This is a genomic window from Enterococcus sp. DIV1316a, assembly GCF_050536915.1.
In the GTDB taxonomy this organism is placed as follows: Bacteria; Bacillota; Bacilli; order Lactobacillales; family Enterococcaceae; genus Enterococcus; species Enterococcus faecalis.
In genome coordinates this window covers 2,188,328-2,245,998 of record NZ_CP172913.1, presented here as the reverse complement: position 1 = coordinate 2,245,998, position 57,671 = coordinate 2,188,328, and the positions used below count along the sequence as shown (strand labels likewise).

The following is a 57,671-nucleotide window of genomic DNA, read 5'->3' as shown; positions in this document are numbered from 1 at the left end:
GTTTTTTAGCGCCGTATTGATCCAACACTCGTCCAGAAAGTGGTGCCAAAATGGCCCCGACTGTAGCACCTGGCAGCATGACTAGCCCAGCTACAAACGCATTTTTTCCAAGGACGATTTGAACAAAGTTTGGTAAGACAAAGGAAATTCCTAACAATAAGAATTGACAAACTAAAAAGCCACATAAAAATAAAACGAAGGCGGGATTTTTTAAAATTGTCAAACGAACTAGTGGCTGTTCAGCGGTTGTTGCTCGTTTATAAAAAATAACAAAGCCAATAACGGCTGCCAGAAGTGAAAGCCAGCCAAACAATGTACCAATTTTACTTAAAAACATCAACAAACCACTAAATAACAGGGCAATACCAATTAAACTAACCAAATCAAGAGTGGTGGTTTTTTTAACAGGTATTTCTGGAATAGTAGATAATCCCATAAACAAAGAAAGCAGTAAAATAGGAATTAAGAATAAAAAGATGGCGTGCCAAGACAGGGAAGATGTTAAGATTCCACCATACGTTGGACCAATGGCTGGAGCAATTGAAGTGGTCAATGTGCCTACCCCCATCATCGTTCCTCGTTTTTCTAGCGGGGTAAAGTTCAAAATAATATGAAACATCAGTGGCAAAGCAATCCCAGTGCTAGCCCCTTGGAAGAGTCGGCCTAATAACAAGATACTGAAAGATGGCGAATAGACATCAATCGCTAAACCAATCAAAAAGAAAAGATTCGCAACAATAAATAAGCGTCTTAACGAATGGGTTTTTAATAAATAATTGGATAAGGGCACCATGATAGAAATAACTAATAAATAAATCGTTGTCACCCACTGCACGGTACCGGTGGAAACACCAAATTCCTTTGTTAATGTCGGAAAGGTTACATTCATTGCTGTTTCAATTAATACGCCAGCAAAAGACATAATTCCTGTCGCTAAAACGGCAGGGAATAATCGTACGTTTTTTTGTTCCATTTAATCACCTCTATAGTTTTCATTTTTTCGTAAAAAAATAGAAGCAGTTTCTATAAGAATAGAAACCGCCTCTCTCTCGACACGCAACTTGCGTGTTATCTGTACGATTTGTTTACATGTTGCATTGTAAACACTTTTTAGGCAATCGTCAAGCAGAAAATAATTAACGTTGCATGAAGAAACTAATAATTGCAAAAATAGCAATGTGAGCTGGATAGAAAATATAAAAGAAATTCCGCATGCCACGGCCTTTTTCACCATTATAAAGAACAATTGGAATCGCTGCTAAAATCATCATCCATTGGTGGTTCACCCCGAATAGTTCTTGGAAATTATAGCTGGCTGCTGAAATCAACGCAACAACGCCAATTGCTGAAATTTGTAACCACTTTTTGCCATGGAATAAATAAAAAGCTACGGCCAAGAGAACAAATAAAAACCCACCTTCTGTCATCATTAGTGATGGCACAATCAGATTGAAAATTTGGAAACCAATTAAGATAGCAGGGTTGCTTAATATGTCTGGAGAACTAAAAACAACGAGAGGTAGAGCACTGATTAATAAAGGCACAATAAACCAAAGAAGCCCTTTACCAATTTGTTTTTGTTTAAAATAGTCCATAGACTGCATGTAGACCGTACCTAAAAATAACGTCCCAAAAATATTATTGATAATTAAGCCACCTGTTGAAAAATACGCATTTAAAATGCCGTTCAGAATCCCCATAATCCAGAAGCCTAACAATAACCGGAACATGTATTTTCGCCGATTGCTTGTGTGAATGAAGCCTTCAGAACTTTCAAATAAGAAAATAGGTGCAGCAATTCGTCCAATCCATCCGAACCAACCAGGCACGCCTAAAAAACTAAAAAATTGCAATAGATGGTCAAAGACCATTGAAATAACCCCAATGACTTTCAAATGAAAGCCAGTTAATGTTTTACCCATAGTATAAACGCCTCTCTTTCATAAAGAACAATATAACAAAGTCCAGAAAAACCAACCATTTATTTGCCTAACAGTTATCTTACAAAATTGTTTGATTTCTTCAGCTTTTGATGAAAGAAAAAAAGTGCCAAGACTAGTTTTTATAGTTATTCTATGCTATAGTAAAAGTACATTTTAATAAAAAACATTTGGGGTGCTGTTATGGCTGAGATGATACCCATTGAACCTGATGCAGTTAGTACTGTCGCAGGGAAATGCCGATTTACTTTGATTTTTCACGCACTCATTCTGTCCTAGGATGAGTGTGTTTTCTTTTATCAGGGTTTATTTAAGTCACTCCTTTTGCTTTTTGTTAAGAGAAAGGAGTTTTTTTATTGAAAAAATGGTCATTGCAACAAGTCGTCTTACTCGCTTTTTTAGCCTTTTTGTTTGGCGGTGTTTTTATGGGGGCAGGGTTCCTCTATGCGTTATTGAATGCTGCGCTGTTACCATTAGGCCTGAGTCCATTTGCCAATGAGCTTTTATTTGGAATGTGGACCATGGTGGCACCAATTGCAGCGATGCTGATTCCACGAGCGGGAAGTGCTGTTTTGGCGGAAGTTTTAGCCGCTTTGGCAGAAATGCTTTATGGTTCGTATTTCGGACCTAGTGTATTAATTTCTGGTGTGATTCAAGGCCTAGGTAGTGAAAGTGGCTTTTTTGTGACACGCTACAAACGGTACGATACACTAACGTTATTTTATAGTGCGATTGGGACGACTATTTTTAGTTATGTGTATGAATACTTTAAGTTTGGTTATGGCAATTACGGTCTGGGGATGAACATTGCTTTAATTAGCGTTCGATTCGTTTCTATTTGTTTCTTTGGTATTTTCTTAACGAAAGTTATTTTACGAATGTATCAGTCTGCGCAAGGGTTAGCTGTGAAGGCAAAATGAATAGTATCCAATTAAAAGCTGTGTCCTTTTCACGAGAACAACCCTTGTTTGAAAAGACAAATTTAGCAATTCCTCAAGGAACGTTTTCCTTATTAATTGGCGATAGTGGTAGTGGAAAATCAACGCTCTTACGCTTGATTGCCGGATTTGCTCCGCTTGATTACCAAGGAGAAATTTTGATTGAAGGAATGGAACGTCGACAATTATCAACTCGTGAAAAGGCGCAAAAAATTGGCATGCTGTTTCAAAACCCCAGTCAACAATTTACAATGAAAACCTTGGAACGAGAACTGATTTTTGCTTTAGAAAATTTAGGAATCCCGCCTGAAGAAATGAACCGGAAAATCCAAACAGCGCTTCAACTTGTTCAGACTCAAACCTTATTCACACGAGAATTAGCGACGTTATCTGGTGGTGAAAAACAAAAAGCGGCGTTGACAGTTCTGCTAGCAATGAACCCAGATATTCTTTTATTAGATGAACCTTTTGCAAGTATTGATCCAACCTCTCGAAAACAATTTATTCAAATATTAGCAAGACTCCATCAAGCAGGCAAAACGATTTTGGTGTGCGACCACGATTTCAGCGATTACGCTGATGTTGTGGACCAAGTCGTCACGTTGAAAAATGGCCAGTTTGAAAAGCAACCGTTGACGTTTATCAAAACAAAACCACAGACATTTCAGCTTACAACTTCTGTGGTAAAACAACCAATGCTCCAATTGAAAAATTTTCGTTTGTCTCAGGGAAAACGAGTGCTACTTGAAGAAAAAGAAGCGCTTTTGTTTAAAGGAATTACCACGTTGACGGGGCCAAATGGGGCGGGAAAATCCACCTTATTAAAAGCCATCGTTCAGAGACAAAAATATCAAGGGAAAATGTTCTTGGCAGGCCGCCGCTTGCGGGCTTCAAAAAAATTGTATCAACACATGACATTAGCGGTGCAACAAGCCAATCGTCAGTTTGTCACGTTGACTTTACGAGAAGAGCTTTTGTTTGGTCAGAACATGACAGCAGAAAAAAGAAGAAAACAAGAGGAAGCCTTAACTTTTTTAGGTTTAAAAGAAAAACTAGAGCACAGTGTTTTTCAACTAAGTGAAGGGCAAAAAAAGATGGTGCAATTAATTAGTTTGCTGAGCTTAGATTTGGACTGTTTACTTTTAGATGAACCTTTTGCTGGATTAGATGAGCGAGCATGCAATTATTTTGTTGAATGGATCAAAGAAAAAAGTGCGCAACAAGATTTTCTAATCGTCACGCATCGGCTAGAACCTCTCTCTGGCGTGAGCAATTACCGAATAGAATTGCTGCAGCAACAACTGATTATCTGGCAGGAGGGAACCACATGCAAATAAAGCAAACAAATGCAGCAATTTATGCTTCTTTGATTCTTATTTTGACCTTTGAATTATCTTTTTCTCAGTCAATTTTAGCAAATTTGGCGGTTTTTATGGGTTGTGTCATTTTTTTAATAGGCCAGCGAAAATCCCGCTTACTGCTTTGGTTATTTTTCTTGCCACTTTTACCAGCAATCGGGACGTTTTGGTCTATTTATTTGCATGGTACGAGTAGTCAACAAGCCTGGCTTTTGTTTAGTCGAACGTATGCCTTTGCCGGTTTAGGACTAGCTTTTGCTGTAGGCGTTGATTTTGAAGAATTATTGTTGTTATTGGAACAAAAGGGGCTAGCACCAAACTTTGTTTATGGAATTTTAGTGGTGGTTCACGCCTTACCGGAAGTGAAAAGAGAAATTAATGATTTAAAAGAAGCAAGCCTACTCCGTGGCAAAACGTTTCATTTTTGGTCGCCGATGCTTTATGTTAAAACACTGCTCGTTGCTGTTTCTTGGCGAGATAAATATACGGAAGCAATGTCTGCCCATGGCTATGAAGAAGGAGCCACTAGAAGTCGAAAAGAGCATTTTGTGTCAGCAAAAGTCAGTCTTGGGCTTGCTATTTTGATCATCATTTTTACCAATTTGTTTATTTTTCTAACGTAAAGGAGAAACCTATGACATTTACAGAACAAGCCAAAGAACAAGCGCAAGCTTCTTGGCAAGGGAGTTTTCAGCATCCTTTTATCACAGAGTTACATGAAGGAACCTTGAGTCCAATGATTTTTCGCTACTATTTAATTCAAGATCATTACTATTTAAAACATTTTAGTCAACTTTATCGCTTGATTGCGGCACAAACGCAACAACCTCGATTGAAAAAATTACTCTTAACAAATGCGGAAAATCTCGCGTTGGGCGAATTAGCTATTCGTGAAACTTTTTTTGAAGAACTAGCGATTACGGAAGAAGAAGTTGCAGCGACACCGATTGCACCAACCGCGTATCACTATGTTTCTCATATGTATCGCCAACTTATTGAAGGAACGCCTAAGACGGCCGCAGCAAGTATGTTGCCTTGTTCTTGGCTCTATCAAGAAATTGGTGCACATTTAGTCAAACAACACTCACCAGAACCACTGTACCAACGTTGGATTGAAACCTATGCTGGGGAGGAAGCGTACCAACACGTCCAAGAGGAACGTCAACTGTTAGACCAATTATATGAAGAAAGTTCACCACAAGAACAAGCAGCTATGATCACCGCTTTTGTTATCAGCAGTGAGATGGAATACGCTTTTTGGGAAATGGCCTATACACACGAAACCTGGATTGGTTAATACAAAAACAAGTCGTTTAGTGCTCGTAACTAACGACTTGTTTTTGTATTAGAAAGCAGTAATTGTCAGTTGCTTTTTTGACAGGGCGTGATAAGATATTCAGTGACGCAAAATCTGTTGTAACTCGCTCAGTAATAACAGAAACGCCTTGCTAAGAAAGGACTGTAGAAGCCTCATGAATTATCCAGAACCGATTGCAAAATTGATTGAAAGTTATATGAAATTACCAGGAATTGGTCAAAAAACAGCGACACGGCTTGCTTTTTATACAATTGATATGAAAGAAGAAGATGCTAATGCTTTTGCAAAAGCGCTAATTAGTGTCAAGAGAGATCTCCATTTCTGTAGTATTTGCGGAAATATTACTGAAGAAGATCCTTGTGAAATTTGCCAAGATAAAAATCGTGACCGTAGTATTATTTTAGTAGTGGAAGAACCAAAAGACGTTATGGCAATGGAAAAAATGCGTGAATATCAAGGCTTGTATCACGTACTCCACGGGGTGCTTTCACCGATGGAAGGAACAGGACCAGAAGATATTAATATTGCCTCTTTGATCAAACGATTGCACGATGATGAAGTGAAAGAGGTCATTATAGCAACCAACGCTACCACTGAAGGAGAAGCGACGGCGATGTATTTATCACGGCTCATTAAACCAGCTGGAATCACCGTTACTCGTTTGGCACACGGCTTGTCTGTCGGCAGCGATATTGAATATGCAGACGAAATAACCTTGCTAAAAGCAGTCGAAGGGCGTCGAGAAATTTAAAAGAAACATCGTTGGAAAAAGAAGTTGAAATCGAAGTAGGTCGTTTCTGTGAGAAAATGTCGCAGTTCAAGCTTTTCCGTACTTCTTTTTCAGTTTCTTTTTTTCAGCGGATGCATCACTTTAAATAGGACATAAGGATTTCAATTAGACTGATAGAGCAAGATGAAGTATAATAGATACAAGTAAAAATTGATTGGAGTTTTCGCACGTGCAGGGTATTTTTATCACATTTGAAGGTCCAGATGGTGCTGGTAAAACCAGTGTTTTGAAGGAAGTTTCTGAAAGATTAGCTAAAGAGTCAAAACGAAAAATTGTCACTACAAGAGAACCAGGCGGCATACCGATTGCCGAAAAGATTCGAACAGTTATTTTAGATCCAAGAAATGACAGAATGGATGAGCGAACAGAAGCTTTACTTTACGCAGCTGCTCGTCGTCAACATTTAGTGGAAAAAATCTTGCCAGCTTTGGAAGCGGGTCATTTAGTCCTATGTGATCGTTTTGTTGACAGCTCATTAGCCTACCAAGGCGCTGGGCGTAGAATTGGGATTGCCCCCATTGCTTCAATTAATGCGTTTGCGACAGAAGGTGTCTCACCAGATTTTACAATTTATTTAGACGTTGACTCAGATACTGGCTTACGGCGGATTCAAGAAAATCGAACACAGCAAATTGATCGCTTAGATTCAGAAGGGTTAGAATTTCATCAACGTGTTCGTCATGAATATTTGAAATTAGCAGAAGAAAATCCACAACGTATCAAAAAGATTGATGCACGGATGAGTTTAGAACTTGTCGTAGAAGCAACGTATCAGGCGATTATTGAACGTTATCCAGAAAACTTTTAATTATAGGAAGGTGTAGACCATGAAGATTATTTTAGCCATTGTACAAGACAAAGATAGTAACCGATTAGCCAACGAATTTATTGATGCCAATATTCGTGCTACAAAATTATCCTCAACAGGTGGATTCTTAAAAGCGGGAAACAGCACATTTATTATTGGGATTGATGATGAACGTGTCGACGAAACATTAGCTTTAATTAAAGAAACATGTCAATCAAGAAAACAATATGTTTCAACACCTGTGACTTTAGATATCACAATGGATGGCCAAATTCCTTATCCTGTGGAAGTTGAAGTAGGCGGCGCTACTTGCTTCGTCTTACCAGTTGAAGGATTCCATCAATATTAAGATGAATGAAGCACAACAGCTACAGCAAATGCAACCTTTGCTGTACAAGCAACTCCAAAAAAGTTTTGAGCATGGTCGTCTTGCCCATGCTTATCTTTTTGAAGGAGATACAGGAACTGGAAAACAAGAATTTGGCTTATGGATGGCGAAACATGTCTTTTGTACGAATTTAGTAAATCAACAGCCTTGTAACGAATGCCATAATTGTGTGCGGATTAATGAAAATGAACATCCAGATGTTTTAAGAATTGCGCCAGATGGGCAAACCATCAAAGTGAACCAAATCCGTGAATTAAAAGCGGAGTTTTCTAAAAGTGGGGTCGAGACTGCTAAAAAAGTTTTCTTAATTCAAGAAGCAGATAAAATGAGTACCGGCGCAGCCAATAGTCTCTTAAAATTTTTAGAAGAGCCAGAAGGACAAATTTTAGCTATTTTAGAAACCACTTCGCTTTCTCGAATTTTACCAACGATTCAATCACGATGCCAAACCTTACATTTTCAACCATTAGTCAAAAAAACATTAATTGATCGCTTAATCAAACAGGGGATTGGTGAAAAGACTGCAACCCTTTTAGCTGAGCTGACAAATAGTTTTGAGAAAGCAGTTGAAATCTCTCAAGATGAATGGTTTAATGAAGCTAGGGAAATCATTTTGCAATGGTTTAATTATCTAAAAAGTAATGATTTACAGGCATTTATCTACGTTCAGAAGAAAATGGTCAAAGTATTTAAGGAAAAAGAACAACAAGCGCTTAGCTTTGACTTGCTCATGGTTTATTACCGTCAATTATTGGAAGAAAGTGTTGCGACACAGCAAGCCAAAAAAATAACGGAAGAGCAGGCGGAACGGCTGGCGCTAATTTTGAAAGCACGCCAAAAATGGACTGCCAATGTTAGTTGGCAAAATGTTTGTGAACAATTAGTTATCCAAATGATTCACCCTAAATCATAAAGGAAAAAAGTGCCAAGTGGCATTCAGTTTCATAATATAGTAGGAACTTAGTTGTTTCAGCAAGTTCCTTAACCGATTGAAGCGACGTTCACTTGAACTAGATTAGGAGGAATAAAATGGTAGAAGTAGTAGGAGTTCGCTTCCGTGAAGCCGGTCATATCTATTATTTTGCTCCTGGAAAATCTGAGTATATTTATAATGAGAAAGTACTCGTTGAATCTCAACAGTCAAAACAATTAGCTACTGTTGCTATTCCTAAAAAAACAGTCGATTCAGACGATTTACCAGAGGACCTAAAACCCATTTTAAATAAAGCAACAGCCAATGATTTAGAAAAAGAACAAAAAAATTTGGCTGATGCAGAAGCTGCCAAAAGCATTGCCAATGAAAAAATTCGAGCTCATGACTTAAAAATGAAATTAGTGCGAGTAGAATATACCTTCGATCGTAGCAAAATGATTTTTTACTTTACGGCAGATGGGCGAATTGATTTTCGTGAATTAGTCAAAGACTTAGCGGCTATTTTCCGGACGCGAATTGAGTTACGTCAAATTGGTGTCCGAGATGAAGCGAAAATATTAGGTGGCATTGGCCCTTGTGGCAGACAACTATGTTGCTCAACATTTCTAGGAGATTTTATGCCAGTTTCAATCAAAATGGCTAAAGATCAAGGGTTATCTTTAAATCCTGTCAAAATTTCGGGATTATGTGGCCGCTTAATGTGTTGTTTGAAATACGAAAACGACGAATATGAAGCCGCTAAAAAAGAATTACCAGATTATGGAAAAGAAGTAATAACACCAGATGGCAAAGGCAAAGTCGTCGGGTTGAATCTATTAAGTCGGATTGTCAAAGTTCGTCTGCATGGTCGTGAAATCGCAGCGGATTATGATTACGAAGAAATCAAAGAAGCTACTGCGAAAGTTGCTGCTGAAAAAGGTGATCAAAATGGATAAACGTTCGCTCTATGATGGATTAAATTCGTTGGAAACTGATTTAGACAGTTCAGTGACACAATTAAGAGAAATTAAAGCAGCACTCCATGAGTTGGTAGAAAAAAATACCACGTTGGAAATCGAAAACCAACGCTTACGGGAGCATCTCCAAGAACTGAATAAGTTAGCAGGAAATACAACTGAAACTGAAAAACAAGAGCTATCAAAATCACGTATGAATTTGGAAAAACTTTATGAAGAGGGCTTCCATGTCTGCAATATTTTATATGGTTCAAGACGTGAAAATGATGAAGAATGTGCCTTTTGTCTTGATGTTATTTATGGGGAACGTACGCGTTAAGTCTAGTGGACACTGCAAATAAAAAGGAAAGGTTTGGTTTGACAGTCAATCGATTGTCAAATCAAACCTTTATCTATTTATAGAACGAAAAAGGAAAATGAGGGATGTGCTATGCAAAAACAGAAAAGTTTTGATAAGCAAACAACAAAAGGAAAATTGTATCTTGTCCCAACACCGATCGGCAATTTAGAAGATATGAGTATTCGTTGTTTAAACATATTGAAAGAAGCAACGGTGATTGCTAGTGAGGACACAAGAAACACACAAAAATTGCTAAATCATTTTGAGATTACAACACCACAAATTAGTTTACACGAACATAATTACAAAGAGCGAATTCCTCAACTGATTACACGATTGCTGAGTGGTGAAACGATTGCCCAAGTTAGCGATGCAGGTATGCCTTCAATTAGTGATCCTGGTCATGAATTGGTTACAGCATGTCTTGAAGAAGAACTGGCAGTGATTGCCTTGCCAGGACCTACGGCAGGAATGACCGCCTTGATTGCCTCGGGTCTTTTACCACAGCCATTTACGTTTTATGGTTTTTTACCAAGAAAGAAAAAAGAACAGAAAGACGTGTTATCAGCATTAAAAGAAGAACGGCCGACACAGATTTTTTATGAGTCCCCCTATCGGATTGCTAAAACGGTCGCAACGTTTGCTGAAGTCTATGGTCAAGAACGTCCCGCTGTGATTTGTCGAGAATTAACGAAACTTCATGAAGAATATTTGCGTGGTACCTTAGGAGAACTAACAGAATATTTAGCAGAAAATACGCTAAAAGGCGAGTGTTGTTTATTAGTTAGCGGATTTACTGGTGAGAAAGAGACAATAGCAGCAATGCCAGCTATTTCCCTCAAAGAACATGTACAAGTTTTAATGGAGGAAGAGGGACGGAGTTCAAAAGAGGCGATCAAAGAAGTGGCCAAATTGAGAAATGTAAAAAAACAAGAAGTATATAAAGAATATCATTCCATTTAAAAAAGGAGAGAAACATGAGTAATTTATTGCGTGCAGAAGGCGTGTCTTATCAAGTAAATGGTCGTAGCATTCTTTCTGATATTGATTTGTCATTTGAAACAGGTAGCAATACAACAATTGTTGGTCCTTCAGGTAGCGGGAAAAGTACATTTTTAAAAATTTTATCTTCATTATTAAGTCCTACAGAAGGCGAAATTTTTTATCAAGAAGCGCCAATTACTACAATGCCAATCGAAACATACCGCCAAAAGGTTTCTTATTGTTTTCAGCAGCCAACTTTATTTGGTGAAACCGTGTATGATAATTTATTATTTCCATTTACCGTCAGACAAGAAGCGTTTAATCAGGAAAAAGTCGTGGCATTGCTCCAACAAGTGAAATTGCCCGCTGCTTATCTTGAAAAGAAAATAGCCGAACTCTCTGGTGGTGAGCGACAACGGGTTGCTTTGCTACGAAACATTATTTTTGTACCAGATGTTTTATTATTAGACGAAGTTACAACGGGATTAGATGAAGAAAGCAAACAGATTGTCAATCAATTGTTAAACCAATTAAACAAAGAGCAAGGAGTCACGCTGGTCCGTGTCACGCATGATACCGAAGAAATTCAGCAAGCACAGCAAGTGATTCGTATTGTAGCAGGAAAGGTGGCGCCGACAGATGGATTTAGCAGTTAATAATTTATCCTTATTTTTTTCAGCCATGCTAGTGGTGGTCGCATTAATTATTAGTACTAAAGAAAAATTAGGTTTTACCAAAGATATTATTATTAGTGTGATTCGAGCAGTCATTCAATTAGTCGCAGTCGGCTATTTATTAAAATATGTTTTTCAAGTCAATAACCTGATTTTAACGCTCATCATGGTTTTGGTGATTGTTTCCAACGCAGCTTTTAATGCAAAAAAACGCAGCCAGCAATTACAAAAGGGCTTTTTGATTTCTTTCATTGCAATTGGTTGTAGTACAGGAATTACCATTGGTATTTTGATTTTTTCTGGTTCTATTAAATTTATTCCTTCTCAAATCATTCCTATCAGTGGGATGATTGCCAGCAATTCGATGGTGGCAATTGGTTTATGCTATCGCAATTTAGATACTCTTTTTCAAAACCAACGGCAAGCGGTAATGGAGAAACTAGCATTAGGTGCAACTATCAAACTCGCCTCTTTACCAATCATCCAACAAAGTGTGAAAACCGGGATGGCGCCGACGATTGATTCTGCCAAAACTGTCGGAATTGTTAGTTTGCCTGGGATGATGTCAGGCTTGATTTTTGCGGGCGTTGATCCAGTCCATGCGATAAAATATCAGATTATGGTGACTTTTATGTTGCTATCAGCAACAAGTATTGGTTCAGTAATTGCAACTTATCTTGCCTATAAAGGCTACTATAATCAACAAAAACAATTGGTCGTTTAATTAAAAAGCTGGAAATCTGTGTTTATAACTTCATGGATTTTCAGCTTTTTCTGGTTGAAATAAAGAAGTTTCAATTTGAAAAAGAACGGACGTTCGTATATAATGGAGGGAGGAGGCGAATCAAAATGATGAGCGAATTACGTTTTCCCTTAAAAAAAGATACGTCGAGAAAAATTATACATATAGATATGGACGCGTTTTTTGCTTCAGTTGAAGAACGAGATCATCCAGAGCTAGTAGGACATCCGTTAGTTATTGCGCGCCATCCAAGTGATACTGGGGGCAAAGGAGTGGTGACCACAGCGAATTATATTGCTCGACAGTACGGTATTCACTCGGCTATGAGTGCTCAAAAGGCGTATGAACTATGTCCAAGTGCCATTTTTAAGCCAGGTAATTATCAGAAATATAGTGAAATTTCTCAAGAAATCCGTGAAATTTTTCGCCGCTATACAGATGTGATTGAACCAGTATCTATTGACGAAGCGTATTTAGATGTAACTGAAAATAAGGTCAACAGTAAGTCGGCTATTAAAATTGCGAAAATGATCCAATATGATATTTGGCATGAATTGCAGTTAACTTGCTCGGCAGGTGTTAGTTACAATAAGTTTTTAGCCAAGTTAGCATCAGATTTTCAGAAACCAAAGGGCCTGACGGTTGTCTTACCAGAAGAGGCCGAAGATTTTTTGAAAGCATTACCGATTGAAGATTTCCACGGAATCGGGAAAAAAACAGTGCCTAAAATGCATGAACTAGGGATTTTTACTGGAGCAGATTTATACAAGCAAGATGAGATGACGTTGATTCGGTTATTCGGTAAAATGGGTTATTCATTGTATCGTAAAGTCCGCGGTATCCATGATGCGCCAGTTCAAGTGACTAGAGATCGTAAGTCGGTAGGCAAGGAACATACTTACGGCACCCCTTTAACGACGGAAGAGCAGGTTACGGCTCAATTGAGACAATTAGCAGCAGGTGTTGAGCGTGCATTGCAACGAGTGCAAAAACATGGCAAAACAGTAGTCCTAAAAGTTCGTTATACTGACTATACGACGATTACGAAACGTGTGACATTACCTGAATATATTTCTAAAAAAGAAGAACTTTTCTATCAAGCGAATTTAATTTGGGAAGATATTTTAGGTTTAGAACAAGGAATCCGTTTATTAGGCATTACTTTAACGAATTTAGATCCACTAGCGTATGAAAACATTGTTTTACCTTTATGGGAAAAAAGTTAGCCCTTTAGACACATCCTCAAGAGATGGCTAAAGGGCTAACTTTTTTAAATTGATTTTTTGATTTGTTCATAAGACGTTTCGGCGTCATGACATTTTTCCCAAATAACAGCTTTGCCAGCAGCAAGTGATTTGGGTACATCAATAATCCGTTGATTACTACTGCCACGAAATTGTAAATTTAAATTACGTTTTGCCAGTTCAAAGCGCCCATCAACTAAAATGTCAATTGAATGGAGTAGTTCAAGCTTATCAGGCGTTTCTAAAAGTAGTTCTTCAAAGGTATACCCAGACCAAGACCAGATATCTTTGGCTGAGCCAAATGTTTCCCGCACACGTTTGACTACACTAAGACAAACATCTGTATTCAGAAAAGGTTCACCACCCAAAAGAGTCAAACCTTGGACATAGTCATGGGACAAATCTTCAATAATTTGATTCATTAAAGATTCTGTAAACGGCGTACCGTAATTGAAATTTTGGACAGCTTTGTTAAAACAACCTTCACAAGCAAAGAGACAGCCGCTCACATATAAACTATTGCGTACACCTTCGCCATCAACAAAGTTGAACGCTTTGTAATCGGCAATCTTTTTTTGGCTGTAGTCTTCGGTTTTCCATTCTTGTGGTTTCGGATTACGCATCAGCAAAACTTCTTTCTATAGAATAATCGAGTTTAATTTTTTAAATGTTTCACACGAGAGGAAATTTCTTTGTGACGACCATGTACCATTGGGCGAGCTTGCGGGTTACCTAAATAACCACAAGTCCGTTTAACGACATCACAAGTCTTAGGATCATGATTGCCACATTCTGGACATTCAAAGCCACGTTCAGTTGGATGGAAGTCCCCTTCAAAACCACAGGCATAACAATGATCAATTGGCGTATTGGTTCCTAAATAGCCAACTTTGTCATAAGCGTAATCCCAGACAGCTTCAAGTGCTTTGGGATTTTGCTGTAACATGGGGTATTCACAGTAGTGGATAAAACCACCAGAACAATATTTTGGATAATCCTTTTCAAAATCAAGTTTTTCAAAAGGCGTTGGATTTTTGCGTACATCATAATGGAAACTATTTGTGTAATATTCTTTATCTGTAATATTTTCGACGATGCCAAATTTTTCAGTATCTAAACGGCAAAAACGGTCAGTCAAGCTTTCGCTCGGTGTAGAGTAGACACTAAAATGATAGCCGTATTCGTTGCCCCAGTTGTCGGCATTTTTTTTCAGTTCTTTTAAAATATCCAGTGTAAAGTTTTTGGCCTCTTGATTGTCCTCCCAAGCACCGCCGTAAAAGGCAGAAGCCACTTCATACAAGCCAATATAGCCAAGCGAAACCGTGGCACGTTTGTTTTTAAACAGTTCATCTACGGCATCCTGTGTAGCTAAACGTTTTCCAAATGCACCATACATGTATAAAATCGGTGCATTCGCTGGTTTAGCTTCTTTAACACGTTCAACCCGATAAACCAAAGCATCTTTAACGATCGCCAAACGTTCATTTAAAATTTGCCAGAACTTTTCTTGGCTTCCTTGCGCTTCTAAAGCGATTCTTGGTAAGTTCAAGGTCACAACGCCTAAATTCATTCGGCCAACATTTACTTCTTCACCTTGTTCGTCTTTCCAGCCTTGTAAAAAGGAACGACAGCCCATTGGTACCTTAAAACTACCTGTTAGTTCAACGATTTTATCATAGTTTAAAACATCAGGATACATGCGTTTCGTTGCGCATTCCAGTGCCAGTTGTTTAATATCGTAGTTTGGATCAGTAGGTTGCGCATTGACGCCGCGTTTAATTGTGAAAATCAGTTTTGGGAAAATAGCTGTTCGTTTTTCAATCCCTAAACCATTAATTCGGATTTGTAAAATCGCCCGTTGAATTTCTCGCTCAAACCAGTTGGTACCTAAACCAAATCCCAGAGAAGTAAAAGGGGTTTGTCCATTGGAAGTAAATAAAGTATTAATTTCATACTCAAGACTTTGCATGGCATCAAAAATATCTTTTTTCGTTTTCTTCCGAGCGAATGCTTTTTGGCGTTCTTCTCCTTCAATCCATTCTTGCGCATCTGCTAAATGTTTTTCATAATTACGTTCTGCAAAAGGCGCTAATAATTCATCAATCCGATCGGCAGAGCATCCACCATATTGACTGGAAGCTACATTGGCAATAATTTGAGAAATTTGTGCAGTGGCCGTTTGAATTGATTTTGGTGATTCGACATCAGCGTTCCCAATTTTAAAGCCATTGTTTAGCATGCCTTTAAAATCAATTAAACAGCAGTTTGTCATGGGCGTATATGGATGATAATCTAAATCGTGGTAATGAATGTCGCCTTTTTGATGGGCATTAGCCACGTGTGAAGGCAACATCTTTAAACCAATTGATTTTCCAACAATCCCAGCGGTTAGATCACGTTGCGTATTAAAAACGTCACTGTCTTTGTTGGCATTTTCGTTCACGACAGTCTGATCTTTATTAATTAATTTGCCGATAGATACATTAATATCAGTCGCTTTACTACGCTCAAAATCACGTTGGGTTCTGTAATGAATGTATTCTTCGGCTAAGGCATATTCGTTGTTGGATAGCAGAGTATGTTCCACAATATTTTGAATTTCATAAATTTTTACGTTATTGGTAAAACGTTCGGCAATTTCTCGATTGACATCGGCAACAATCGATTGGACTTTTTGATGTGTCAAAGGAGTGACTTGGTCATGTATTTTTTGTTCAGCTTTGATCAAAGCATCGTATATTTTTTGATCATCGAAAGTCACTAAACGACCATCTCGTTTGACAACTTTAATTGTTGAGAGATTAACATCCTCGGCTTTTTCATCAGTAATCTTCATCATTTTATCCAGCTCCTTATATCTCGTTAGTAACTATCCTAATACAAAGGTCGGCTAAATTCAATCGATATATTGCGTATTTTTAGTAAAATATCACTAGACAAACACTATATATTGTGCTTGCGTTGTTTTGAAAAAATATGAAAACAAATGAAGAAAAGGATTGAGCAAATTTTTTTGCGTGAAAAAAATTCTTTGTCAAAATTAAAAAACAGCAAAGAGTTTTTTGCCAAATTGCTAAAAGCAACACTAAAAAATAACAATTATTAAATAATAATTGCTTGCGGATTTATTCACGAAATGCCAATTATTCTTTGACTGCCGAACGATATTGTAAGATAAAACGATGTTCATTCAGATTTTTTCTTGGTAAAATAAGAGTAATAACAAAACGTTGGAGCGAGAAAAATGAAAAAAATTGTAGAAGTAAACCATGTCAGCAAGACATATGGTCGTTTAAATAATAAAACAGAAGTATTAGATAATATTTCGTTTACCGTTGATGAAGGCGAATTTGTGGGGATTATGGGTCCCAGCGGTGCTGGGAAATCGACACTATTGAATGTCTTATCTTCGATTATTTTGCCAACCGCAGGAATCGTGCGCATCGCCGGACAAGATATTTTAAAAATGCGAGATAATCAATTAAGTGATTTTCGAAGAAACGAAATGGGGTTTATTTTTCAATCGTTTAACCTAATTGATACGTTAAATGTGAAGGACAATATTCTGTTGCCTTTAGCTGTAGAAAAAGTTTCATTAGAAGAAATGGATAAACGTTTGTTACATGTGACTTCGATTTTGGGGATTCAGGAGCTTTTATCTGCTTATCCACCAGAGATATCTGTGGGACAAAAACAACGGGTAGCAGCTGCTCGTGCTTTGATTACGAACCCTAAAATTATTTTTGCAGATGAACCAACTGGCTCGCTGGATTCAAAATCAGCAACAGAATTGTTGAAATATTTAGCTGAAATTAATCTACATGATGATGCCACAATTTTGATGGTGACACATGACCCGTACACGGCCAGTTTTTGTAATCGCATCTTGTTCATTAAAGACGGTGCGATTTTCTCAGAAGTTGTTCGTCAAGGATCACGTAAGGAATTTTTTAATCGTGTGATAGATATGCAAGCAACGATTGGTGGAGGCGGGCGCGCAAATGATTTTTAAACTATCATTAAAAAATTTAAAAGCTCATGTACCTAATTATCTGGTTTATTACATTAGTATGACTTTTGCAGCGGTCGTTTATTATTGTTTCCGTGCGATTGCTTACAACCAGCCTCTTGTAGCAGGTGCAGGCCGTGATATCGAAATTAAGCGATCTTTAGGACTCGGTAGTACCTTAGTCACCATTATTATTTTGGGCTTTATGTTGGCAGCAAATCGTTTTTTTATAGGAAAACGTAGCCAAGAAATTGGCTTGTATCGATTAATTGGCTTGAGAAAGAGCCAAGTTTCACTAATTTTTTTAGTAGAAAATTTAGTTTTAGGCTTTGTTTCACTAATTAATGGAATTATTTTAGGAGTGATTTTCACCAAGTTGTTTTCAATGATTTTAGCCAAAGTTATGTTTTTAGAAGTCCCCAGTTTCTTCTATATTTCTTGGCGTTCCGTTATTGAAACCGGTGTAGCTTTTGCATTTATGATTCTGATTGTCTGCTTAAGAAGTATTTGGATGATTTATCGTTATCCATTGTCGCAGCTTATGCACCAAGAAAAAATTGGTCAAATTAATTATAGTCGTTTAACGAAACGGCGGCAGTTTCTAGGTATTTTAGGACCTATTTGTTTACTGGCTGGTTATTTTATTGCGTTTGATTTTCGGAATTTAGCGACAGGTATTGTGTATAAACAATTAAATGATTCATTGGATATCTCGATTCCGATGATTATTACATTGACGCCTTTTATCATTTTGGGTCTATGTGTGTTGGGAACTTATTTATTTTTCCGTTATACCATGTATTTTATCATTCGCTTATTTAATCATAGAAAAAAATGGTATTACCAAGATTTACGTATGATTACTTTAGGCAATGCCAAACGCTACTTATTTAAAAGTAGCAAAACACTCACTGGTTTGACCTTATTAATTGCGACAGCCTTGAGTGGGATTGGCGTGATGGTTTTTGTGTATACGATTAGTATGCACACGGTCAACAGTGATGGTCCCGTGGACTTTTTAGTTTCACAGGAAAGCTATCCTAAATTGAAGAAAGTTCTCGATGAAGCGAAGGACACCAAAATAAAAAATGAAGTGATACTTTCTTATAAAATTACTGGAATTGAACGCAGTTTGCGAATTGGTCAAGCGCAAGAGGAACAAGAAACGATTGAAGCAGTTAATGTTTTATCCTTCTCCAACTACCGCAACTATCAAAAAATTAATCCTTATTTAAACGATTTACATTTAAAAAATGACCAAAGTGTTATCTATATGGATAGCTTTACCAATATTTTAAGTGGTATGTCTCGTTATGAATCGAAACTGCAATTTGTTGAAGGAGAGAAGGCACAACTGCAACAAGTGCTGCCTAACTATCTAGGTAATTTTTTATTGCAATATTCCTTACCAACGATTGTCGTTTCCGATGCCCTTTATCAGAAAGTGACAAAAAATTCCATTCAATATCAGATTAACGCCGTAAATGTTGACACGAAAAGACGTGAAAAACTTTATGAAGCCGTAAATAAACAGATTGCCACAGAATGGCAAGCGCCAATTTTGTATAAGTATGAAAAAAATAACCAGCAGTTGAGTGGTTTTGCTAAACAAATGCCTAACGAAGAGGCAAAGAATACACAAGATGATGTCACCGAAACTTGGCGGCTAAATATGAATGATCGCTACGCTTCTTTACGCTATGAACGAAAAATTAACGGCTTGACTTTATATGTCTCCATGTTTGTGGCAATTTTAGCGTTGTTTATTACGGGCAGTATTTTGATGTTACGACAACTGTTTTCAGCTGTAAGTGAGCGTCAAGATTACGTGACTTTAAAACGGATGGGTGTTTCTAGTAAAGCGATAACTAAGCAAATTTATCGACAGAATAGTTTGATTTTCTTTCCGCCGATGGTCATTGGGATTTTGCATACTACCTTTGCCATTTATTTGCTAAGCCAATTTATTAAGAGTCCAGGATATTTGTTAGTATATCTTTCTTGTGGAATCTTAATAATTGTTTATCTAATTTTTTATATTTTAACGTCTGCCATTTATGCGCGGATGATTCGACACATCCATTTTTAAAAAACTGTAAAAGCCGTTTTGAAGCGGTTTTTACAGTTTCTTTATGCGAAAAAATTATGAGAGTTCCGTTTATGAAAATCATGAAAATTTAAGAAGTGACGAAATTGTTAGTTTTTTTATTAAATTGTAAGAAATTTCAATGGACTTTGCTGAAATATAGCATAAAATAATGGATAGCGATTAACCTTAGGAGGTGAATGATAATGAAAACAACTTTTCAGAAAATTCTCAATAACGAAAGTCTTAAATTCATCGGTAAAACGTTATTTTATTCTTTCATTGTCATTGCATTAATTTATCTTTATCATTACAAGAATATCAATGGAGGAACCTTCATTTATAACGAGTTTTAAGGAGGCGGCTATACATGGAAAAAGTAATTAATATGATTCAAACGATTGATGAATGGGCACGTAAAGAACCCCAACGGCCTGTTTATTTAACCGAAGAAAAAGTCTCTACGTATGGAGAGTTAAAAGAAAAGTCAGACAATCTAGCCGCTTATTTAGCTGAGCTGAAAACGGACAAGTCAGCGATTGTCGTATACGGAGAATTAGATTTTGAAATGATTGTGAGTTTTTTAGGCGCATCGAAAGCTGGTTTTAGCTATATCCCCATTGATGCACATACACCAAAAGAACGCATTGAACTAATTCTAAACGTAGCCAAACCAACCGCAGTGATTGCTGTGCATGAATGGCCTGAATTAGCCACCGAAGTGCCAGTAATTACGGCGGAAGAATTAACAGAAATGATGATGCATGCACCCCGGCATGCGCCTGCGTTGATGCCTGTCACAGGAGCAAGTAATTACTATATCATTTTCACTTCAGGGACAACTGGCGTACCAAAGGGTGTGCAAATCAGCCATGATAATTTAGTTAGCTTTACGAATTGGTTGTTGCAAGATTTTGGTTTAGAAGAAGGGGCCCGCTTTTTAGCACAGGCACCTTATTCGTTTGATTTATCAGTGATGTCTATTTATCCCGCATTGGCGTTAGGTGGCTCATTAACTCCGTTACCCAATGAAATCATTAACGATTTTAAACAATTATTTACGCGTTTGCCACAATTAACAATCGACGTCTGGGTTTCAACACCGTCCTTTATTGAATTGTGTCTAATGGAACCAAGCTTCGATGGTGAACATCTACCAGCACTGCGCACGTTTTTATTCTGTGGAGAAGAATTACCAAAACCAACGGCTGAGAAATTAGCCGCTCGTTTCCCAACTGCGCATATTTATAATACGTATGGGCCGACAGAAGCGACTGTAGCGATTAGTGCCATTGAAATCACTCAAGAAGTTTTAAAAAGTGTCCAACGTTTACCAATCGGGTATGTGAAAGAAGATACGCAAATTTATATTATGGAAGGCATGTCAAAATTACCTGCAGGTGAAATTGGTGAAATCGTCATTGCTGGACCAAGTGTTTCCAAAGGCTATCTAAATAATCCTGCGAAAACAGCTGAAGCTTTTTTCCAATTAGATGGCGTACCAGCTTATCGCACAGGCGATGCTGGAAAGTTAGTCGATAACCTATTGCAGTATGAGGGACGCTTAGATTTTCAAATTAAATTGCATGGCTACCGCATTGAGTTAGAAGAAGTGGATCATCACTTAACGAATGTTTCCTACGTGAAACAAGCAGTCGTTGTGCCGAAATATCAAGGAAATAAAGTCCAACAATTAATTGCCTATGTCGTTCCGCAAGCACATGAATTTTCAAGTGATTTTCAATTAACTAAGGCAATTAAACAAGAATTAGCCACGTTGACAATGGACTATATGATTCCGCAAAAATTTGTATATGTTGAACAATTACCTTTGACAAGTAATGGCAAAATTGATCGGAAAGGGTTGATGAATGAGGTGAATGCCACATGATGAATTTTCCTCATATGATTCCCTATAATGCACCGTATTACTTTGTTCTGCTAATTGCGGCCTTGTTGCCGATGATTTTAACTTTAGCCATTAAAGGGACACGTTGGCCTTGGTATCAAACACTCGTGACACTGGTCTTTCTATATATCAGTTTTGGTGGCGAATTTTGGCAACAAGGAGTCGCTCTGATTGTATATGTTATTTATCAAACATTACTAACGTGGGGCTATGCGGCTTATCGAAAAAATAAAAATGCAGGTTGGGTCTTTTATCTGGCTGTCTTTTTAGCTATATTACCGCTTGTTTGGGTGAAAGTTTCTCCATTCATGACAGGCAAAACAACCTTACTTGGCTTTTTAGGGATTTCTTATTTAACCTTTAAAGCGGTCCAAGTGATCATGGATTTACGGGATGGCGTAATGAAAGAATATCATCCGTTTCGTTACATTCAGTTTCTCTTGTTTTTCCCGACTATTTCTTCAGGACCCATCGATCGTTATCGGCGCTTTGAAAAAGATTTGAAAAACCCGCCGAGTGCGGAGAAATATTTAGACTTTTTAGAAAAAGGAATTTTTTATTTATTTCTAGGATTTTTATATAAGTTTATTATCAGTCATTATCTTGGTGGTGTCTTTTTACCACATGTGGAAAAAATGGCCTTGGCACAAGGTGGTTTATCCTGGTGGACAGTCGGCTATATGTATAATTACAGTTTGTATCTATTCTTTGATTTCGCAGGCTATAGTTTACTGGCCGTTGGCACAAGTTATTTAATGGGCTATGATACACCAATGAACTTTAACAAACCGTTCCTAAGTTGGAATATTAAAGAATTCTGGAATCGTTGGCACATGACCTTATCTTTTTGGTTCCGTGATTACATTTACATGCGCTTAATGTTTTTCTTAATGAAAAAGAAAGTCTTTAAAAGTCGGATTGTGACTTCTAATATTGGTTACTTTGCGTTGTTCTTAATCATGGGCATTTGGCATGGATTAACGTGGTTCTACATCGCTTATGGGCTCTACCATGCAACACTAATTTGTGTAACAGATGCTTGGCTACGTTTTAAGAAAAAACATAAAGACAAGATACCATCAAACAAATTTACACATGCATTTGCAGTCTTTTTAACTTTCCAAGCGGTTTGTGTCAGCTTCCTGATTTTCTCAGGATTTTTAGACAAACTATGGTTTAAATAAATAAAAATAAAAATATAAAGGGGCAATTTATAATGAACATTCAAGAAACAGTATTAAACATTTTAGAAGATATTACAGGAACAGACGAAGTTGTGAACAATCAAGACATTCAATTATTTGAAGAAGGATTATTGGACTCTTTAGCGACGGTTCAATTATTAGTAGAAATTGAAGGACAATTAGGAATCCAAGTTCCTGTATCAGACTTTGACCGTGAAGTATGGGGAACACCAAAACAAATCATTCAACAAGTGGAAGCTTTACAATAATGTCTAGAAAAAAACGACTAATCAGAATCTTAGGTCCAGTGCTTTGTTCAGCGGTCTTGGTTGCAGTGTTCTTTTTTGCACCGTTCAGAATCAATTTAACTTCCGAAAAAACGTTGAAGGAAGCATCAACGTCAATGGCACCGAACGTTTTAAAAGGCAATGTGATTAAAAACAAAGCAGTGGCTTCTGGTAAATATGTTCCTTTTTTTGGCTCTTCTGAATTAAGTCGATTTAGTGCTTTCCACCCTAGTGTGCTCTCTGAAAAGTATCAACGGAACTACCGACCGTTTTTACTAGGAGAAGCGGGCACACAGTCATTAACCCAAGCAATGGTCATTCATTCGATGGGCGATGCGATTGCCAATAAGAAAGCGGTCTTTATTTTATCTCCGCAATGGTTTGTCAAAAAGGGTGTACCTAATGATAGTTTTGGTGCACACTATTCACAATTACAAACCTATCAATGGTTAGCTAATTTAACCGAATTAACCAGCGGTGACCAATATCTAGCACAACGTTTGACCAAATTTCCAGTTGTTCAAAAAGACAAAGTCTTAATGGAAACTTTGGCAAATCTGCAGGCAGGGCAACTTCCCCAACGCTCTCAACGAGATTATTTTATAATGAATCTCCGTTTCTTGAATCGTGAAGATGAATTGTTTAGCCAAATTGGCATGGTTAGCAGAGAACCAATTGTTGAAAAAGATATGAAACAATTACCTGCTACTTATAATTTTAATGAATTAGATCAGCTAGCTGGAAAAATTGCGGCAAAAGCCATTAATAATAATAAATTTGAAATTAGTAACGGTTTTTATCGCCAACGGATTAAACCAGTTTTACCGAAATTAGCTCATTCACAAAAGAAATGGGATTATCGTTTTTCTCCAGAATATGGTGATTTCCAAGCTGCGTTAGAACAGTTAGCAGAAAAAAATGTCGATGTTTTATTTGTAATCCCACCTGTTAACAAACGTTGGTCGGACTATACGGGCTTGTCACAAGATATGTTGCAACAAGTAGCACGCAAGCTGAAATATCAACTTCAAGAGCAAGGCTTTACTAACATTGCTGACTTCTCAACATGTAGTAATGAACGCTACTTTATGGCGGACACGATTCATTTAGGTTGGCGTGGTTGGCTCGCTGTTGATCGTCAAGTAGATGAATTTATGAAACAACCTGCGTCTAAAAAGTTAGCGTATCAAATTGATGATCGTTTTTATCAGACAGATTGGCAACAACAAAATCCATTGGTCTTACCTCAATTTTAAGAAGGCAAGATGGATCAAGTACCAATTATCTGAAGCGGACTAGAAGCGCTTCGTAACAATGAAAATAGCCTGTACCTGCCGTTGAATAACGAGCGTGCAGGCTGTTTTTTCGTTTATTTTTAGTGGAGAACGTTGCTCAATTTATTTTTTGTAAGTATTTTTTTAGTTCGTGGTATAATGGATAAAATTGGTTTTTGAGGGGAGTTATTTTTATGGATGCAAAAGAAGAAAAAATGTTAATTGATTTAACAAGTGCTAAAGGGATTGCTGGGAATGAAGACGAAGTACGTTCGTTATTTAAAAAGTATGCAGCACCGTATGCGGATAAATTTTTATATGATGGCCTTGGCAGTATTATTGCAAAAAATGTTGGTGATAAAGAAGGACCAAAAGTCTACATTTCTGGGCATATGGATGAAGTCGGTTTCATGGTTACCCAAATCACAGAAAAAGGCTTTTTAAAATTTCAAACTGTTGGTGGTTGGTGGGGGCAAGTGATGTTGGCCCAACAAGTTCAGATTAAAACCACGACTGGTAAGGTTTACCATGGTGTCATTGGGTCTAAACCACCGCATGTGTTAACAGCGGAAGTTCGTAACAAACCCTATGAGATTGCAGATATGTTTATTGATATTGGTGCAAGTAGCGATCAACAAGTTGCAGAATGGGGGATTCATCCAGGGGATATGGTGACACCATATATTGACTATCGTCGCATGAATGATACAAAATTTTTATTGGCAAAAGCGTGGGATAACCGAATTGGTACGGCCGTTTCATTAAAAGTTTTAGAAAATTTAGCGACAGAAGGGCACCCCAATATTTTATTTGCAGGCAGTGATGTGCAAGAAGAAGTCGGGCTACGCGGTGCGCAAACAAGTACGCATCTTGTGAATCCAGACATAGCGTTTGCTTTAGACACAGGAACAGCTGGTGACACACCAGGAATGACACCTAAAGAAGCCGACTCTATTTTAGGTGAAGGGCCACAAATTTTGATTTATGATGCATCAATGATTCCGCATAAAAAATTACGTGATTTTGTTATTCAAGTGGCGGAAGAAAATAACATTCCCTTCCAATATACAGTGATTACAGGGGGAGGTACGGATGCTGGCCGCATGCATTTAACGCGCAACGGGATTCCATCATTAGCCATCACGGTGCCTGTTAGATATCTGCATTCACATACCTCAGTTATTCATGAAGATGATTATTTCAACACAGTCAAATTAGTCACAGAAGTGGTGAAACGTCTAGATAAAGAAACAGTCGCTAAATTGACTAGTTATTAGTTTCAGAAAGGATGGAATGAATGAAAAGTTTAGTAACAAATTCGCAACATCGTGCCAATGCTCGCAGAGCTCTTGATGGGCAATGGGGGATCATGGCTTGGTTAACTTTCTTAGGAGTGGTTTTACAGAGCTTCTTAACATCGATTGTGCAAAATTTATTTTCTGGTGAAAATCAAGTTTTTCAAAGTAGTTTTGCCGCAGTATTACTGCAAATTTTTGTTTTATTCGCGTTAAGTTATGCGCTATATTACGCAGCCTTGAAGGTGTTACGTGGTGAAAAGGTGCGGGTCAATATTTTAATGAGTGTTTTTCAAGGAAAATATTATGGTCCGCTATTTGTGGTCAACCTACTTCAAAAAGTACTTGAACGTGTAATTGGTTTGTTATTTTTGTTACCAATTTTATTTGGAGCAGGGACAACCTTGTATTTCAAATTGATGTTTAATACAGTTACACCAGAGGAAATTCAGACCTTTTTCTTAAATGATTTTTCCTTTTTCCTAGCGTTTGGCGTTGCCTCTATCTTGATCTTTTTAATTGGCTTATTTGTGAGTGGCGTTTTTCAATTTGCTGTGTGGCTACGTTTTGATAATCCAGAACTGCCAATTATGATGGCGTTGAAACAGGCGTTATATTTAATGAAAAATCGTTTTTGGCAATATTTATGTTTACAATTTTCTTTTATTGGTTGGTATATTGTGGGCTTTTTAGCTATTGGTATCGGTTTATTATGGGTGATTCCTTATAACTATGTAGCGTTAGCTAGTTTTTATCAAACTGCCTTAGAAGAAAAAGGCTTAGCCGAAGAATAAAAAAGAAGCTTGAATCCTTCGTTATCTCGACAAAGGGTTCAGGTTTTTTCTTTGGTCTTTTTGTGAAAATTTAAGCGTTTTAACCTCGTTTTTCCGTTATTTTATGGTAACATGGAAGTATCGTATTGAAGGAGGTTGTCCACACATGAAATTGACTGTCTTAGGCTGTTTAGGTGCTTATCCATACAAAGGAGAAGGAACGAGTTCCTATTTGTTAGAATCTGAAGGCTTTCATTTGCTTATTGATGCAGGCAGTACGACATTAGTGCGTTTAGAAAACTATCTAGATCCATTGAAATTAGATGCTGTCATTCTGTCGCATTACCATCATGACCATATCGCAGATTTAGGTGTTTTACAATATTATCGTCAGCTTTATCCAACGCTGGAACCGACACCTATTTTGCCAATATATGGCCATACACAAGATCAAATGCATTTCAAAGAACTAACGCTTCCTAACGTTTCCGAAGGGAAAGAGTATTTTGAAGCAGAAGAGTTGGCAGTAGGACCATTTTTAATTACTTTCATGGAAACGATTCATCCTGTCACTTGTTACGCGATGCGGATTGTTGAAAAAGCGACTGGCAAAGTCTTTGTCTTTACAGGAGACTCTGGTTACTTAGCAAGTTTTGAATACTTTGCAAAAGACGCTGATTTATTCTTAGCGGATACGTACTTATTTGAAGGTAATGAACGACATCATGCACATTTTACGTCAAGAGAAGCGGGTGAAATTGCCAAAGCAGCACAAGTCAAACAATTGATGTTGACCCATTTACCACAACATGGGTCATTGGAACAACTACGGGAAGAAGCGCAAAACTATGCTGGAACGGAAATTCCAGTGACATTAGCCCAACCAGATTTAACAGTTGAGATTTAAAAAAGTAACTATACCAAGGGAGAGAACCGATTGTGATTTTTGTACCGAATGAAAATAATGACCCACGAGTGAACTTAGCAATTGAAACATATTTGTTAACAGAAATGCCTTTAGATGAGCCCATTCTTTTATTTTACATTAACGAGCCGTCAATCATTATTGGCCGTAACCAAAATACAATTGAAGAAATTAACAAAGAATATGTAGATGAGCACGGCATTCATGTTGTTCGTCGCTTAAGTGGCGGCGGCGCCGTTTATCATGATCATGGTAATTTGAATTTTAGTTTTATTATGCCAGATGACGGCAACTCTTTCCGTGATTTTGCGAAAGTTACCCAACCAATTATTCAAGCATTGCACGACTTAGGCGTTGAAGGTGCCGAATTAAAAGGGCGCAATGACCTAGTGATTAATGATATGAAGTTTTCAGGAAATGCGATGTACGCTACCAACGGCCGCATGTTTGCACATGGAACCTTAATGTTTGATAGTGATATTGATGAAGTTGTAAATACATTGAAAGTACGGAAAGATAAAATCGAATCTAAAGGTATCAAGTCTGTTCGTTCACGGGTAACAAACATTAAACCATTTTTATCTGAAGATAAACAAGAGATGACAACGGAAGAATTCCGCCAAGAAATTCTTTTGAAAATTTTCGGCGTAGATTCGATCGACCAAGTTAAAACGTATGAATTAACTGATCAAGACTGGGCGGCTATTAACAAAATTTCAGAGCAATACTATCGCAATTGGGATTGGAATTATGGAAAATCACCTGCATTTAACTTAGAACGTCGTCATCGTTTCCCAATTGGTTCAATTGAAATGAAAATGAACGTGGCGGATGGTGCCATTCAAGAAATTAAAATCTTTGGGGACTTCTTTGGGCTTGGTGAAATTAAAGATGTTGAAGATATTTTAACCGGCGTGAAATATGATAAAGCTTCTTTAGAAGAAGCCATTGATCAAATTGACGTTAAAAAATACTTTGGCAATATCGAAAAAGAAGATTTGCTTGGGTTAATTTATTAAAAAAAAAAGACAGCCGTTTCAAACGGTTGTCTTTTTTCTAGCTAAAAAATAATTTTTAGCTTTTAGAAAGGTAGTGCTATGTGCAAAATCGTCGAAACGATTTTTATCAGGGAACTATCAAATAGCTCGCCTGCATATGTACTTGAACCAAGTCAAGTCCGGGAATTTGGTTATGTGCTTCACTATAAATCACTATCTGTAAAGAGTATACAAGATTTCCTTTCTTTTGTGATATCAAATTTTTACAGACAAAGTAGTAAAATTTGACGTTTCTTATTTTGGCAAGGTTATAGGCTTGTTTAGGGGCTTGAAATAGCAAGAATTAATAGTGATTTAAGGGAAAATATTAACATATGTAGAAATATTTTTATAAGAAATAACGAGAAAAAATCAATAGGTATGTTCTTGAGGGCTACTTTTTGACGTTTTCTGAATAAAACTTAATAAAAAATAGCAGAAACAAAGAAAAAATGTGCTTACAAGAAGTAATCCGCACTTAGCTAGGAAGTTAAGAATGTGCATGTTATTTTCAAACAAATAATAAGAATCCTATTTCAATCCTTTACAGAGGAACAAGGACTTCGTATAATAAAGGGACGAAAAGGAGCGAAAGTGATGAGAAACGAAATGATGCATCGACCAGTCGTTAAACCAGAATTGGTTGAGTATATGCGTACAAAACAAAAGAAACTTCCCGGAGAATTAGGTGCAGTGGAGGCGGAAGCCAATGAAGCAGGAGTGCCGATTATTCCACACGAAACAGTAGTTTTTCTACAATTTTTGCTAGGACAACTAAAGCCCAAAAATATTTTAGAAATCGGGGCAGCAATTGGTTTTTCTTCAAGCTTGATGGCCCAATTTGTCGGTGAAGATGGTCACGTGACCACGATTGATCGTTTTGACGTAATGATAAAAAAAGCGAAGAAAACCTACCAACGCCTAGACTTAGAAGAAAAGGTCACTCTTTTAGAAGGACAAGCAGCTGAGATTCTACCAACGTTGGAAGGACCTTATGACTTTATTTTTATGGATAGTGCCAAATCAAAATACATTGAATTTTTACCTGAATGTTTACGGTTGCTACCAGTTGGCGGCGTTTTGATGGTGGATGATGTATTTCAAGCTGGGACAATTTTAGACCCTGCTGAGGAAGTACCGAAAAAAAATCGAGCGATTCATCGTAAATTAAACCAATTTTTAGATGTAGTCATGGCGCACCCTGATTTAACTTCTACTTTAGTTCCTCTCGGTGATGGAGTTATTTTAATTACCAAAGAGAAAGAAACGATTATTTTAGATAGTTAAAGAATGTCTTCGCAAAAAGAAAGCGAATCATTAAAAAGCAAGTTCTTTTAATGATTCGCTTTCTTTTTTATGTTATTTAAAAAGTTATCTCGCTATTTCTAATTGAGAATGATAATCATAAAATTCTCAATAGGACAGTATTATTCGTTAATAAAACCTTGTTTGTTTATAATTATTCTATTGACGGAATAATTATAAACTGTTATCCTTAAAGAGTAAAAAAACAGAGGAGGAACGACAATGAATTTAATTAATCAAAAACTTTTTGACTTTGAATGTGATGCCTATCACGATGGTGAATTTACACGAGTATCAACAGAAGATATTTTAGGAAAATGGAGTATTTTCTTCTTTTATCCAGCTGATTTTTCTTTCGTGTGTCCTACGGAATTAGGGGATATGCAAGAGCATTATGCGCATTTACAGGAATTAAATTGTGAGGTTTACTCTGTTTCAGAAGATAGTCATTATGTGCATAAAGCATGGGCTGACGCTACAGAAACGATTGGAAAAATTAAATATCCAATGTTAGCCGATCCCAACGGTCAACTTGCTCGTTTCTTTGGCGTTTTAGATGAAGCTTCTGGAATGGCTTACCGTGCTTCATTTATTGTGAGTCCAGAAGGTGAGATCAAATCTTATGAAATCAACGACATGGGTATTGGTCGTAATGCTGAAGAACTTGTTCGTAAATTAGAAGCTTCTCAATTTGTAGCAGAACATGGTGATAAAGTTTGTCCAGCCAATTGGCAACCAGGAGAAGAAACGATTGCGCCAAGCTTAGATTTAGTTGGTAAAATTTAAATTCGCTTTGTAAATAGAGGTCAAAGAGTTGGATAAAACAGAGAAAATGTTTTGTTCAGCTCTTTTTCTGAAACACAGAAGAAAGAGGAGAAGCAAGTGACAGAAGAAATCTACGATTTGATTATTATTGGTGGCGGCTCAGCTGCTTTATCTGCAGGTATCTATGCAGGTCGCGCAATGATGGATACCTTAATTATTGAAAAAGACAAAATTGGCGGACAAGTAACGACGACTTCTGAAATTGTGAACTATCCAGCGATTCGTCACACAACAGGTCCAGAACTAATGGAAGAAATGCGCAGTCAAGCACAAGACTTCGGTGTAGCTTTTACAAACGACGAGATTATTGATGTTGATTTTAGTCAAACGATAAAAACTGTTCAATCGGCGAGTCAAACCTACCAAGCATATGCAGTATTGATTGCGACAGGAGCTTCTGCTCGTAAAATTGGTTTCCCTGGTGAAAGTGAATTTACAGGACGCGGCGTGGCCTATTGTTCTACTTGTGATGGGGAGTTTTTCCAAGGCCTAGATATTTTTGTGATTGGTGGCGGTTATGCAGCAGCGGAAGAGGCCGTTTATTTGACACGTTACGGTAAATCAGTAACGATGATTATCCGAGAACCTGATTTTACATGTGCAAAATTAACTGCGGAGGCGGCTAAAAATCACCCGAAAGTTAAGATTGTTTATAACACAGAAGTGAAAGAAATTATGGGCGATGATTTTGTCCGGAAAGCTGTGTTTGTCAATAACCAGACGGGAGAAGAAACGGTTTATGAAGCACCAAAAGACAGTACATTTGGTCTGTTTGTTTTTGCTGGAAATAAACCAAGTACAGAAATTTTTGAAGGGAAAATTGCCTTAGACCGTGGGTATGTGCCAACAACTGAGAATATGGAAACCAATATTCCCGGAGTTTATGCAGCAGGAGATTTACGAATAAAAGAATTACGTCAAATTGTGACGGCGGTTGCAGACGGTGCAATTGCCGCCACTCATGCGCAACGTTACGTGACAGAACAAAAAACACAGGCGGGCCAATCGATTGTAACGAAGCGAATGACTGAACGATTAGCTAATCAATCTGCCCCTGAAACAAGCAGTCAGCAACCAAAAGAAAAACAGCCAGCGAAAGTTACTGGTAAGCATCAGTGGTTCCCAGAAAGTATGCGCCAACAATTAAGCGGTATTTTCGCTAAACTAACCAAAAAAGTGACATTGCTTCAGTTTTTGGATGCAAGTGATGAAAAATCATTGGAACTTCAGTCATTCTTAACAGAATTTGCAAGTCTGGATCAGAAGATTACTTTAGAAACGATTTTGAAAGATACTGAGCCAGCCAAAGAATTGCTGTATGGGATTGAAAAAATGCCTAGCGTTGTGCTCTTAGATGCGGCAGGAAACTATACAGGAATTAAATTTAGTGGTATTCCTAGTGGCCATGAAGTAAACTCGTTGGTTTTGGCGGTTTATAATGTCGGCAGCGAGGGGCAGCCGTTAGAAGCAAGTCTGCAAAAGAACATACTTGCATTGCCAAAAAGAAAAATAGAAATCTTTGTTTCACTAACATGTCATTTCTGTCCCGATGTCGTGGCCGCTTGCCAACGGATTGCATCAATTAATCCTCATGTTGAAGCAGAAATGGTGGACATTAGTCTATTTCCAGAGTTGAAAAAAGAAAAGAAAATTATGAGCGTTCCAGCAATGCTGATTGATGGCGAACAAATGATTTTTGGTTCAAAAACAATGACAGAAATTATTGAAGCTTTGGCTTAAAAGAGGCGGAAAAAAGTAATTAGCCTAAAGACCTAAGTCATTCAAAAAAGTGAGAAATACGTCGAGATGATGTATTTCTCACTTTTTTCGCATAGTTAGTCAAGTACCTTTTTTGATTAAGCGATTGAGTTTCCTAAAAAGAATTAAAAAGACACAACAGCAAATGAACAATAGGCTTCCTGTTAGTGGTAAAAAGATACCTTGCATGTAGCTATCGATATGCATTAAACCAGGTACCTCACTGAAAAAATCATGGATAAACTGTTGAATGAGCTTATTGGCTAGAAAAGCAGCTAAAGGCAAAATAAAAATCAAATAATAGATGGGTTGTAAGGCATAGCTAATTAAAATTTGTAATTTTGTCGTACCTAAAAGAGCTAAGATCAGTAAGTCGTTTTTTTGCTCTAAAAAAGTTAGGAAGAAAGTTCGGCAAATATAACTAATCAGGAAGAAAAAGAGTGTTCCAGCGCTGATTCCAGCCAAACCTCTGAAAATTGTCAAGGGAGGAATCACTGCATAATTATCAAGAAGAATCATTTGTGAAAGCCATCGAGAAAACAACAAAGTCAATAATAGAGCAGAAAAAGTCAGAAAACTAATAATAAAGATAAGAATCAACGTACTAAATTGGTTTTTTGAGCGCCACGCATTTTTGAGAGAGTCTATGAATAAGTAAAGAATCGAATACATCATCGCGTCCTTTCTGAAAAATTTTTGTTTTAGCGGAAAAGTTATGTAAAAGAAAAGACGTTATCTCCTGCCAACTAGCCAATGAAAGAGATAACGCCCTCGCTGGAAACAAGAACTGGATTATTTCACCAATACTAATTTTTTTAAAGGTTCAACCCCAAATCGTTGTTCTTGCTGTAAAAGAATTTCGGCACAAGCTCGGCTATCTTCTAAAGCATCATGATGATTATTTAAAGTGATATTGAGGTTTTCACAAACGGTATTTAATTTATGATTAGGAAATTCAGGAAACAGTTTGCGACTCGTTTTGACTGTACATAAAGAAAGGTAATTAGGTTGTTCTAAGCCATAGTAATCTAAACAGCCAGCCAAAACACTGCAATCGAAACTTGCATTGTGAGCGACCACTAACCGATTTGGTTGAAAACAATGCTGAATTTGTTGCCATACTTCAGGGAATTTGGGCGCATTGACAACATCTGATTCATGAATGCCGTGAATTTGCGTATTTCGCCAGAAAAAAGGTGTTTCTGGTTTGATTAACGTGTAAAATTCATCCACAATCCGACTATTTTCTACTTTAACAATTGCAATGGAACAGGCACTATGTTTATCATAACTAGCTGTTTCAAAGTCAAAAGCGTAAAAGTTCATTAAAAAAAACTCCTTTCAACGCGTTGAGTAACACTTAAAAATCAAGTACAACTTCCACTGGACAATGATCACTACCAAGAATATCTGTATGGATTTTAGCACTGACTAAACGTTCATTCAAGGATTCTGACACAACGAAATAGTCAATCCGCCATCCTGCGTTATTTTTTCGTGCGTTAAAGCGATAACTCCACCATGAGTAGATGCCTTCAGCTTCTGGATAAAAATAACGGAATGTATCAGTGAAGCCACTGTCTAATAACTCAGTAAATTTTTGCCGTTCTTCAGGCGTGAACCCCGCATTTTTTTGATTGGTTTTCCAATTTTTTAAATCAATATTTTGATGAGCTACGTTTAAGTCACCGCAAAGAATGACGGGTTTTTCTTGATTTAATTCGTTTAAATAGGCACGAAACGCATCTTCCCATGTCATTCGATAAGCTAAACGCTTTAGTTCAGCTTGTGAGTTTGGTGTGTAGCAAGTGACCATGAAAAATTCTGGATATTCTAAAGTGATCACGCGGCCTTCTTGATCGTGAGCCTCGATACCTAAGCCATAGCGAACACTTAACGCTTCTTCTTTAGCGAAAATTGCTGTGCCAGAATAGCCTTTTTTTTCGGCGTAATTCCAATACTGATGATAGCCAGGAAGTTCTAAATCAATTTGTCCAGCTTGTAATTTTGTTTCTTGTAAACAGAAAAAATCTGCATCCAATTCATTAAAAACATCCATAAAATTCTTTTTAACAACCGCTCGTAAGCCGTTGACATTCCAAGAAATACATTTCATTGTTGAAACTCCTTTCAAATAAGAAACGCTTTTGCTCGTTTCAGTGCAAACCAGAACCAAAGAAAAGGTCGCTTGGTGCTTTCTTCTATTCTAATACTTTTTAAAGAAGTTTTAAATACTTGAAAAGAAAAAGAGAAAATGACTGATTTTTGGAAAGAAGTAGTCTATGATAAAATAGTAAAAAGAGCAGAAATGAGGACAAACGAATGAAAATTGGAGTCATTGGTTTAGGAAATATTGCACAAAAAGCGTATTTGCCAACTTATAGTGAATGCCGCCACTTGGCAGAGTTTGTATTAGCAACTAGAAACCCAGAAACACGACAAAAAATCGCTGATCAGTATGGCTTTACAGAAACCGTTGGGACCATAGAAGAATTGATTGAAGTAAAGATTGATGCTTGTTTTGTCCATGTAGCCACAAAAGTGCATGGTGCAGTCGTTCGCCAATTATTACAGGCTGGTATTCACGTCTTTGTGGACAAACCTTTAAGTGAAGACCTTGCTGAAGTCAAAGAATTACAAGCATTGGCGGCAGCAAAAAATCTGCGCCTGATGGTTGGCTTCAATCGTCGTTTTGCCCCTTATACGGAAGTATTGAAAAATATTCCTGAAAAACAAACAATTTTTATTAAAAAGAACCGCATCAATACAACGAGAGAAACAAGTTTTATGATGTATGATTTATTTTTACATGTCGTTGATACCGCAGTTTATTTAGCGGAAGGACCGCTCCACGTGGTGCAGTCAAAATTAGTGGAAGAAAACGGTCATTTAAAACGAGCAATTTTACAATTAGAAACCGAACAGACAACGATTGTTTGTTCCATGGATTTACACTCTGGAGCCAATACAGAAACTTTTGAAGTCACCAGCCCCACAGGTACTTATCGCTTGGAAAATTTAACGCATTTGACCATCCAAACAGAAGAAGAATACCAAGTAAAAGAGATGGGAGATTGGACGCCAACATTGGAAAAAAGAGGTTTTTACCAAATGGTTACTGCTTTCATTCAGGCCATTCAAAAACCGCAAGAGCAAGAGTTAAAGCAAGAAAAAGTCTATGAAAGTCATGCGTTATGTGAAGAAATGCTACGCCAACAACAACGGCATGTTCTTTAAAGAGGACTAGCAACTTTCTTTCTATCATGCTAGAATAAGACAGATATTTTGAAAAGAAAGGACTAACTTTCGTGAACACTAAAGCTATGTTAGAAACATTAAACGAAATTACTTTATTAGTAGATGAACCATTAAAAAACGTAACCTTTACCAAAACAGGCGGCCCAGCTGATGTGTTGGCCTTACCCAAAACAAAAAAAGAAGTCGAAGAGATTGTGGCGTATTGCCGAGAACAAGGACTTTCATGGTTAGTATTAGGCAATGCTAGCAACTTGATTGTTCGTGATGGCGGTATTCGCGATGTCGTGATTATGCTAACAGAAATGAAAGAAATCAAAGTAGCCGGTACCACCATGATTGTGGATGCTGGTGCCAAGCTGATTGATACAACCTACGAAGCCTTAGCAGCTGATTTAACTGGTTTTGAATTTGCTTGTGGCATTCCGGGAAGTGTCGGTGGTGCTGTTTATATGAATGCTGGAGCATACGGCGGGGAAATTAAAGATGTTTTCCAATCTGCAGAAGTGCTGTTGGCAGATGGAACTATCCAAACAATGACGAAAGAAGACCTGAATTTCCGTTATCGTCATAGTGAAATTCAAGAATTACATTGTATTGTCTTGCAAGCAACGTTTGCTTTAGAAAAAGGAAACCATGCAGAAATTAAAGCCCAAATGGATGAATTAACGGAACTTCGTGAACTGAAGCAACCGCTAGAGTATCCCTCTTGTGGCAGTGTCTTTAAACGCCCTGTTGGTCATTTTACAGGAAAATTAATCCAAGACGCTGGCTTACAAGGCTTAAAATGGGGCGGTGCTCAAATTTCCGAAAAGCATGCGGGATTTATTGTTAACATCGATCATGCAACCGCAACAGATTATGTGGAATTAATTGCACATATCCAAGAAGTGATTAAAGAAAAATTTGATGTTGAATTACAAACGGAAGTTCGAATTATTGGTGAAGAAGTCTAAAGACTCTTTAATTTTTCGAATGAAAATTAAGTATACTTGTATTATGATCATAGGGAGATTATAATGAATTTTATTTATAAAAAATGGCTACCTTCAGCCATAAATGGGCTTTTTTTATTTTTTATTTCGATAACATTAATAGGTGCTTTCCGCTCAGATAACTTAAAAATCAGTACTCTTACAAACCATTTTTTTTTGATACTGTTAATAGCAATACTTGCGATAGTAGTACTTCTTTTTAGTAAACATGCTAAAAAGTGGATTGATAAATATCTGTTTGGTGTAAAAAAAATATTTTTGGAAAATATAGGATTAATTACAGGCATTTATTTTATTTTTGGCTTTTGTTTACAAGTGTTTATCTTAACTAATATTTCCGCTCCTATTGGTTGGGATGTATCAGCTATTTTTAATGGTGTAAGTGCTTTGCCTGAAAATAAAGAAGTTATCAGTAATTACCTATCAATAAATCCTAATAATTCTTTTTTCTTTTTTTTGATGTATGGAATTTCTAAGGTGATGAATCTGTTTAATCATACTTGGGGATCGTCTTGGTTTGTCTGGCAGTTGTGGAATATAATTTTTATGGATATAGGATTTGTTATCTTATTTAAAGCAGCTAAGTATTTGTTTAATAAAAAAGTTGCATATTTAACTTTCTACTTGGCTTCTTTTTCATTGATGTTTTCACCATGGATTTTAGTACCATATACTGATGTAATAATGATTCCTGTTATATCAGCTGTGCTACTTTTATATGCTAAACAAATCGAGATAAAAAATAGTGGCGTATGGAATTTAATATTTATAGGTATTCTTCTAGGTATTTGTTATCTTTTAAAGCCCTCCTCTATTGTATTCTTAATAGCATGGACTATTATTATGGGAATTAAATTACTCACTACCGGAAAGCTTTATAAAAAAAATGTTTTATCATTTTTTGTAGCGATGTTTTTCTTTATAATAACTGTGGGATGTTTTTCAATTTTTCAGAAGCAGCAAACAATCGTTAATTATGATGCTGAGATGCAAAAACCGTGGACGCACTTTGTAATGATGGGTTTGACTGGATCTGGAGGATATAGTGAGAAAGATACAAGAAAAGTGAATAGCCTTCCTACATTAGAAAAGAAAAAGAAATATACAACTGAAACTATAAAGAAACGGTTGGAAGATTATGGGATGGTAGGTTACACTAAATTTCTTCTAGTAAAACATTTTAATAATACTGATCGTGGCGATTTTGGTTGGGGACGAGATGGTACACCACAAAATCCTACAAAACCTTCGAAAAGTGAATTTCAAACGAAGCTTAGAGATACCTACTATCAACAAGGAAAACGTACAAATAATCTTCGGTTTGTCATGCAAATACTGTGGATTGTAGTTTTACTAGGAATGTTGTTATCTTTTTTTGTTAAGGACATTCAAGGAGGTACACTATTAATAATAAAATTAACGATTATAGGAGCATTTCTATATTTGCTTTTATTTGAAGGTGGACGATCTAGATATTTAATTCAGTATTTACCATTCTTCTATCTTTTATCGGCAAATGGTTTGGCACGAATTAATGACATTGTTTCTATAAACGGAATAAAAAAATCATTTACATCAACGGACTATAGAGGCTCTTTGCCAATAAGGACTGATGAGTTGTAAAAAATCAATTTTAGATTCATCAGTTCTCTAAATTATAGAGATATTTTAGTAGAAAATAAAAAACAACGATACAGTTCCCATAAAAGGAACTATATTGTTGTTTTTTACTTATATTACTAATAGTTTTCGTTCGGTAATTCGTAAATTTTACTCGTCTTCTAAATTTTCCAATTCTACAACTTTAAAGTTTTTCCGCTCTAAATGCTCTACAATGGCTGTACACGTTTCGGCAGTTGTGCCGGCAGGTAAAGTAATAAGTGTGCGACGAACAAATTCTTCACTATCGACATCCAATGTAATACAGCTGGCGATGCTGCTATATTTGGCAATGATTTTTGAAATGGCTGCTAAGTCGCCTTGTTGACCAACTGAAGCAATTGTTAAAACGTAGCTCCCTTGTTTTACATTCCAAGATTGCGCTAAAATATTTAATAAGGTGCTGTGTGTTAAAATGCCGTAAAAATAATTATTTTCATCTAAAACAGCAATGTAAGGTAGTTCTTTAATAGTAAAAAATACCTTGAAAAATGAAGTGTTGACATAAATAAATTTTGTGGCATTTTTTAACAAATAGGTAACAGGTAAACTCATATCGCCACCGTTTGCTTTGTGGCGGTAAATATGCATTTTATAAATATTTCCTCGGAAAATTTTTCCAGATTCGTCTAAAATTGGGACACAACGGTAACCTGAGTCTTCTAAAATAGAAAGAGCTTCTTCTAGAGTACAAGATTCATTGACTGTTGTTAAATTATCTTTTTTAATAACTACAGATTTTAATAACATAAACAGGCCTCCTAAGGGTTCATTTTTAATAAATTTATCATATCATAACTTAGCAGAAAACAATAGCTGAGACCTCAGAATAAAAGCAATTTTGTTAAAATAAATAGAAAATAAAGAAAAATCAGATATTTTATAAAAGAAATCAAGCACGTATTCGCGATAATGGTAAAAAATTACGTAAGAATCGGCACGGCGCTTCTTTAAAAAGTAAATTAAACTTTGACAACTTTTTCGAATAATGGTACTGTTAAGAAGTAAATTTGTGAATAGAGGAGGTCGAAGAACATGGCAACAAAGAAAGCAGCTCTTGCTTGTTCCGTTTGTGGCTCTCGCAACTATTCTAAATCCGTTAGTGAAGGTAAACGTGGCGAACGCTTAGAAATCAATAAATTCTGTAAATATTGTAATCAATACACGTTACATAAAGAAACGAAATAGATTTAGAGGAGGGTATCAACATGAAATTTTTCCGCAGCGTTGCTGATGAGATGAAGCAAGTAACTTGGCCAACAAAAAAACAATTGCGTAAAGATACATTAGTTGTAATTGAAACATCTATTTTATTTGCAGCATTGTTCTTTATCATGGATACTGTTATCCAAACGGCATTTGGCTGGATTTTAAAATAATTAATTCTAGTATTTCTCGACGAGGGGTGCTATAATAGTATTCGAGAAAAAGCTTCGGGAAACTGAGCTTTTTTTATTTGCTCGAAAAAAATAAACTAAAACATTTAAAGGAGCCGAATCAGTAATGGAAACTTTTGAAAGAAATTGGTACGTATTGCACACCTATTCAGGCTATGAAAATAAAGTAAAAGCAAACATTGAATCACGTGCACAAAGCATGGGGATGGGCGATTATATTTTTCGTGTCGTTGTACCAGAAGAAACAGAAAAAGAAGTCAAAAATGGTAAAGAAAAAGAAATCGTTCATAAAACTTTCCCTGGTTATGTGTTAGTGGAAATGATTATGACCGATGATTCTTGGTATATTGTTCGTAACACGCCAGGCGTAACTGGTTTTGTAGGCTCACATGGTGCCGGTAGTAAACCCGCTCCTTTATTACAAGAAGAAATTAACCACATTTTACGTTCAATTGGCATGAGCACCCGTCAATCAGACTTAGAAGTAGCGCTAGGCGATACAGTGAAAATTATCGAAGGTGCCTTTTCTGGTCTTGAAGGTGTTGTGACAGAAATCGATGAAGAAAAACAAAAATTAAAAGTAAACATCGATATGTTTGGTCGTGAAACAAGTACAGAATTAGACTTTGAACAAGTCGATAACATTGATTAATAAACAAGCTGACAAACTATTGTTCAGCTGATTGATACAGATTGTAGGGTCTGGAAAAGCAGTCAACTGACTTCTTTTCCAAGCCCTTTTTTAGTTCATCGCAGAAAGGAATGAAAAAAATGAAACATGCCCAAAAATATCGTTATTTTTCTTTGCTAATGGGTCTTGTTCTATTATTAAGTGCTTGCCAAATTGGGGCAACCACGAAGAATGACAATCAAGCCGCCACAAAAGAAGCAACTGTTGAGTTAAACCGCACAACAACACCAACGCTTTTTTTTCATGGTTACGCAGGAACTAAAAATTCGTTTGGCTCGTTACTGCATCGCTTGGAGAAACAAGGTGCCACAACTCAAGAATTAGTGCTACTCGTTAAACCTGATGGGACCGTGGTTAAAGAGCGAGGAGCTTTAAGTGGCAAAGCGACGAATCCCAGTGTTCAAGTTCTATTTGAAGATAATAAAAACAATGAATGGAATCAAACAGAATGGATAAAAAACACATTACTCTATTTACAAAAAAATTATCAAGTGAACAAAGCCAATATTGTCGGGCACTCTATGGGCGGTGTTAGTGGCTTACGTTATTTAGGAACCTATGGGCAAGACGCATCGTTACCTAAAATTGAAAAATTCGTCAGCATTGGAGCACCTTTCAATGATTTTATTGATACGAGTCAACAGCAAACCATCGAAACGGAACTAGAGAACGGCCCCACAGAAAAAAGTAGCCGCTATTTGGATTATCAAGAGATGATTAATGTTGTTCCAGAAAAACTGCCCATTTTATTAATTGGTGGTCAATTAAGTCCAACAGATTTAAGTGATGGAACGGTACCGTTATCTAGTGCCTTAGCAGTCAACGCCTTGCTAAGACAGCGAGGAACTCAAGTCACTAGCCAGATTATTAAAGGAGAAAATGCACAACATAGCCAATTACATGAAAATCCTGAAGTAGATCAATTGCTAATCGAATTTCTATGGCCGAGTAAAAAATAGCAAAAAGGCACATGTTCCATAAAAAATGGAACATGTGCCTTTTTCTATACTTTGGCTAGCGAAATAGCTTTTTTCAGCTATAATAAATAAAATTATTTATTTTTAGGAGATATTGGAATGGAGTCCTCATGATTTAAATAAGCACAAATCAAGGCTTCAAAGGTGATTAATGTTTGGCCAAAAAACATTTGTGGCTGAGCGACACTTGTTGAAAACGGGCTGTAAGAGTCAGTTGAAAAAACGAGATCTGCCAGTCGACCAAGAGTTGAATTTTTGGCGCCAACAAAAGAAATGATAGGATGTTTTTTCTCTTTCGCAAGCAGAGCTGTTTCTTTTAAGTATTTTTCTTCACCAGAATGTGAAAGGATGATAAAAAGAAAATTCTGATTATTTTGACTATTTATCGAATGAGTATGGGCTGTTGTGATACTGGGGATGCCATGAAAATTGAAAACTTCACTAATGTAAGCCGCCAAATGTCGTGAAAAGTCATGACCTAAAATAACAAATAAATGACTTTTGTGTTTGGCAAGTAGTTGACAAAACTCGTTGGTTGTTTCAAATGAAGGCGCTGTTTCAAAAGGGATTGGCTGAGAAAAATGGGCTTCTTTTAATTTGTAAATAAGTTCATTATAACCTGATAAATTTAATTTTTTGGCTAAACGAATGATGGAACTAGGCGAAGAAAAGCAGTGTTTGGCAACTTCTCGAATACTCAAATCGGCCGCGTTCGTACTTTGTTGATCCAAATAATACAAAATCTGACTTTCTGTTTTCGTTAAATGATATGTTTCTTTTAAGTAATCTAAGTTCATGAGCAAACCTCCTTTATCAGATTATAAATAATTTTATGGGAAAAAGGTATCAAAAAATAAAAAAATGAGGTGTTTTTATGAAAATGGCAACAAAGCAAAGGCTGTCTTTGGCAGCAATCATGGTTCTACTTCTCTCGGGCTGTGGAAGTGTTGGGAAAGAAACCAAAAAGCAAGAACAACAGGTATTACGGGTCGGGATTGATTCGGAATTATCAACGGCAGACGTGTCGTTGGCAATGGATAATACCGCAGCAGATGTAATGAGTCAAGTAGGGGAGGGACTTTTCTCCTTTGACGAAAAAGGAGAAGCGAAACCAGCATTGGCAACTGAAAAAGTACAGCCCTCCAATGATGGTTTAAGCTATACTTTTACGATTCGAAAAGATGCAAAATGGAGTAACGGCGAGCCAATCACAGCCAATGATTTTGAATACTCTTGGAAGCGCACAGTGGACCCAAAAACAGCTTCCCCGCAAGCGTATTACTTTGAAGGGCTAAAAAATTATCGTGCTATTGTTGACGGTGGCAAATCTAAAGAAGAGTTAGGAGTAACAGCCATTGATGACCATACCTTGGAAGTAGAGCTAAGCTATCCTATGAGTTATTTTCAACAATTATTGGCGGTACCAGCTTTTTATCCTTTAAATGAAGCATTTGTCGAAAAAACGGGCAAAAACTATGGTACATCAGCTGAGTCAATACTTTACAATGGCGCCTTCACATTAGAAGGTTGGGATGGCACGAATAATACTTGGTCCTATGTGAAGAATAAAAATTATTGGGATCAAGCGAATGTTTCGCTAGATAAGGTGGATGTCCAAGTAGTTAAAGAAGTCAATACTGGGAAAAATCTTTTCGAAGGGAAAGAATTAGATGTTGTAAAAATTTCTGGAGAAATTGTTACACAAGAACAAGGCAATGCAGCTTTGAAAATTCGTGAAATTCCTGGAACGTATTATATACAATTAAATACGCAAAAAGATCTTTTGGCAAATAAGAATGCACGTCGAGCGATAGCATTATCATTGAATTCTGAACGTTTAGCTAAAAATGTTTTAAATGATGGCTCAAAAAAAGCACTTGGCTTCGTGCCAACAGGTTTCACTAATCAAGAAACGCAAAAAGATTTTGCAGAGGAATTAGGAGATTTAAATCCTAGTGAACCAGAAAAAGCGAAAGAGTTATGGCAAACGGCTAAAAAAGAATTAGGAATTGAAAAAGCGGAGCTAACGATTTTAAGTTCGGATACAGAAAATGCTAAAAAAATCAGTGAGTATGTTCAAGGAGCTTTAGCAGATAATTTAGAAAATTTAACAGTCAATGTTTCACCAGTTCCTTTTAATAATCGTTTAGAAAAAAGTCGCAGCGGAGATTTCGACATTGTGGTTGGTGGCTGGACGCCAGTATATGCTGATCCAATCGATTTCTTAAACTTACTGCAATCAAAAAATTCCAATAATTTTGGTAAATGGTCTAATAAGACCTTCGATCAGTTGCTTCAAGAAGCAAACGTAACTTATGCAAATAAATATGAAGAACGTTGGAAAACATTACAAAAAGCGGATCAATTGGTTGCGGAAGAAGCACCCCTAGTTCCTCTTTATCAATTAACAGAAGCACGCTTAGTGGCCGATTCTGTCCAAAATTTAGTCTATGGTCCATTAGGTTCAGGCTATTACAAATCAGTCTCTATCAGTGACAAGTAAAGGTTGGGAAAAAATGAAAAAAAGTCAAGCTGTTCAATTAATTCAGGAACTTTCAAATGCTAATGGTGTTTCAGGCTTTGAAACAGAAGTCGTTAGAATCCTTCAACACGCAACTGCGGATTTTACTATTCAACGGCTAGATGCCATTAAAAATTTATATCTTGAGAAGAAAAATAATCTAAGTGAAGGTCCAGTTGTGCTTTTTGATGCCCATAGTGACGAAGTGGGTTTTATGATTCAAGCAATTAAAGAAAACGGCTTGTTGCGTTTTCTTCCGTTAGGTGGCTGGGTCCCTAATACGATTTCTGCACAAAAAGTTCGGATTCGTAACCGGGAAGGCACCTATCTGCCAGGCGTAGTTACTAGTCGGCCCCCTCATTTTATGACACCAGAGGAACGTCAGCGGCCATTAACCATTGCTGATTTGACGATCGACATTGGTGCTACCTCAAAAGAAGAAGTAATTGAAACGTACAAAATCGATCTTGGTGCACCGGTCATTCCAGATGTGACGTGTTGTTACAACGAACAGACAGATCTTTTTTTAGGAAAAGCTTTTGATTGTCGCATTGGCTGTGCTTGCTTAGTGGACGTCATGGAGGAGTTGAAAGAAGAGACACTTCCATTCAAGTTAGTTGCGACAGTAACTGCACAAGAAGAAGTTGGCGAAAGAGGAGCACTTATTGCCGCAAAACAAGTCAATCCTGATTTAGCTATTGTTTTCGAAGGCTGCCCGGCTGATGATACGGCAGAAACGCCAGAGATGATTCAATCAGCAATGGGAAAAGGACCGATGTTACGTTATTTTGATGTTTCTATGATTACGAATCCGGAATTTCAAGAGTATGCACTAGAGATTGCTAAAATACACAAAATTCCTGTTCAAGTTTCTGTTCGAAGTGGTGGTGGAACCAATGGCATGGCGATTACACAAGTTCAAGGAGCCCCGACGATTGTTGTAGGAATTCCTGTCCGTTACGCTCACACACCCCATTGCTATGTAGATTTTCAAGATTACCAAGCGGCGAAAGAATTAGTCATTCAATTAATCAAAAATTTAGATGCTGACAAAATTCAAGCACTGGTTCAGCCATTGTCAAAGGAGTGGAACAAATGAAGATTTATGTATCATGCGATATTGAAGGATTAGCAGGTATTGCGACATTTGATATGGAAAAAGAAGACACCGTTTTATTCCGAGAATTATATCACCAACATGTGGCTTGGTTAATTGAAGGGATTCAAAAGAGTGCCAAAAATGAACAAATTACAGAAATTACTATTGCCGATTCGCATAGCCGTGGATTGAATTTAGCTTATGCGCGCTTGACAGAAATGGATGAACGAATTTCCTTAGTGAGCGGCTTTCCTCGCATGGATTATATGATGAGTGGCTTGGATAGTAGCTATGATGTGGTCTTTTTCTTAGGTTATCATGCCGGTATTGGTAAACAAAAAGGGAATATGGATCATGGGTATAGCGCTAGTGTTGCTTATGATTTAAAAATAAACGACTTAGCGATGAATGAAACGACAATTAATGCAGCTTACGCTAGCGAATTAGGTGTCCCTGTTGGTTTAATTATCGGTGAATCAGGCTTAGAGGAACAACTTTTTCAAGAAAAAATGATGCCCGAAGTTCCCTTTGTTTCCACCAAAGAATCTCTGGGACGTTATGCAATCAAAAATAGACCCATGCAACAAGTTCGGGAAGCTATAGTAGCAACTACAAGTCAGGTGTTAACTTCCTTTGCGTTGTCTGAATTACCCCGATATGCCTTGCAAACACCTGCAACTGTAAAATTGCAATGTGTGACGACAGCACAAGCAGATCGTATTGAAATGTTACCAATGATTAAACGCATTGATGGTAGAACTGTTTCATTTGTAGGTGAAACGATGAAAGATGTCATGAATGGAATTGTCGCTGTGGTTGGTTTAGGCGGAACAAGTTATTAAAGTAAGAAGCTTACGGAAAAAACGAATGGACATTTTTTTCTGTAAGCTTCTTGCTATAGTTATTTCTATTTTTGTTTCTCTAGAATTTCTTTGCTTAAACGTTGTGCAGTTGGTGTCACCGCAAGACCGCCTTCAGCTGTTTCCTTGAAAATTTGTGGCATTTGGCGACCCACTTGGTACATTGCGTGGATGACTTCGTCTGGTGGAATGACACTTCGAATCCCCGCTAAAGCCATATCAGCTGAGATGAAGGCTTGAGAAGAACCTAATGCATTTCGCTTCACGCAAGGAACTTCAACAAGTCCCGCAACAGGATCACAAATGAGGCCCATCATATTTTTTATCGTAATGGCTACAGCTTGAGCAGATTGATCAGGCGTACCGCCAGAAGCCGCAACTAAAGCGGCACTTGCCATTGCACTAGCAGAACCGACTTCAGCTTGACAACCACCTTCGGCACCACTGATTGAGGCATTATTGGCAATCACTAAGCCAAAAGCCCCAGCGGTAAATAGAAAATCCAATTGTTGCTGATGCGTTAACTTTAAGCGGTCAATAACTGCCAACAAGACGCCAGAAACTACTCCGGCACTGCCTGCGGTTGGTGTAGCACAAATCAAGCCCATTTTTGCATTAACTTCATTAACAGCAATCGCATTTCGCACGGCTTGTAAAATGGTCTCACCGCTTAAAAAGTTGCCTGAATGTATGTAATCATTTAAGCGGGTTGCATCGCCACCAGTTAGCCCTGTTACTGAGGTAACACCAGCGATTCCTTCAGCGACGGATTGTTTCATAACGGCTAGATTTTTTTCCATTGTTTCAATAATTCGTTCACGAGAATACCCGCCATGAGCCATTTCTGTTGCAATCATTAATTCGCTCACAGAAGGGTAATCTTTCGCTTGAGCTACCAAATCTTTAATTGAATAAAACATCGTATTACTCCTTTACGTTCATTTAGTCAAAATAGTTAACGCTATATATATGAGGGATTTCAGCTAATTGCATGACAATGTCACCGACTTCGGCTTGATCAACTTCAATAATCATAATCGCTTTTTCCCCTTTAGATTCTCGGGTAACGGTCATTGTACTAATATTGATATCGCTAGCTGAAAGGATGTTGGTCACCTTAGCAATCATGCCAGGAACATCTTGATGAACAACGATAAATGTTGGCGTGCCCATACTTAAAGACAATTTGAAGCCATTTAATTCAGAAATTTGAATGTTTCCACCACCAATTGAAATTCCTGTCACAGATAGTTTTCGGTCGCCAGAAGAAACCACAATTTTAACGGAATTAGGGTGGTCTGCTTTTTCACTTTTAGGAATAAAACAAACTTCCATTCCTTGTTCATAAGCAATTTCCAAAGAATTGGCTAGTTGCTCATCATCTGGTTCCATACCTAAAAGGCCGCCAACTAAGGCGATATCTGTTCCGTGACCACGATAAGTTTTGGCAAAAGACTCATATAAATAAATGTCAACGCTATCAGGTTGCTGTCCAAAAATACTGCGAACCACTTTTCCAATTCTTGCCGCTCCAGCTGTATGAGAACTGCTTGGACCAATCATAACAGGTCCGATAATATCAAAAACACTATTAAAGCGTAACTCTTCCATTTCAGCACCTTCTTCATTAGAATATGTTTTCATTGGAAGTCTAACACAAAAAATGGCGGGGAACTAGGCAATCGCTTGTGTTTTAGCGAATAATTTAAATTTTTATCAGAATGAAAGCAAGGGGCCTTCGTTGACAAATCAGTGAAGAGATGCTAAATTCTAGATAATAAAAGACGAAAAGAGGGATTCGTGCGTTGAAAATTTAAGTTAATTTTTTAGAGAAACTGTATAACTTTGCCTGAATATAACGGGTGGAGTGTGCGGATTTTCGGAAATTAGCTTAAAGAATTCAACCACGGGTCTTTTTGTATACCTTGGATTGATGCCGCTGATTTCCGTAAAGCTGCATCAATTTTGCTTTATGGAGGTATATTTATGTCGAAAATTGTACTAAAACAACTATCTTTTGCCTATGATAATCAAGAAGCGTTGCTTTTTGATCAGGCAAATATCACGATGGATACCAATTGGAAATTAGGATTGATTGGCCGCAATGGCCGTGGGAAAACAACCTTATTAAGATTGTTACAAAAGCAGTTGGATTACCAAGGAGAGATTCTTCATCAAGTCGATTTCGTCTATTTTCCACAAACAGTTGCAGAAGAACAACAGCTCACTTATTATGTCTTACAAGAGGTGACTTCTTTTGAACAGTGGAAATTAGAACGAGAATTAACGCTTTTAAACGTTGATCCTGAAGTTTTATGGCGGCCCTTTTCTTCTTTATCAGGCGGCGAAAAGACGAAAGTTTTATTAGGTCTTCTTTTTATTGAAGAAAATGCCTTTCCTTTAATTGACGAGCCAACAAATCATTTAGATCTAGCTGGCAGACAACAAGTGGCTGAATATTTGAAGAAAAAGAAACACGGGTTTATTTTAGTCAGCCACGATCGGGCATTTGTTGATGAAGTGGTTGATCATATTTTGGCGATTGAAAAAAGTCAATTGACGCTGTATCAAGGGAATTTTTCTATTTATGAAGAGCAAAAAAAATTAAGAGATGCTTTTGAACTAGCAGAAAATGAAAAAATCAAAAAAGAAGTCAATCGCTTGAAAGAAACCGCTCGTAAAAAAGCGGAATGGTCGATGAACCGTGAAGGTGATAAGTACGGCAATGCTAAAGAAAAAGGGAGCGGGGCGATTTTTGATACAGGAGCCATTGGTGCCCGGGCAGCGCGCGTAATGAAGCGCTCGAAACACATTCAACAACGCGCCGAAACACAATTAGCAGAAAAAGAAAAACTATTAAAAGATATTGAGTATATTGATTCTTTGTCAATGGATTATCAGCCAACGCATCACAAAACATTATTGACGGTGGAAGAGCTTCGTCTGGGCTACGAGAAAAATTGGCTATTTGCGCCAATTTCTTTTTCAATAAACGCGGGAGAAATTGTTGGAATAACAGGAAAAAATGGCTCAGGAAAATCGAGCTTGATTCAGTATTTGTTGGGGGATTTTTCTGGAGATTCAGAAGGAGAAGCCACTTTGGCTCACCAATTAACCATTTCTTATGTGCGCCAAGATTATGAAGACAATCAAGGAACTTTATCCGAATTTGCAGAGAAAAATCAGTTAGATTACACCCAATTTTTAAATAACTTACGAAAACTTGGGATGGAGCGCGCCGTTTTCACTAATCGAATTGAACAAATGAGTATGGGGCAACGGAAAAAAGTCGAAGTAGCCAAATCATTGTCTCAATCAGCTGAACTTTATATTTGGGATGAACCCCTTAATTACTTGGATGTGTTTAATCATCAACAATTAGAAGCGCTAATCTTATCTGTGAGGCCTGCAATGCTAGTGATTGAGCATGATGCGCATTTCATGAAGAAAATAACGGATAAAAAAATTGCCTTGAAATCATAAAAACATCTTGAAAAAGTAAAGGGAATCCTGTATAGTAATAGGGTATGTTTTAAATGTACGTTGAGTGGGAGGGGAAATCTCAACCCCATTAACCACGCACGAGAACTTAAGGAGGTATTTTCGTGGCTAAAAAAGTAGAAAAAATCGTTAAATTACAAATTCCTGCGGGGAAAGCAACACCAGCTCCACCAGTAGGTCCAGCGTTAGGTCAAGCAGGTATCAACATCATGGGATTCACTAAAGAATTCAATGCTCGTACAGCTGACCAAGCAGGCTTAATTATTCCAGTAGTAATCTCTGTATATGAAGATCGTTCATTTACATTCATTACTAAAACACCACCTGCTGCAGTCTTATTGAAAAAAGCTGCAAAAATCGAAAAAGGTTCAGGTGAACCAAACAAAACTAAAGTTGCAACAGTTTCAAGCGATCAAGTGAAAGAAATCGCTGAACTTAAAATGGCAGACCTAAACGCCGCTGACGTTGAAGCAGCAATGCGCATGGTTGCAGGAACTGCACGAAGCATGGGTATCATCGTAGAATAATTTTTATTCCACACTTACTCAAAGAAGTAGCTTCTCAGTTCGTTTCATATTTAAAGATATGAAAGACGTGGGAGGTACAACCGTTATAACCACAATCAAGGAGGAAACAAAATGGCTAAAAAGAGCAAAAAAATGCAAGAAGCATTGAAAAAAGTTGATGCTACAAAAGCTTACTCAGTTGAAGAAGCAGTAGCTTTAGCAAAAGATACAAACATCGCGAAATTTGACGCAACAGTTGAAGTTGCTTACAAATTGAACGTTGACCCTAAAAAAGCAGACCAACAAATCCGTGGAGCAGTTGTGCTTCCAAACGGAACTGGTAAAACACAAACTGTTTTAGTATTCGCTAAAGGCGAAAAAGCTAAAGAAGCTGAAGCTGCTGGTGCAGATTTCGTAGGCGACGACGACATGGTTGCAAAAATCCAAGGTGGATGGTTCGACTTTGACGTAGTTGTTGCGACTCCTGACATGATGGCTACAGTTGGTAAATTAGGCCGTGTCTTAGGACCAAAAGGTTTAATGCCAAACCCTAAAACTGGTACTGTAACAATGGACGTTACAAAAGCTGTTGAAGAAGTTAAAGCTGGTAAAGTAACTTACCGCGTTGACAAAGCTGGTAACATCCACGTACCAATCGGTAAAGTTTCATTTGATAACGAAAAATTGGTTGAAAACTTCAACACAATTAACGACGTATTATTGAAAGCTAAACCATCAACTGCTAAAGGTCAATACATCAAAAACATTTCAGTAACAACAACATTTGGACCTGGAATCCACGTTGACCAAGCTTCTTTCTAATTTGAAAGAAAATAATTAAAAAATTCTTGACTCACTCACTTACCCTATGGTAAAGTGAGTGAGGTTAATAATTAACTGTACCGAAGACAGTAGGTGACGCAAGTCTTAATTTCCTACCGAGGACAATTGTTGAGTTATATACAATTCGGTCCCTCTATGTCTACGGTGGCATGGAGTTTTGTTGTTTTACACGACTTTTTGAAAAAAAGCCGATGTAAAACAATACTTGGCGAACGAAGTGAGCGAAGTTTCATTTGATTCTTCTACTTTACATAACGTAAACCAAGTCCAACTCCACCATCAAAATCAGGAGGTGAAATAAATGAGTGAAGCAGCAATCGCTAAAAAAGAAACCCTAGTTCAAGCAGCCGCTGAGAAATTTGAATCAGCAGCATCAGTTGTAATCGTGGACTACCGTGGTTTAACAGTTGAAGAAGTCACTAACTTACGTAAACAATTACGTGATGCAGGCGTAGAAATGAAAGTCATCAAAAACTCAATCCTTTCTCGTGCAGCTAAAAAAGTTGGTTTAGACGGCTTAGACGAAGTCTTTACAGGCCCAACTGCTGTCGCATTCAGCAACGACGATGTAGTAGCACCAGCTAAAATCATCGACGAATTTGCTAAAGATGCAAAAGCATTAGAAATCAAAGGTGGCGTCATCGAAGGAAAAGTTTCTTCAGTGGAACAAATTACTGCGTTGGCAAAACTACCAAACCGCGAAGGTTTACTATCTATGCTATTATCTGTATTACAAGCGCCAGTCCGCAACGTGGCTTACGCTGTCAAAGCAGTGGCAGAGAAAAACGAAGAAGTTGCTTAATTGCAGTCTAATTCAAACAAATAAAAAACAAACAATTTTAATTTAAATGGAGGAAATTCAAAATGGCATTAAACATTGAAAACATCGTTGCTGAGTTAGAAACAGCAACTATCTTAGAACTAAGCGAATTAGTTAAAGCTATCGAAGAAAAATTTGACGTATCAGCAGCAGCTCCTGTAGCAGTAGCTGGACCAGCAGCAGGTGGAGCAGCAGAAGAACAAACTGAATTCACTGTTGAATTAACAGCAGCTGGCGATCAAAAAGTTAAAGTTATCAAAGCAGTTCGTGAAGCAACTGGCTTAGGCTTGAAAGAAGCTAAAGCTGTAGTTGATGGCGCTCCTGCACCAGTTAAAGAAGCTGTTTCTAAAGAAGAAGCAGAAGCTTTAAAAGCTGCTTTAGAAGAAGTTGGCGCTTCAGTAACAGTAAAATAATTCATTCAACTTTTGAATGTTCGAGAACCCTTGTGTTGCAAGGGTTCTTTTTTTATAGCAAACGGTAGTTGTCTTTTGCTAAAACAACTACCGTTAGTAAAATATCTATAAAATTTAATTGTCTACTTTGACAAATTAACAACAATACAATCATCTACCACTCGGATAGAATCTTTGCTAGGCCAGACATTCATTTCTGCTTGTAAAGCTTTGTGTTTTTCAAAATCTTCTGGGGTAGGATCATTAAAATTTAATCCAAATGTTTTCATATAGAGCAAAGTATTTAAACTAGTATGCACCGAGTTAGGCATGAATTCAAATAATGAGACACCGTTTGTTTCCCCTTTTATATTTGAAACATTCCGAGGAGAACGATTTCCATACATTAAAAGTTTATAGGATTCTGGATTCTCAATTTCCATTGAATAAATATTATTTGTAATCATTTCCGCAGTACGTAAATCTTCTTCCGCTGTTAGATACTCAGAATATTCTAGGTTGGTTGTTTCCCGAACTTGAATAAAAGTAAAGAGAATTACTATGCCAACTAATAAATGTTTAAGCACAAAGTTGTATCCCCAGTAAATCATAATAAAGATGAGTAATAATGCTAAAACAGCAGGAAAGTTAGGCACTTCACCTCTAATTGCCGGACGTTTTCCACCTAAAATTGTAAACATGAGTGGAGTGATTAGAATACCTAACAAGGTAATAAAGATGAAGAAAACATTTTTGCGTTTCAGATAGGACATATTAATTAATACAATGACCAGTAAAAGAACACATATCAAAAATAGCGGTGTAAAAAAAGTGTCTCCGACTGGAGGGAAGAATAGTTCTTTGGCGTAATCTTTAATATCGTTGATAGAATCTATCAAGGGGCGTTTACCCCAAAGAATCATATTATCTAGATAGGAGCTTTCAACGTTTAAAACTTTTTTCGCTAACATCGCCATTAGTTGAGATAGAACGAGAGATGAAATAGCTAGTAGAATAAAATGACCAATTTTGAAGGCATAGTCTTTAAAAGAAATTTTAAGATCATTTAACTGAGCAAAATACAATGTCATTAAAATCTTGAATAAAACTAAGGTACACGCAAATACAAAGAATGATTGGTACATAGTAAGTGTAAATGTCAGCAACAAAAAGCCGAATAATTTAAAAATTTTATTGGGAATATGGTAAATAGCAATGAGAGAAAGTATAACCAAACAGATACCTAATGAAAATTCAAAATTTTGTAGGACGAAGTAAAATTGTTCGCTAAATAATTGACTGGTTGGAAAAATACTTGGGATAATATATAAATACTTTTTGTTATAAATCTGCTTAGTTGAAAGATCAACATAATAGCACAACAAGATAGTGGCGATAGCAAAGAAAATAATAGCTAACAAATTTAAAAAATAAACATTTACATAGTTGTATGTTAAAAGCTTTAAAGCTACTAATCCTGGTCTACCAATGGAAACCCAATGTTTTAAGTAGCCTCTGTAGTTAGTCATTAAGTGCATAGTATCAATAGCGTAAGTATTGTTAAATAGTTTAATACCATAAGTGGCAAAGACAATAAAAAAGCTGTAGATGGCTAAACCTTTGTTTTCTTTAATAAAATGTTTCATTTTTCTCTCCAATATTGTTTATTTGCTAAAACTTGTAAATTATTTATTGGTTTTGATTAATCTATATATCACACTCCCACCTATAATAAAACCCTAATTAATTATAAAATAGATAAGTTATAAGAACTACCTAAATTTGAAAATTATCAAATAAATCGTTTTTTACTTTAACTACAGATAAGCAACAATTTATTTTAAGTCAAAAACTGTTGACGATATTGTCGAGGTGTCATCTCTTTTTTCTGGAAGAAAAATTTTGAAAAATAAGAAGGTGAAGAAAAACCTGCTTCAAAACTGATTTCCGTGATGGTTAAGGAACTTTTTCTTAACAGAGAACAGGCTTTTTGCAATTTTAAGTTTTGTACATAAATACTAGGATTTGTTTGTTCATAACGCTGAAATAGCTTAAATAAATAGCTACGATCAATGTTATACTCAGAAGCTAATTGACTAATTGAAAGATTGTTTGAAAAATTTTCGTGAATAGCCATTTTAATTTGGTTAAATAATTGTTGGCTTTGATTTTCGTGCTGTGTAACGGAATGATGCTCTAGATAATTCAACAATTGAAAGCTTTCACTTAAACTGCCAAAATGATTATGTTTCTTCGCTTCTTGGTAAATATTTTTAAATAAACTTTCTAATTTCTTATCAACAGTTCCTTTTAAAATACAATTTTCGGTAGTCAGGCCTATTTTTTCTAAATACTGAGACGAAAGATCTCCAACAAAACCGACCCAATGATAGGTCCAAGGATTTTGCCGATTAGGATAATAAATATTGCGACAATTGGCTGGAATCATAAACAAATCGCCAGCGGTAATGTGTTGTTTTTCCATAAAGGGTGTTGAAAAATAGCCTTCACCATCGCTACAATAATGCAAAACCCAATAATTAATGGGGGCAAACTCAGTTGGTTTTGTCGGACGGCATTTTTCATAGCCAGCTTCATAAAGATGAAATTCTTGGCTAATAGGTTGATCATTAATCAGGATGCTGACATTATTTGTAAAAACATTTTGCATGCTATCACCTCTTTATAAGAGTATGTAAAGGCTTTCTAAAAGTCAACATCTTTACAAGAAATAGGCAACATTTTTTATTTTTAAAAAACTGTAAGCGTTTTACAATGTGTGAGTACTAATTAATTTGATAAAGAGAGGATGTAGTAAAATGGCAACACATTCACGGGAACGATTAGGTTCTGTCGCATTGATGCTCATGACTTTTTCAGCGGTTTTTGCCTTTCCCAGCATTGTTAACAACAGTATTCAGATTGGCCTAGCAACTATTCCAGGCTATTTATTCGGCTCTATTTTTTACTTTTTACCATTTATTCTAATGATTGCAGAATTTGCTTCTGCTAATTCTGAAAATGAATCAGGTGTTCACAGTTGGTTGGAATCTGTGCTAGGACCTAAATGGGCATTTTTAGGCGCTTGGTCGTATTTCTTTGTCAACTTGTTTTTCTTCTGTTCATTGCTACCGAATACATTGATTTATGGTTCATACGCTTTTTTAGGTCAAAACGTTTTTCAAGGAAACCATAGTACTAAAATAATTGCAGTGATTTCTATCCTGTTATTTTGGTTAATGACATGGGTTTGTATTAAAGGGGTTTCGTGGATTTCGAAAGTGACTAGCTTAGCGGGTGGTGCTCGTTTATTTATGGGCGTAGCTTTTGTGGTTTTAGCCTTTGTCGTCGTGTTTGGTTTTGGCAATGAGCCAGCACAAGAGTTTACCACGACGTCAATTATGCCAACTTTTAATTGGACTTTTTTCATGACGATGGCGTGGATTTTACAAGCTGTTGGCGGTGGTGAAAGTATCGGTGTATATATTAAGGATGTTAAAGGCGGCAATAAAACGTTTGTCCGCACGATGATTGGTGCAACGATTGCGGTCGGTATCATGTATATTCTTGGTGCCGTTGCTGTAGGTTTGGTAGTGCCAACGGACGTCTTAAAAGGAAATTTTTCAAATGGTATTTTTGATATCTTTAAAATTTTAGGTACGTATTTCCATATTCCCGCAGCAATGATGGTGCGCTTAGTAGGAATTATCTTATTTGTCGGAAGTCTTGGTTCTTTGGCTCTGTGGACGGCAGCACCAGTTAAAGTATTTTTCTCAGAAATTCCTGATGGGGTCTTCGGTAAGTGGCTAGTGAAAACGAACGAAGAGGGAAATCCAACCAATGCTTTGTTAGTTCAAGGAATTATTGTGACGATTTTAGTTGCCATTCCAGCATTAGGAATTGGAAATATGGATAGCTTTTTAGAAACGTTAATTAATATGACAGCTTCTACGTCATTAGTGCCTGTCTTGTTCTTGTTAATCGCCTATATTGGGCTTCGTTGGAGAAAAGAAACAATGCCGAGAAGTTTCCGCTTTGGTAATCGAACCTTTGGCTTAATTGCGGGAATTTTCTTATTAGCCATTTTTATCTTTGTATTCTTTATGTCAACTGTGCCGGATCCAAAATTAATCATGGAAGAAATCAATGGCACGTTACCGAAAGGAACCGCTAGTCCACTGGGCATGTTGGCGTATAACATTATTGGGTTAATTGTCTTTATGGGCTTTGCTTGGATTTGTTGGAAACGATATGAAACAAAAGAAAAAAATGAAGTTGGTAAAGGAGAAATGGATTATGAAGACTTGGGAAAATTATAAAGTAGATAGTATCAATCGGTTGCCTGGACGAGCACATTTTTCGAGCTTTCCTTCGAAAGAAACAGCGTTATTAAATGAAAATAAATATACACAAGCATACAAAAATTTAAACGGATGCTGGCATTTTCTCTTTTTAGAAGCGCCAGAATACAGCCCAGAAAACTTTTTTGCGACGGACTTTGATACAAGCCAAATGGATCAAATCACTGTTCCTGGAAATTGGCAAGTCCAAGGATATGGCAAAATGCATTACTCTGATTTATGGTACAATTTTCCCATTAATCCGCCGTATGTACCAACGGAAAACCCAACAGGTATTTACAAACGGACATTTGCTATAGATGAAACATTTCACGATAAAAAAATCATTTTACGTTTTTGTGGCGTAGATTCAGCTTATCATGTTTGGGTGAACGGCCATGAAGTTGGCTACAGTAAAGGTGCACGAAATGAAGCAGAATTTGACATTACGTCTTACGCTAAAATTGGTGAAACAAATGATTTAACGGTGCGAGTCTATCAATGGTCAGATGGTACGTATTTAGAGGATCAAGATATGTGGTGGTTAAGTGGTATTTTTCGTGATGTTGAATTACTCGGTGTACCAGAAAATGGGCTGGAAGATTTCTTTATTATTTCCGATTTAGATGATTCGTATCAAAATGGCCACTTGGCAATTACGGGTAAATTTTGGCAAGACAAAGGACAACAAGTTCAATTGGAGTTGATGGATCAGCAGGGAAAAACGGTTCTTAAAGAGACTGTCGCAGGAAATCAAGGTACGGTTGAATTTTCAGCAAGTTTACCGTCTGTCACTGCTTGGTCAGCTGAAAAACCATACTTGTATCAACTATTTATCACTGTTTTTTCTGAAGGGGAAGTCGTCGAAGTTATTCCGCAAAAAGTTGGTTTCAGAAATATTCATGTATCTGGTGAGACTTTCTTAGTCAATGGTGTGGCCATTAAACTAAAAGGAATGAATCGTCATGATTATAATCCGAAAAATGGTCGAGTGGTTAGTCGTGAAGAAATTGAAAAAGATATTCGTTTAATGAAACAATTTAATATTAATGCCATTCGAACCAGTCATTATCCAGCATCTGCTTATTTTTATGATTTATGCGATGAATATGGAATGTATGTGATTGATGAAACTGATTTGGAATGTCACGGCTTTGAATTAACCGGAGAATATAATTGGATTAGCAACGATCCAGAATGGGAAACGGCTTATGTTTCTCGGATGGTACGGATGATTCAACGGGATAAAAACCATCCATCAATTCTCTTTTGGTCGTTAGGAAATGAATCTGCGTTTGGTCATAACTTTATTGAAATGGCCCGTATTGCAAAAGAAATGGATCCAACACGTTTGGTTCATTATGAAGGTGATTTTGAGGCAGAGGTCACGGATGTCTATTCTACAATGTATACGTGGTTGGAACACCCAACTAGAGAATTACTGATGAATACGATTATTGAAAATTCAAAAAAACCGCATATTTTATGTGAATATTGTCATGCGATGGGGAATGGCCCTGGGAATTTAAAAGAATACCAAGAGCTATTTTATGCTCATGATAAATTACAAGGTGGCTTTATTTGGGAATGGTTTGACCATGGCATTGAATCGGTAACAGATAACGGTGAAGTTTATTATCGTTATGGCGGCGATTTCGGCGATGATCCAAGTAACAAAGATTTTTGTATTGACGGGATGTTGATGCCTGACCGTACGCCATCTCCTAGCTTGTA

58 protein-coding genes, 1 riboswitch and 1 other annotated feature (2 of these 60 running past the window's edge) are annotated in these 57,671 nt (G+C 37.0%); of the genes, 45 read left to right on the top strand and 13 right to left on the bottom strand.

Going from position 1 to position 57,671, the window contains the following annotated elements:
• Nucleotides 1–973, bottom strand: partial view of an MFS transporter gene (locus tag IGL56_RS10685; protein WP_002372339.1) — the 5' portion only. The gene continues 389 nt to the left of window position 1, outside the view; 973 of the gene's 1,362 nt are visible here — the first part of the coding sequence; its start codon is at nucleotides 971–973; its stop codon lies beyond the left edge, outside the window.
• Nucleotides 974–1,136: 163 nt separating this feature from the next.
• Nucleotides 1,137–1,922 carry a TraX family protein gene (locus IGL56_RS10680; RefSeq protein ID WP_002356353.1) on the bottom strand — a complete coding sequence of 262 codons (786 nt, stop codon included), beginning with the start codon at nucleotides 1,920–1,922 and terminating at the stop codon, nucleotides 1,137–1,139.
• A gap of 179 nt (nucleotides 1,923–2,101) precedes the next feature.
• Nucleotides 2,102–2,192, top strand: a riboswitch (TPP riboswitch).
• Between the two features lie 104 nt (nucleotides 2,193–2,296).
• Between IGL56_RS10680 and IGL56_RS10675 the strand changes: the two genes are divergently transcribed.
• The 14 genes from IGL56_RS10675 to dinB all read left to right on the top strand — a co-directional run bounded on the left by IGL56_RS10675 (nucleotide 2,297) and on the right by dinB (nucleotide 13,396).
• Nucleotides 2,297–2,860: an ECF transporter S component gene (locus IGL56_RS10675; RefSeq protein WP_002359429.1), complete on the top strand. Its 564-nt coding sequence runs from the start codon at nucleotides 2,297–2,299 to the stop codon at nucleotides 2,858–2,860.
• Nucleotides 2,857–4,215, top strand: a complete 1,359-nt coding sequence (locus IGL56_RS10670) for an ABC transporter ATP-binding protein (protein WP_002365067.1) — start codon at nucleotides 2,857–2,859, stop codon at nucleotides 4,213–4,215. Before IGL56_RS10675 ends, IGL56_RS10670 begins: the two co-directional genes overlap by 4 nt.
• Complete coding sequence (locus IGL56_RS10665; protein ID WP_002362491.1) at nucleotides 4,206–4,859, top strand: CbiQ family ECF transporter T component; 654 nt, start codon at nucleotides 4,206–4,208, stop codon at nucleotides 4,857–4,859. Before IGL56_RS10670 ends, IGL56_RS10665 begins: the two co-directional genes overlap by 10 nt.
• Before the next feature lie 11 nt (nucleotides 4,860–4,870).
• On the top strand, nucleotides 4,871–5,533 hold the full coding sequence (gene tenA, locus IGL56_RS10660) for a thiaminase II (RefSeq protein WP_430599768.1): 663 nt from the start codon (nucleotides 4,871–4,873) through the stop codon (nucleotides 5,531–5,533).
• A gap of 175 nt (nucleotides 5,534–5,708) precedes the next feature.
• Complete coding sequence (gene recR, locus IGL56_RS10655; protein WP_002356363.1) at nucleotides 5,709–6,305, top strand: recombination mediator RecR; 597 nt, start codon at nucleotides 5,709–5,711, stop codon at nucleotides 6,303–6,305.
• A 208-nt stretch (nucleotides 6,306–6,513) separates the two neighbouring features.
• Complete coding sequence (gene tmk / locus IGL56_RS10650) at nucleotides 6,514–7,152, top strand: dTMP kinase (RefSeq protein ID WP_002356366.1); 639 nt, start codon at nucleotides 6,514–6,516, stop codon at nucleotides 7,150–7,152.
• Between the two features lie 19 nt (nucleotides 7,153–7,171).
• Nucleotides 7,172–7,501: a cyclic-di-AMP receptor gene (locus IGL56_RS10645; RefSeq protein ID WP_002356367.1), complete on the top strand. Its 330-nt coding sequence runs from the start codon at nucleotides 7,172–7,174 to the stop codon at nucleotides 7,499–7,501.
• Between the two features lies 1 nt (nucleotide 7,502).
• Nucleotides 7,503–8,453: a DNA polymerase III subunit delta' gene (holB, locus tag IGL56_RS10640; protein WP_002389791.1), complete on the top strand. Its 951-nt coding sequence runs from the start codon at nucleotides 7,503–7,505 to the stop codon at nucleotides 8,451–8,453.
• A 116-nt stretch (nucleotides 8,454–8,569) separates the two neighbouring features.
• Entirely contained in the window at nucleotides 8,570–9,409 is an 840-nt protein-coding gene (locus tag IGL56_RS10635; RefSeq protein WP_002356371.1) for a PSP1 domain-containing protein, read from the top strand.
• A complete protein-coding gene (locus IGL56_RS10630; RefSeq protein ID WP_002356372.1) occupies nucleotides 9,402–9,749 on the top strand; it encodes a DNA replication initiation control protein YabA in 348 nt (115 codons plus the stop codon). Before IGL56_RS10635 ends, IGL56_RS10630 begins: the two co-directional genes overlap by 8 nt.
• A gap of 111 nt (nucleotides 9,750–9,860) precedes the next feature.
• Entirely contained in the window at nucleotides 9,861–10,733 is an 873-nt protein-coding gene (rsmI, locus tag IGL56_RS10625) for a 16S rRNA (cytidine(1402)-2'-O)-methyltransferase (protein WP_002356373.1), read from the top strand.
• Between the two features lie 14 nt (nucleotides 10,734–10,747).
• On the top strand, nucleotides 10,748–11,410 hold the full coding sequence (locus IGL56_RS10620; protein ID WP_002356375.1) for an ABC transporter ATP-binding protein: 663 nt from the start codon (nucleotides 10,748–10,750) through the stop codon (nucleotides 11,408–11,410).
• Nucleotides 11,394–12,152 (top strand): ABC transporter permease, encoded by a 759-nt coding sequence (locus IGL56_RS10615; protein WP_002356377.1) that lies wholly within the window; start codon nucleotides 11,394–11,396, stop codon nucleotides 12,150–12,152. The genes IGL56_RS10620 and IGL56_RS10615 overlap by 17 nt, the downstream gene beginning before the upstream one ends.
• A gap of 128 nt (nucleotides 12,153–12,280) precedes the next feature.
• Nucleotides 12,281–13,396 (top strand): DNA polymerase IV, encoded by a 1,116-nt coding sequence (gene dinB, locus IGL56_RS10610; protein ID WP_023894966.1) that lies wholly within the window; start codon nucleotides 12,281–12,283, stop codon nucleotides 13,394–13,396.
• 44 nt (nucleotides 13,397–13,440) lie between these two features.
• Here dinB and nrdG read toward each other — a convergent pair whose 3' ends face one another.
• Together nrdG and nrdD are read right to left on the bottom strand one after the other, a co-directional pair.
• The gene (gene nrdG, locus IGL56_RS10605) at nucleotides 13,441–14,037 is read right to left on the bottom strand and encodes an anaerobic ribonucleoside-triphosphate reductase activating protein (protein WP_002356379.1); all 597 of its coding nucleotides are present in this window, start codon (nucleotides 14,035–14,037) and stop codon (nucleotides 13,441–13,443) included.
• Nucleotides 14,038–14,069: 32 nt separating this feature from the next.
• A complete protein-coding gene (nrdD, locus tag IGL56_RS10600) occupies nucleotides 14,070–16,253 on the bottom strand; it encodes an anaerobic ribonucleoside-triphosphate reductase (RefSeq protein WP_002385686.1) in 2,184 nt (727 codons plus the stop codon).
• Nucleotides 16,254–16,658: 405 nt separating this feature from the next.
• On the opposite strand from nrdD, the gene IGL56_RS10595 reads away from it, so the two are divergent.
• The 14 genes from IGL56_RS10595 (at nucleotide 16,659) to IGL56_RS10530 (ending at nucleotide 32,063) form a co-directional block, all read left to right on the top strand.
• Complete coding sequence (locus IGL56_RS10595; protein WP_002356382.1) at nucleotides 16,659–17,426, top strand: ABC transporter ATP-binding protein; 768 nt, start codon at nucleotides 16,659–16,661, stop codon at nucleotides 17,424–17,426.
• Nucleotides 17,416–19,512: an ABC transporter permease gene (locus IGL56_RS10590; protein ID WP_010816038.1), complete on the top strand. Its 2,097-nt coding sequence runs from the start codon at nucleotides 17,416–17,418 to the stop codon at nucleotides 19,510–19,512. The genes IGL56_RS10595 and IGL56_RS10590 overlap by 11 nt, the downstream gene beginning before the upstream one ends.
• A gap of 203 nt (nucleotides 19,513–19,715) precedes the next feature.
• Nucleotides 19,716–19,865, top strand: a complete 150-nt coding sequence (locus tag IGL56_RS10585) for a teichoic acid D-Ala incorporation-associated protein DltX (protein WP_002356384.1) — start codon at nucleotides 19,716–19,718, stop codon at nucleotides 19,863–19,865.
• A gap of 14 nt (nucleotides 19,866–19,879) precedes the next feature.
• The gene (gene dltA / locus IGL56_RS10580; protein WP_002356385.1) at nucleotides 19,880–21,400 is read left to right on the top strand and encodes a D-alanine--poly(phosphoribitol) ligase subunit DltA; all 1,521 of its coding nucleotides are present in this window, start codon (nucleotides 19,880–19,882) and stop codon (nucleotides 21,398–21,400) included.
• Entirely contained in the window at nucleotides 21,397–22,602 is a 1,206-nt protein-coding gene (dltB, locus tag IGL56_RS10575; protein WP_002385689.1) for a D-alanyl-lipoteichoic acid biosynthesis protein DltB, read from the top strand. Before dltA ends, dltB begins: the two co-directional genes overlap by 4 nt.
• A gap of 32 nt (nucleotides 22,603–22,634) precedes the next feature.
• Nucleotides 22,635–22,871 (top strand): D-alanine--poly(phosphoribitol) ligase subunit DltC, encoded by a 237-nt coding sequence (gene dltC / locus IGL56_RS10570; protein WP_002356389.1) that lies wholly within the window; start codon nucleotides 22,635–22,637, stop codon nucleotides 22,869–22,871.
• The gene (gene dltD / locus IGL56_RS10565; protein ID WP_002356390.1) at nucleotides 22,871–24,145 is read left to right on the top strand and encodes a D-alanyl-lipoteichoic acid biosynthesis protein DltD; all 1,275 of its coding nucleotides are present in this window, start codon (nucleotides 22,871–22,873) and stop codon (nucleotides 24,143–24,145) included. Before dltC ends, dltD begins: the two co-directional genes overlap by 1 nt.
• A 212-nt stretch (nucleotides 24,146–24,357) precedes the next feature.
• Complete coding sequence (locus IGL56_RS10560; RefSeq protein ID WP_002372326.1) at nucleotides 24,358–25,440, top strand: M42 family metallopeptidase; 1,083 nt, start codon at nucleotides 24,358–24,360, stop codon at nucleotides 25,438–25,440.
• A 20-nt stretch (nucleotides 25,441–25,460) separates the two neighbouring features.
• Entirely contained in the window at nucleotides 25,461–26,252 is a 792-nt protein-coding gene (locus IGL56_RS10555) for a DUF975 family protein (RefSeq protein ID WP_002372324.1), read from the top strand.
• Between the two features lie 145 nt (nucleotides 26,253–26,397).
• The gene (locus IGL56_RS10550; protein WP_429861308.1) at nucleotides 26,398–27,138 is read left to right on the top strand and encodes an MBL fold metallo-hydrolase; all 741 of its coding nucleotides are present in this window, start codon (nucleotides 26,398–26,400) and stop codon (nucleotides 27,136–27,138) included.
• A 32-nt stretch (nucleotides 27,139–27,170) separates the two neighbouring features.
• Entirely contained in the window at nucleotides 27,171–28,175 is a 1,005-nt protein-coding gene (locus IGL56_RS10545) for a lipoate--protein ligase (protein ID WP_002356394.1), read from the top strand.
• Nucleotides 28,176–28,790: 615 nt separating this feature from the next.
• A complete protein-coding gene (locus IGL56_RS10540) occupies nucleotides 28,791–29,480 on the top strand; it encodes an O-methyltransferase (RefSeq protein ID WP_002381418.1) in 690 nt (229 codons plus the stop codon).
• Between the two features lie 240 nt (nucleotides 29,481–29,720).
• Nucleotides 29,721–30,284 carry an alkyl hydroperoxide reductase subunit C gene (gene ahpC, locus IGL56_RS10535; protein WP_002356396.1) on the top strand — a complete coding sequence of 188 codons (564 nt, stop codon included), beginning with the start codon at nucleotides 29,721–29,723 and terminating at the stop codon, nucleotides 30,282–30,284.
• Nucleotides 30,285–30,380: 96 nt separating this feature from the next.
• Nucleotides 30,381–32,063, top strand: a complete 1,683-nt coding sequence (locus IGL56_RS10530; RefSeq protein ID WP_010717704.1) for an FAD-dependent oxidoreductase — start codon at nucleotides 30,381–30,383, stop codon at nucleotides 32,061–32,063.
• 99 nt (nucleotides 32,064–32,162) lie between these two features.
• On the opposite strand, the gene IGL56_RS10525 is transcribed toward IGL56_RS10530, so the two are convergent.
• The 3 genes from IGL56_RS10525 to IGL56_RS10515 all read right to left on the bottom strand — a co-directional run bounded on the left by IGL56_RS10525 (nucleotide 32,163) and on the right by IGL56_RS10515 (nucleotide 34,197).
• Nucleotides 32,163–32,753 (bottom strand): hypothetical protein, encoded by a 591-nt coding sequence (locus IGL56_RS10525; RefSeq protein WP_002356399.1) that lies wholly within the window; start codon nucleotides 32,751–32,753, stop codon nucleotides 32,163–32,165.
• A gap of 120 nt (nucleotides 32,754–32,873) precedes the next feature.
• Complete coding sequence (locus IGL56_RS10520) at nucleotides 32,874–33,407, bottom strand: 3'-5' exonuclease (protein ID WP_002356400.1); 534 nt, start codon at nucleotides 33,405–33,407, stop codon at nucleotides 32,874–32,876.
• 34 nt (nucleotides 33,408–33,441) lie between these two features.
• Complete coding sequence (locus tag IGL56_RS10515) at nucleotides 33,442–34,197, bottom strand: exodeoxyribonuclease III (RefSeq protein WP_002365059.1); 756 nt, start codon at nucleotides 34,195–34,197, stop codon at nucleotides 33,442–33,444.
• Nucleotides 34,198–34,403: 206 nt separating this feature from the next.
• Between IGL56_RS10515 and IGL56_RS10510 the strand changes: the two genes are divergently transcribed.
• The 3 genes from IGL56_RS10510 (at nucleotide 34,404) to IGL56_RS10500 (ending at nucleotide 37,954) form a co-directional block, all read left to right on the top strand.
• Nucleotides 34,404–35,318 (top strand): Gfo/Idh/MocA family protein, encoded by a 915-nt coding sequence (locus tag IGL56_RS10510; RefSeq protein WP_002356402.1) that lies wholly within the window; start codon nucleotides 34,404–34,406, stop codon nucleotides 35,316–35,318.
• An 86-nt stretch (nucleotides 35,319–35,404) separates the two neighbouring features.
• Nucleotides 35,405–36,292: a UDP-N-acetylmuramate dehydrogenase gene (gene murB / locus IGL56_RS10505; protein WP_002387193.1), complete on the top strand. Its 888-nt coding sequence runs from the start codon at nucleotides 35,405–35,407 to the stop codon at nucleotides 36,290–36,292.
• 63 nt (nucleotides 36,293–36,355) lie between these two features.
• Entirely contained in the window at nucleotides 36,356–37,954 is a 1,599-nt protein-coding gene (locus IGL56_RS10500; protein WP_002365058.1) for a glycosyltransferase family 39 protein, read from the top strand.
• A 147-nt stretch (nucleotides 37,955–38,101) separates the two neighbouring features.
• Here IGL56_RS10500 and cbpA read toward each other — a convergent pair whose 3' ends face one another.
• On the bottom strand, nucleotides 38,102–38,740 hold the full coding sequence (gene cbpA, locus IGL56_RS10495; protein ID WP_002365057.1) for a cyclic di-AMP binding protein CbpA: 639 nt from the start codon (nucleotides 38,738–38,740) through the stop codon (nucleotides 38,102–38,104).
• A 285-nt stretch (nucleotides 38,741–39,025) separates the two neighbouring features.
• Between cbpA and rpmG the strand changes: the two genes are divergently transcribed.
• From rpmG to IGL56_RS10475, 4 genes are all read left to right on the top strand, one after another.
• Nucleotides 39,026–39,178, top strand: a complete 153-nt coding sequence (rpmG, locus tag IGL56_RS10490; RefSeq protein WP_002356408.1) for a 50S ribosomal protein L33 — start codon at nucleotides 39,026–39,028, stop codon at nucleotides 39,176–39,178.
• Nucleotides 39,179–39,198: 20 nt separating this feature from the next.
• Nucleotides 39,199–39,369: a preprotein translocase subunit SecE gene (gene secE / locus IGL56_RS10485; RefSeq protein ID WP_002356409.1), complete on the top strand. Its 171-nt coding sequence runs from the start codon at nucleotides 39,199–39,201 to the stop codon at nucleotides 39,367–39,369.
• Nucleotides 39,370–39,493: 124 nt separating this feature from the next.
• Nucleotides 39,494–40,039, top strand: a complete 546-nt coding sequence (gene nusG / locus IGL56_RS10480; protein WP_002384070.1) for a transcription termination/antitermination protein NusG — start codon at nucleotides 39,494–39,496, stop codon at nucleotides 40,037–40,039.
• A 110-nt stretch (nucleotides 40,040–40,149) separates the two neighbouring features.
• Complete coding sequence (locus IGL56_RS10475) at nucleotides 40,150–41,037, top strand: alpha/beta hydrolase (protein ID WP_002356414.1); 888 nt, start codon at nucleotides 40,150–40,152, stop codon at nucleotides 41,035–41,037.
• 92 nt (nucleotides 41,038–41,129) lie between these two features.
• Here IGL56_RS10475 and IGL56_RS10470 read toward each other — a convergent pair whose 3' ends face one another.
• The gene (locus tag IGL56_RS10470; protein ID WP_002356415.1) at nucleotides 41,130–41,852 is read right to left on the bottom strand and encodes a MurR/RpiR family transcriptional regulator; all 723 of its coding nucleotides are present in this window, start codon (nucleotides 41,850–41,852) and stop codon (nucleotides 41,130–41,132) included.
• 77 nt (nucleotides 41,853–41,929) lie between these two features.
• On the opposite strand from IGL56_RS10470, the gene IGL56_RS10465 reads away from it, so the two are divergent.
• Genes IGL56_RS10465 through IGL56_RS10455 form a run of 3 tightly spaced genes read left to right on the top strand, consistent with a single transcriptional unit; the run spans nucleotide 41,930 to nucleotide 45,517 of the window.
• On the top strand, nucleotides 41,930–43,558 hold the full coding sequence (locus IGL56_RS10465) for a peptide ABC transporter substrate-binding protein (RefSeq protein ID WP_065813736.1): 1,629 nt from the start codon (nucleotides 41,930–41,932) through the stop codon (nucleotides 43,556–43,558).
• 13 nt (nucleotides 43,559–43,571) lie between these two features.
• Complete coding sequence (locus IGL56_RS10460) at nucleotides 43,572–44,675, top strand: M42 family metallopeptidase (RefSeq protein ID WP_002356417.1); 1,104 nt, start codon at nucleotides 43,572–43,574, stop codon at nucleotides 44,673–44,675.
• Nucleotides 44,672–45,517 carry a M55 family metallopeptidase gene (locus IGL56_RS10455; protein ID WP_065813735.1) on the top strand — a complete coding sequence of 282 codons (846 nt, stop codon included), beginning with the start codon at nucleotides 44,672–44,674 and terminating at the stop codon, nucleotides 45,515–45,517. Before IGL56_RS10460 ends, IGL56_RS10455 begins: the two co-directional genes overlap by 4 nt.
• Before the next feature lie 65 nt (nucleotides 45,518–45,582).
• Here the strand turns inward: IGL56_RS10455 and sdaAA are convergent, their stop codons facing one another.
• Together sdaAA and sdaAB are read right to left on the bottom strand one after the other, a co-directional pair.
• Nucleotides 45,583–46,455, bottom strand: a complete 873-nt coding sequence (sdaAA, locus tag IGL56_RS10450) for an L-serine ammonia-lyase, iron-sulfur-dependent, subunit alpha (RefSeq protein ID WP_002356421.1) — start codon at nucleotides 46,453–46,455, stop codon at nucleotides 45,583–45,585.
• 22 nt (nucleotides 46,456–46,477) lie between these two features.
• Nucleotides 46,478–47,146, bottom strand: a complete 669-nt coding sequence (sdaAB, locus tag IGL56_RS10445) for an L-serine ammonia-lyase, iron-sulfur-dependent subunit beta (protein WP_002414070.1) — start codon at nucleotides 47,144–47,146, stop codon at nucleotides 46,478–46,480.
• A gap of 375 nt (nucleotides 47,147–47,521) precedes the next feature.
• On the opposite strand from sdaAB, the gene lsa(A) reads away from it, so the two are divergent.
• The 5 genes from lsa(A) to rplL all read left to right on the top strand — a co-directional run bounded on the left by lsa(A) (nucleotide 47,522) and on the right by rplL (nucleotide 51,618).
• Entirely contained in the window at nucleotides 47,522–49,018 is a 1,497-nt protein-coding gene (lsa(A), locus tag IGL56_RS10440; protein WP_065813734.1) for an ABC-F type ribosomal protection protein Lsa(A), read from the top strand.
• Between the two features lie 122 nt (nucleotides 49,019–49,140).
• Nucleotides 49,141–49,563, top strand: coding sequence for a 50S ribosomal protein L11 (gene rplK, locus IGL56_RS10435; protein WP_002356424.1), 423 nt, complete (start codon nucleotides 49,141–49,143; stop codon nucleotides 49,561–49,563).
• 111 nt (nucleotides 49,564–49,674) lie between these two features.
• Entirely contained in the window at nucleotides 49,675–50,364 is a 690-nt protein-coding gene (rplA, locus tag IGL56_RS10430; protein WP_002356425.1) for a 50S ribosomal protein L1, read from the top strand.
• Nucleotides 50,365–50,426: 62 nt separating this feature from the next.
• Nucleotides 50,427–50,556: a sequence feature (ribosomal protein L10 leader region), on the top strand.
• A 130-nt stretch (nucleotides 50,557–50,686) separates the two neighbouring features.
• Nucleotides 50,687–51,187: a 50S ribosomal protein L10 gene (gene rplJ, locus IGL56_RS10425; RefSeq protein ID WP_002356426.1), complete on the top strand. Its 501-nt coding sequence runs from the start codon at nucleotides 50,687–50,689 to the stop codon at nucleotides 51,185–51,187.
• A gap of 62 nt (nucleotides 51,188–51,249) precedes the next feature.
• A complete protein-coding gene (gene rplL / locus IGL56_RS10420; protein ID WP_002356427.1) occupies nucleotides 51,250–51,618 on the top strand; it encodes a 50S ribosomal protein L7/L12 in 369 nt (122 codons plus the stop codon).
• A 122-nt stretch (nucleotides 51,619–51,740) separates the two neighbouring features.
• Here the strand turns inward: rplL and IGL56_RS10415 are convergent, their stop codons facing one another.
• Nucleotides 51,741–53,243 carry a glucosyltransferase domain-containing protein gene (locus tag IGL56_RS10415; RefSeq protein WP_002356428.1) on the bottom strand — a complete coding sequence of 501 codons (1,503 nt, stop codon included), beginning with the start codon at nucleotides 53,241–53,243 and terminating at the stop codon, nucleotides 51,741–51,743.
• Nucleotides 53,244–53,437: 194 nt separating this feature from the next.
• On the bottom strand, nucleotides 53,438–54,268 hold the full coding sequence (locus tag IGL56_RS10410) for an AraC family transcriptional regulator (RefSeq protein WP_002356429.1): 831 nt from the start codon (nucleotides 54,266–54,268) through the stop codon (nucleotides 53,438–53,440).
• A gap of 148 nt (nucleotides 54,269–54,416) precedes the next feature.
• On the opposite strand from IGL56_RS10410, the gene IGL56_RS10405 reads away from it, so the two are divergent.
• A complete protein-coding gene (locus tag IGL56_RS10405) occupies nucleotides 54,417–55,916 on the top strand; it encodes an amino acid permease (protein WP_002356430.1) in 1,500 nt (499 codons plus the stop codon).
• A protein-coding gene (gene ebgA, locus IGL56_RS10400) for a beta-galactosidase subunit alpha (protein WP_029655788.1) crosses the window boundary here: on the top strand, nucleotides 55,849–57,671 show its 5' portion. The gene runs 1,300 nt beyond the window's last position; the window shows 1,823 of its 3,123 coding nt (coding positions 1–1,823); the start codon lies at nucleotides 55,849–55,851; the stop codon falls past the right edge of the window. Before IGL56_RS10405 ends, ebgA begins: the two co-directional genes overlap by 68 nt.

Excerpts from the sequence above, each read along its gene's own strand:
- IGL56_RS10405 (WP_002356430.1), top strand. The coding sequence starts at position 54,417 with ATGGCAACACATTCACGGGAACGATTAGGTTCTGTCGCATTGATGCTC.
- IGL56_RS10460 (WP_002356417.1), top strand. The coding sequence starts at position 43,572 with ATGAAAAAAAGTCAAGCTGTTCAATTAATTCAGGAACTTTCAAATGCT.
- tenA (WP_430599768.1), top strand. The coding sequence starts at position 4,871 with ATGACATTTACAGAACAAGCCAAAGAACAAGCGCAAGCTTCTTGGCAA.
- murB (WP_002387193.1), top strand. The coding sequence starts at position 35,405 with ATGTTAGAAACATTAAACGAAATTACTTTATTAGTAGATGAACCATTA.
- IGL56_RS10475 (WP_002356414.1), top strand. The coding sequence starts at position 40,150 with ATGAAAAAAATGAAACATGCCCAAAAATATCGTTATTTTTCTTTGCTA.
- ahpC (WP_002356396.1), top strand. The coding sequence starts at position 29,721 with ATGAATTTAATTAATCAAAAACTTTTTGACTTTGAATGTGATGCCTAT.
- dltC (WP_002356389.1), top strand. The coding sequence starts at position 22,635 with ATGAACATTCAAGAAACAGTATTAAACATTTTAGAAGATATTACAGGA.
- nrdG (WP_002356379.1), bottom strand. The coding sequence starts at position 14,037 with ATGCGTAATCCGAAACCACAAGAATGGAAAACCGAAGACTACAGCCAA.
- IGL56_RS10635 (WP_002356371.1), top strand. The coding sequence starts at position 8,570 with ATGGTAGAAGTAGTAGGAGTTCGCTTCCGTGAAGCCGGTCATATCTAT.
- IGL56_RS10665 (WP_002362491.1), top strand. The coding sequence starts at position 4,206 with ATGCAAATAAAGCAAACAAATGCAGCAATTTATGCTTCTTTGATTCTT.
- IGL56_RS10465 (WP_065813736.1), top strand. The coding sequence starts at position 41,930 with ATGAAAATGGCAACAAAGCAAAGGCTGTCTTTGGCAGCAATCATGGTT.
- nusG (WP_002384070.1), top strand. The coding sequence starts at position 39,494 with ATGGAAACTTTTGAAAGAAATTGGTACGTATTGCACACCTATTCAGGC.
- IGL56_RS10555 (WP_002372324.1), top strand. The coding sequence starts at position 25,461 with ATGAAAAGTTTAGTAACAAATTCGCAACATCGTGCCAATGCTCGCAGA.
- dltB (WP_002385689.1), top strand. The coding sequence starts at position 21,397 with ATGATGAATTTTCCTCATATGATTCCCTATAATGCACCGTATTACTTT.
- recR (WP_002356363.1), top strand. The coding sequence starts at position 5,709 with ATGAATTATCCAGAACCGATTGCAAAATTGATTGAAAGTTATATGAAA.
- nrdD (WP_002385686.1), bottom strand. The coding sequence starts at position 16,253 with ATGATGAAGATTACTGATGAAAAAGCCGAGGATGTTAATCTCTCAACA.
- dinB (WP_023894966.1), top strand. The coding sequence starts at position 12,281 with ATGAGCGAATTACGTTTTCCCTTAAAAAAAGATACGTCGAGAAAAATT.
- dltD (WP_002356390.1), top strand. The coding sequence starts at position 22,871 with ATGTCTAGAAAAAAACGACTAATCAGAATCTTAGGTCCAGTGCTTTGT.
- sdaAB (WP_002414070.1), bottom strand. The coding sequence starts at position 47,146 with ATGGAAGAGTTACGCTTTAATAGTGTTTTTGATATTATCGGACCTGTT.
- IGL56_RS10595 (WP_002356382.1), top strand. The coding sequence starts at position 16,659 with ATGAAAAAAATTGTAGAAGTAAACCATGTCAGCAAGACATATGGTCGT.
- rpmG (WP_002356408.1), top strand. The coding sequence starts at position 39,026 with ATGGCAACAAAGAAAGCAGCTCTTGCTTGTTCCGTTTGTGGCTCTCGC.
- rsmI (WP_002356373.1), top strand. The coding sequence starts at position 9,861 with ATGCAAAAACAGAAAAGTTTTGATAAGCAAACAACAAAAGGAAAATTG.
- cbpA (WP_002365057.1), bottom strand. The coding sequence starts at position 38,740 with ATGTTATTAAAATCTGTAGTTATTAAAAAAGATAATTTAACAACAGTC.
- IGL56_RS10585 (WP_002356384.1), top strand. The coding sequence starts at position 19,716 with ATGAAAACAACTTTTCAGAAAATTCTCAATAACGAAAGTCTTAAATTC.
- IGL56_RS10680 (WP_002356353.1), bottom strand. The coding sequence starts at position 1,922 with ATGGGTAAAACATTAACTGGCTTTCATTTGAAAGTCATTGGGGTTATT.
- IGL56_RS10510 (WP_002356402.1), top strand. The coding sequence starts at position 34,404 with ATGAAAATTGGAGTCATTGGTTTAGGAAATATTGCACAAAAAGCGTAT.
- IGL56_RS10455 (WP_065813735.1), top strand. The coding sequence starts at position 44,672 with ATGAAGATTTATGTATCATGCGATATTGAAGGATTAGCAGGTATTGCG.
- secE (WP_002356409.1), top strand. The coding sequence starts at position 39,199 with ATGAAATTTTTCCGCAGCGTTGCTGATGAGATGAAGCAAGTAACTTGG.
- sdaAA (WP_002356421.1), bottom strand. The coding sequence starts at position 46,455 with ATGTTTTATTCAATTAAAGATTTGGTAGCTCAAGCGAAAGATTACCCT.
- IGL56_RS10560 (WP_002372326.1), top strand. The coding sequence starts at position 24,358 with ATGGATGCAAAAGAAGAAAAAATGTTAATTGATTTAACAAGTGCTAAA.
- IGL56_RS10615 (WP_002356377.1), top strand. The coding sequence starts at position 11,394 with ATGGATTTAGCAGTTAATAATTTATCCTTATTTTTTTCAGCCATGCTA.
- IGL56_RS10525 (WP_002356399.1), bottom strand. The coding sequence starts at position 32,753 with ATGTATTCGATTCTTTACTTATTCATAGACTCTCTCAAAAATGCGTGG.
- IGL56_RS10630 (WP_002356372.1), top strand. The coding sequence starts at position 9,402 with ATGGATAAACGTTCGCTCTATGATGGATTAAATTCGTTGGAAACTGAT.
- IGL56_RS10550 (WP_429861308.1), top strand. The coding sequence starts at position 26,398 with ATGAAATTGACTGTCTTAGGCTGTTTAGGTGCTTATCCATACAAAGGA.
- IGL56_RS10415 (WP_002356428.1), bottom strand. The coding sequence starts at position 53,243 with ATGAAACATTTTATTAAAGAAAACAAAGGTTTAGCCATCTACAGCTTT.
- IGL56_RS10590 (WP_010816038.1), top strand. The coding sequence starts at position 17,416 with ATGATTTTTAAACTATCATTAAAAAATTTAAAAGCTCATGTACCTAAT.
- holB (WP_002389791.1), top strand. The coding sequence starts at position 7,503 with ATGAATGAAGCACAACAGCTACAGCAAATGCAACCTTTGCTGTACAAG.
- IGL56_RS10470 (WP_002356415.1), bottom strand. The coding sequence starts at position 41,852 with ATGAACTTAGATTACTTAAAAGAAACATATCATTTAACGAAAACAGAA.
- IGL56_RS10540 (WP_002381418.1), top strand. The coding sequence starts at position 28,791 with ATGAGAAACGAAATGATGCATCGACCAGTCGTTAAACCAGAATTGGTT.
- IGL56_RS10620 (WP_002356375.1), top strand. The coding sequence starts at position 10,748 with ATGAGTAATTTATTGCGTGCAGAAGGCGTGTCTTATCAAGTAAATGGT.
- IGL56_RS10670 (WP_002365067.1), top strand. The coding sequence starts at position 2,857 with ATGAATAGTATCCAATTAAAAGCTGTGTCCTTTTCACGAGAACAACCC.
- rplA (WP_002356425.1), top strand. The coding sequence starts at position 49,675 with ATGGCTAAAAAGAGCAAAAAAATGCAAGAAGCATTGAAAAAAGTTGAT.
- rplJ (WP_002356426.1), top strand. The coding sequence starts at position 50,687 with ATGAGTGAAGCAGCAATCGCTAAAAAAGAAACCCTAGTTCAAGCAGCC.
- IGL56_RS10645 (WP_002356367.1), top strand. The coding sequence starts at position 7,172 with ATGAAGATTATTTTAGCCATTGTACAAGACAAAGATAGTAACCGATTA.
- IGL56_RS10515 (WP_002365059.1), bottom strand. The coding sequence starts at position 34,197 with ATGAAATGTATTTCTTGGAATGTCAACGGCTTACGAGCGGTTGTTAAA.
- rplL (WP_002356427.1), top strand. The coding sequence starts at position 51,250 with ATGGCATTAAACATTGAAAACATCGTTGCTGAGTTAGAAACAGCAACT.
- dltA (WP_002356385.1), top strand. The coding sequence starts at position 19,880 with ATGGAAAAAGTAATTAATATGATTCAAACGATTGATGAATGGGCACGT.
- IGL56_RS10520 (WP_002356400.1), bottom strand. The coding sequence starts at position 33,407 with ATGAACTTTTACGCTTTTGACTTTGAAACAGCTAGTTATGATAAACAT.
- IGL56_RS10410 (WP_002356429.1), bottom strand. The coding sequence starts at position 54,268 with ATGCAAAATGTTTTTACAAATAATGTCAGCATCCTGATTAATGATCAA.
- IGL56_RS10500 (WP_002365058.1), top strand. The coding sequence starts at position 36,356 with ATGAATTTTATTTATAAAAAATGGCTACCTTCAGCCATAAATGGGCTT.